This window comes from Novosphingobium pokkalii, from assembly GCF_014652855.1.
Classification (GTDB): Bacteria; Pseudomonadota; Alphaproteobacteria; order Sphingomonadales; family Sphingomonadaceae; genus Novosphingobium; species Novosphingobium pokkalii.
Genome location: NZ_BMZP01000006.1, coordinates 168,628 through 225,153, shown reverse-complemented (window position 1 = coordinate 225,153; position 56,526 = coordinate 168,628). Strand labels below are relative to the sequence as shown.

At 65.4% G+C, this 56,526-nt stretch carries 53 protein-coding genes and 1 tRNA gene (1 of these 54 only partly in view); 23 read left to right on the top strand and 31 right to left on the bottom strand.

Annotated features, from left to right (window positions below; translation table 11 throughout):
* The 4 genes in view from IE191_RS08755 to IE191_RS08740 are tightly spaced (at most 2 nt apart) and all read right to left on the bottom strand, a layout consistent with a single transcriptional unit that may run on beyond the window.
* Nucleotides 1–261 carry the 5' end (the start) of a M24 family metallopeptidase gene (locus IE191_RS08755; protein ID WP_229815201.1) on the bottom strand. It extends 396 nt beyond the left edge of the window, so 261 of the gene's 657 nt are visible here — the first part of the coding sequence; its start codon is at nt 259–261; its stop codon lies beyond the left edge, outside the window.
* Nucleotides 258–950 (bottom strand): uracil-DNA glycosylase, encoded by a 693-nt coding sequence (ung, locus tag IE191_RS08750; protein ID WP_191323977.1) that lies wholly within the window; start codon nt 948–950, stop codon nt 258–260. Before ung ends, IE191_RS08755 begins: the two co-directional genes overlap by 4 nt.
* Nucleotides 951–952: 2 nt before the next feature.
* Nucleotides 953–1,759: a class I mannose-6-phosphate isomerase gene (locus tag IE191_RS08745; RefSeq protein ID WP_191323976.1), complete on the bottom strand. Its 807-nt coding sequence runs from the start codon at nt 1,757–1,759 to the stop codon at nt 953–955.
* A complete protein-coding gene (locus IE191_RS08740; RefSeq protein ID WP_191323975.1) occupies nt 1,756–2,790 on the bottom strand; it encodes a mannose-1-phosphate guanylyltransferase in 1,035 nt (344 codons plus the stop codon). Before IE191_RS08740 ends, IE191_RS08745 begins: the two co-directional genes overlap by 4 nt.
* Before the next feature lie 314 nt (nt 2,791–3,104).
* Here IE191_RS08740 and IE191_RS08735 point away from each other — a divergent pair, with 314 nt between their 5' ends.
* The 7 genes from IE191_RS08735 (at nt 3,105) to IE191_RS08705 (ending at nt 10,868) form a co-directional block, all read left to right on the top strand.
* A complete protein-coding gene (locus IE191_RS08735) occupies nt 3,105–3,725 on the top strand; it encodes a ribonuclease D (protein WP_191323974.1) in 621 nt (206 codons plus the stop codon).
* Between the two features lie 27 nt (nt 3,726–3,752).
* Complete coding sequence (gene lptC / locus IE191_RS08730; RefSeq protein ID WP_191323973.1) at nt 3,753–4,406, top strand: LPS export ABC transporter periplasmic protein LptC; 654 nt, start codon at nt 3,753–3,755, stop codon at nt 4,404–4,406.
* Between the two features lie 26 nt (nt 4,407–4,432).
* Nucleotides 4,433–5,035, top strand: a complete 603-nt coding sequence (locus IE191_RS08725) for an LptA/OstA family protein (protein ID WP_191323972.1) — start codon at nt 4,433–4,435, stop codon at nt 5,033–5,035.
* A gap of 255 nt (nt 5,036–5,290) precedes the next feature.
* Nucleotides 5,291–6,313 (top strand): NAD-dependent epimerase, encoded by a 1,023-nt coding sequence (locus tag IE191_RS08720; protein ID WP_308432894.1) that lies wholly within the window; start codon nt 5,291–5,293, stop codon nt 6,311–6,313.
* Nucleotides 6,314–6,717: 404 nt separating this feature from the next.
* Complete coding sequence (locus IE191_RS08715; protein WP_229815200.1) at nt 6,718–7,416, top strand: polysaccharide biosynthesis/export family protein; 699 nt, start codon at nt 6,718–6,720, stop codon at nt 7,414–7,416.
* Between the two features lie 25 nt (nt 7,417–7,441).
* Nucleotides 7,442–9,661, top strand: coding sequence for a GumC family protein (locus tag IE191_RS08710; RefSeq protein WP_229815199.1), 2,220 nt, complete (start codon nt 7,442–7,444; stop codon nt 9,659–9,661).
* Nucleotides 9,654–10,868 (top strand): hypothetical protein, encoded by a 1,215-nt coding sequence (locus IE191_RS08705; RefSeq protein ID WP_191323970.1) that lies wholly within the window; start codon nt 9,654–9,656, stop codon nt 10,866–10,868. The genes IE191_RS08710 and IE191_RS08705 overlap by 8 nt, the downstream gene beginning before the upstream one ends.
* A gap of 91 nt (nt 10,869–10,959) precedes the next feature.
* Here the strand turns inward: IE191_RS08705 and IE191_RS08700 are convergent, their stop codons facing one another.
* Together IE191_RS08700 and IE191_RS08695 are read right to left on the bottom strand one after the other, a co-directional pair.
* Nucleotides 10,960–11,901 (bottom strand): glycosyltransferase family 2 protein, encoded by a 942-nt coding sequence (locus IE191_RS08700; RefSeq protein ID WP_191323969.1) that lies wholly within the window; start codon nt 11,899–11,901, stop codon nt 10,960–10,962.
* Nucleotides 11,898–12,341, bottom strand: coding sequence for a hypothetical protein (locus IE191_RS08695; RefSeq protein WP_191323968.1), 444 nt, complete (start codon nt 12,339–12,341; stop codon nt 11,898–11,900). Before IE191_RS08695 ends, IE191_RS08700 begins: the two co-directional genes overlap by 4 nt.
* A gap of 138 nt (nt 12,342–12,479) precedes the next feature.
* Here IE191_RS08695 and IE191_RS08690 point away from each other — a divergent pair, with 138 nt between their 5' ends.
* Together IE191_RS08690 and IE191_RS08685 are read left to right on the top strand one after the other, a co-directional pair.
* Nucleotides 12,480–13,895 (top strand): oligosaccharide flippase family protein, encoded by a 1,416-nt coding sequence (locus IE191_RS08690; protein ID WP_191323967.1) that lies wholly within the window; start codon nt 12,480–12,482, stop codon nt 13,893–13,895.
* Between the two features lie 13 nt (nt 13,896–13,908).
* Entirely contained in the window at nt 13,909–15,093 is a 1,185-nt protein-coding gene (locus IE191_RS08685; RefSeq protein ID WP_191323966.1) for a polysaccharide pyruvyl transferase family protein, read from the top strand.
* Between the two features lie 225 nt (nt 15,094–15,318).
* Here IE191_RS08685 and IE191_RS08680 read toward each other — a convergent pair whose 3' ends face one another.
* From IE191_RS08680 to IE191_RS08670, 3 genes are all read right to left on the bottom strand, one after another.
* Nucleotides 15,319–16,365: a glycosyltransferase gene (locus IE191_RS08680; RefSeq protein ID WP_191323965.1), complete on the bottom strand. Its 1,047-nt coding sequence runs from the start codon at nt 16,363–16,365 to the stop codon at nt 15,319–15,321.
* A 73-nt stretch (nt 16,366–16,438) separates the two neighbouring features.
* Nucleotides 16,439–17,455, bottom strand: coding sequence for an acyltransferase family protein (locus IE191_RS08675; protein ID WP_191323964.1), 1,017 nt, complete (start codon nt 17,453–17,455; stop codon nt 16,439–16,441).
* Nucleotides 17,452–18,750: a hypothetical protein gene (locus IE191_RS08670; protein WP_191323963.1), complete on the bottom strand. Its 1,299-nt coding sequence runs from the start codon at nt 18,748–18,750 to the stop codon at nt 17,452–17,454. Before IE191_RS08670 ends, IE191_RS08675 begins: the two co-directional genes overlap by 4 nt.
* Before the next feature lie 26 nt (nt 18,751–18,776).
* Between IE191_RS08670 and IE191_RS08665 the strand changes: the two genes are divergently transcribed.
* Nucleotides 18,777–20,135, top strand: coding sequence for a hypothetical protein (locus IE191_RS08665; protein WP_191323962.1), 1,359 nt, complete (start codon nt 18,777–18,779; stop codon nt 20,133–20,135).
* Nucleotides 20,136–20,166: 31 nt separating this feature from the next.
* On the opposite strand, the gene IE191_RS08660 is transcribed toward IE191_RS08665, so the two are convergent.
* Entirely contained in the window at nt 20,167–21,360 is a 1,194-nt protein-coding gene (locus tag IE191_RS08660; RefSeq protein WP_191323961.1) for an acyltransferase family protein, read from the bottom strand.
* 158 nt (nt 21,361–21,518) lie between these two features.
* On the opposite strand from IE191_RS08660, the gene IE191_RS08655 reads away from it, so the two are divergent.
* The 4 genes from IE191_RS08655 (at nt 21,519) to IE191_RS08640 (ending at nt 26,383) form a co-directional block, all read left to right on the top strand.
* Nucleotides 21,519–22,577 (top strand): glycosyltransferase, encoded by a 1,059-nt coding sequence (locus IE191_RS08655; protein ID WP_191323960.1) that lies wholly within the window; start codon nt 21,519–21,521, stop codon nt 22,575–22,577.
* A gap of 209 nt (nt 22,578–22,786) precedes the next feature.
* The gene (locus IE191_RS08650; protein WP_191323959.1) at nt 22,787–24,307 is read left to right on the top strand and encodes a phosphomannomutase; all 1,521 of its coding nucleotides are present in this window, start codon (nt 22,787–22,789) and stop codon (nt 24,305–24,307) included.
* 82 nt (nt 24,308–24,389) lie between these two features.
* Complete coding sequence (locus IE191_RS08645) at nt 24,390–25,556, top strand: nucleotide sugar dehydrogenase (RefSeq protein ID WP_191323958.1); 1,167 nt, start codon at nt 24,390–24,392, stop codon at nt 25,554–25,556.
* Between the two features lie 35 nt (nt 25,557–25,591).
* Nucleotides 25,592–26,383, top strand: a complete 792-nt coding sequence (locus IE191_RS08640; RefSeq protein ID WP_191323957.1) for a WecB/TagA/CpsF family glycosyltransferase — start codon at nt 25,592–25,594, stop codon at nt 26,381–26,383.
* 21 nt (nt 26,384–26,404) lie between these two features.
* Here IE191_RS08640 and IE191_RS08635 read toward each other — a convergent pair whose 3' ends face one another.
* From IE191_RS08635 to IE191_RS08595, 9 genes are all read right to left on the bottom strand, one after another.
* Nucleotides 26,405–27,925, bottom strand: coding sequence for an O-antigen ligase family protein (locus IE191_RS08635; RefSeq protein ID WP_191323956.1), 1,521 nt, complete (start codon nt 27,923–27,925; stop codon nt 26,405–26,407).
* Nucleotides 27,926–28,268: 343 nt separating this feature from the next.
* A complete protein-coding gene (locus IE191_RS08630; RefSeq protein ID WP_191323955.1) occupies nt 28,269–28,517 on the bottom strand; it encodes a hypothetical protein in 249 nt (82 codons plus the stop codon).
* Nucleotides 28,518–28,801: 284 nt separating this feature from the next.
* Nucleotides 28,802–29,836, bottom strand: coding sequence for a glycoside hydrolase family 5 protein (locus tag IE191_RS08625; RefSeq protein ID WP_229815198.1), 1,035 nt, complete (start codon nt 29,834–29,836; stop codon nt 28,802–28,804).
* A 111-nt stretch (nt 29,837–29,947) separates the two neighbouring features.
* On the bottom strand, nt 29,948–31,369 hold the full coding sequence (locus IE191_RS08620; RefSeq protein ID WP_229815197.1) for an exopolysaccharide biosynthesis polyprenyl glycosylphosphotransferase: 1,422 nt from the start codon (nt 31,367–31,369) through the stop codon (nt 29,948–29,950).
* A gap of 224 nt (nt 31,370–31,593) precedes the next feature.
* The gene (gene holA / locus IE191_RS08615; RefSeq protein ID WP_191323953.1) at nt 31,594–32,616 is read right to left on the bottom strand and encodes a DNA polymerase III subunit delta; all 1,023 of its coding nucleotides are present in this window, start codon (nt 32,614–32,616) and stop codon (nt 31,594–31,596) included.
* 10 nt (nt 32,617–32,626) lie between these two features.
* Nucleotides 32,627–33,127 carry an LPS assembly lipoprotein LptE gene (lptE, locus tag IE191_RS08610; protein ID WP_191324015.1) on the bottom strand — a complete coding sequence of 167 codons (501 nt, stop codon included), beginning with the start codon at nt 33,125–33,127 and terminating at the stop codon, nt 32,627–32,629.
* A 64-nt stretch (nt 33,128–33,191) separates the two neighbouring features.
* Entirely contained in the window at nt 33,192–35,732 is a 2,541-nt protein-coding gene (leuS, locus tag IE191_RS08605; protein WP_191323952.1) for a leucine--tRNA ligase, read from the bottom strand.
* A 340-nt stretch (nt 35,733–36,072) separates the two neighbouring features.
* Nucleotides 36,073–36,495 (bottom strand): DUF3576 domain-containing protein, encoded by a 423-nt coding sequence (locus IE191_RS08600; RefSeq protein WP_373299273.1) that lies wholly within the window; start codon nt 36,493–36,495, stop codon nt 36,073–36,075.
* A gap of 227 nt (nt 36,496–36,722) precedes the next feature.
* On the bottom strand, nt 36,723–37,049 hold the full coding sequence (locus IE191_RS08595; RefSeq protein ID WP_191323951.1) for a hypothetical protein: 327 nt from the start codon (nt 37,047–37,049) through the stop codon (nt 36,723–36,725).
* 94 nt (nt 37,050–37,143) lie between these two features.
* Here IE191_RS08595 and IE191_RS08590 point away from each other — a divergent pair, with 94 nt between their 5' ends.
* The 3 genes from IE191_RS08590 (at nt 37,144) to IE191_RS08580 (ending at nt 39,516) form a co-directional block, all read left to right on the top strand.
* On the top strand, nt 37,144–37,977 hold the full coding sequence (locus IE191_RS08590; RefSeq protein ID WP_229815196.1) for a hypothetical protein: 834 nt from the start codon (nt 37,144–37,146) through the stop codon (nt 37,975–37,977).
* 278 nt (nt 37,978–38,255) lie between these two features.
* On the top strand, nt 38,256–38,978 hold the full coding sequence (phbB, locus tag IE191_RS08585; protein ID WP_191323950.1) for an acetoacetyl-CoA reductase: 723 nt from the start codon (nt 38,256–38,258) through the stop codon (nt 38,976–38,978).
* Nucleotides 38,979–39,270: 292 nt separating this feature from the next.
* A complete protein-coding gene (locus IE191_RS08580; RefSeq protein ID WP_191323949.1) occupies nt 39,271–39,516 on the top strand; it encodes a ribbon-helix-helix domain-containing protein in 246 nt (81 codons plus the stop codon).
* A gap of 114 nt (nt 39,517–39,630) precedes the next feature.
* On the opposite strand, the gene galE is transcribed toward IE191_RS08580, so the two are convergent.
* The 3 genes from galE to IE191_RS08565 form a co-directional block, all read right to left on the bottom strand.
* A complete protein-coding gene (gene galE / locus IE191_RS08575) occupies nt 39,631–40,644 on the bottom strand; it encodes a UDP-glucose 4-epimerase GalE (protein WP_191323948.1) in 1,014 nt (337 codons plus the stop codon).
* Nucleotides 40,645–40,723: 79 nt separating this feature from the next.
* The gene (locus tag IE191_RS08570) at nt 40,724–41,956 is read right to left on the bottom strand and encodes a dihydroorotase (protein ID WP_191323947.1); all 1,233 of its coding nucleotides are present in this window, start codon (nt 41,954–41,956) and stop codon (nt 40,724–40,726) included.
* Nucleotides 41,953–42,996 (bottom strand): aspartate carbamoyltransferase catalytic subunit, encoded by a 1,044-nt coding sequence (locus IE191_RS08565; protein WP_191323946.1) that lies wholly within the window; start codon nt 42,994–42,996, stop codon nt 41,953–41,955. Before IE191_RS08565 ends, IE191_RS08570 begins: the two co-directional genes overlap by 4 nt.
* An 84-nt stretch (nt 42,997–43,080) precedes the next feature.
* Here IE191_RS08565 and sppA point away from each other — a divergent pair, with 84 nt between their 5' ends.
* On the top strand, nt 43,081–44,979 hold the full coding sequence (sppA, locus tag IE191_RS08560; RefSeq protein ID WP_191323945.1) for a signal peptide peptidase SppA: 1,899 nt from the start codon (nt 43,081–43,083) through the stop codon (nt 44,977–44,979).
* Between the two features lie 225 nt (nt 44,980–45,204).
* Here sppA and IE191_RS08555 read toward each other — a convergent pair whose 3' ends face one another.
* Complete coding sequence (locus IE191_RS08555; protein WP_191323944.1) at nt 45,205–45,372, bottom strand: hypothetical protein; 168 nt, start codon at nt 45,370–45,372, stop codon at nt 45,205–45,207.
* A 146-nt stretch (nt 45,373–45,518) separates the two neighbouring features.
* On the opposite strand from IE191_RS08555, the gene IE191_RS08550 reads away from it, so the two are divergent.
* The 5 genes from IE191_RS08550 (at nt 45,519) to clpX (ending at nt 50,487) form a co-directional block, all read left to right on the top strand.
* Nucleotides 45,519–45,603, top strand: a tRNA-Leu gene (locus tag IE191_RS08550).
* A 76-nt stretch (nt 45,604–45,679) separates the two neighbouring features.
* On the top strand, nt 45,680–47,248 hold the full coding sequence (gene tig / locus IE191_RS08545) for a trigger factor (protein WP_191323943.1): 1,569 nt from the start codon (nt 45,680–45,682) through the stop codon (nt 47,246–47,248).
* Nucleotides 47,249–47,411: 163 nt separating this feature from the next.
* A complete protein-coding gene (locus IE191_RS08540; RefSeq protein WP_191323942.1) occupies nt 47,412–48,260 on the top strand; it encodes a hypothetical protein in 849 nt (282 codons plus the stop codon).
* Nucleotides 48,261–48,386: 126 nt separating this feature from the next.
* A complete protein-coding gene (gene clpP / locus IE191_RS08535; RefSeq protein WP_191324012.1) occupies nt 48,387–49,082 on the top strand; it encodes an ATP-dependent Clp endopeptidase proteolytic subunit ClpP in 696 nt (231 codons plus the stop codon).
* A 148-nt stretch (nt 49,083–49,230) separates the two neighbouring features.
* Complete coding sequence (gene clpX, locus IE191_RS08530) at nt 49,231–50,487, top strand: ATP-dependent Clp protease ATP-binding subunit ClpX (RefSeq protein WP_191323941.1); 1,257 nt, start codon at nt 49,231–49,233, stop codon at nt 50,485–50,487.
* 170 nt (nt 50,488–50,657) lie between these two features.
* Here the strand turns inward: clpX and IE191_RS08525 are convergent, their stop codons facing one another.
* The 8 genes from IE191_RS08525 to IE191_RS08490 form a co-directional block, all read right to left on the bottom strand.
* A complete protein-coding gene (locus IE191_RS08525) occupies nt 50,658–51,329 on the bottom strand; it encodes a glutathione S-transferase family protein (protein WP_191324011.1) in 672 nt (223 codons plus the stop codon).
* An 88-nt stretch (nt 51,330–51,417) separates the two neighbouring features.
* A complete protein-coding gene (locus tag IE191_RS21030; protein WP_229815195.1) occupies nt 51,418–51,852 on the bottom strand; it encodes a hypothetical protein in 435 nt (144 codons plus the stop codon).
* A gap of 40 nt (nt 51,853–51,892) precedes the next feature.
* Entirely contained in the window at nt 51,893–52,336 is a 444-nt protein-coding gene (locus IE191_RS08515) for a chemotaxis protein CheW (protein ID WP_054132887.1), read from the bottom strand.
* Between the two features lie 31 nt (nt 52,337–52,367).
* Nucleotides 52,368–52,739, bottom strand: coding sequence for a response regulator (locus IE191_RS08510; protein WP_022677527.1), 372 nt, complete (start codon nt 52,737–52,739; stop codon nt 52,368–52,370).
* Nucleotides 52,740–52,759: 20 nt separating this feature from the next.
* Nucleotides 52,760–53,314: a chemotaxis protein CheD gene (locus tag IE191_RS08505; RefSeq protein ID WP_191323940.1), complete on the bottom strand. Its 555-nt coding sequence runs from the start codon at nt 53,312–53,314 to the stop codon at nt 52,760–52,762.
* A 3-nt stretch (nt 53,315–53,317) separates the two neighbouring features.
* On the bottom strand, nt 53,318–54,358 hold the full coding sequence (locus IE191_RS08500) for a protein-glutamate methylesterase/protein-glutamine glutaminase (RefSeq protein ID WP_191323939.1): 1,041 nt from the start codon (nt 54,356–54,358) through the stop codon (nt 53,318–53,320).
* Nucleotides 54,355–55,224 (bottom strand): CheR family methyltransferase, encoded by an 870-nt coding sequence (locus IE191_RS08495; protein WP_191323938.1) that lies wholly within the window; start codon nt 55,222–55,224, stop codon nt 54,355–54,357. Before IE191_RS08495 ends, IE191_RS08500 begins: the two co-directional genes overlap by 4 nt.
* The coding region (locus IE191_RS08490; protein ID WP_191323937.1) for a chemotaxis protein CheA at nt 55,221–56,526 on the bottom strand (1,306 nt) is incomplete at its 5' end. The genes IE191_RS08490 and IE191_RS08495, both read right to left, overlap by 4 nt.

Genomic DNA, 56,526 nt, shown 5'->3' with positions numbered 1-56,526 from the left:
GGCGAGGGTCAGGTCTTCACCGCCCCGGTCGCTGAACACGCGCAGGGTATTGGCGCCGAAGCGCACCACCATGGGGTGCCAGGCCTGGCCCATGCCGAGATCGGCCATGATCGCTTCGCCAACTGCCTTGGCTTCGCTTTCACGCAGGCCGGGATGGATCGCGGCGGCGAGGCGCTCGATGGCGGTCCAGGCCTGGGCCTGCGCCGCGCGCATGGCGGGGAGCGACCAGGCTGGGCCGACGGAATCGACCGCCGGGTTCACGCCGGGTCCACCCGCCAGTCGATCGGGCTTTGCCCATGGCTTTCGAGGAAAGCATTGGTCTTGCTGAAATGGCGGCAGCCGAAGAAGCCGGCGTGGGCCGACAAGGGGCTCGGATGCGGCGCCTTGAGCACGAGATGGGGGCCGGAGGCGAGGCCGGGGACGCGGGCGGCCTTTTTCTGGGCATGGCTGCCCCAGAGCAGGAAGACGATGGGATCGGGCCGGGCGGCGACGGCGGCCACGGCCGCGTCGGTGAATTCCTCCCAGCCCTTGCCCTGGTGCGAGCCAGCCTGGCCGGCTTCCACGGTCAGCGCGTTGTTGAGCAAGAGCACGCCTTGCTCGGCCCAATGCGTGAGATTGCCGTGGGTGGGGCGGGGCAGGCCGAGGTCGCTTTCCAGTTCCTTGTAGATATTGACCAGGCTGGGCGGCACTTTCACGCCGCGCTGCACCGAAAAGGCCAGACCATGCGCCTGGCCAGGGCCATGATAGGGGTCTTGCCCCAGGATCACGACTTTCACCGCCGGCAGCGGGGTCAATTCCAGCGCGGCGAGGCGTTGTCCGCGCGGCGGGTAGATCGTCTTGCCGGCGGCTTCCTCGGCCTTGAGAAAGCCGCCCAGGGCGCGCAGCGGCGGGGTGGCGAGCACCGGGTCGAGCGCCGGCGCCCAGCTTTCCGGGACCGAGGAGGCGCCCAAGATCAGGCCGCCGGGCGGACGATGATCGCCTGGCCTTGCGCGTCGAACGTCAGGGCATCGATCCCCGGCGCCCAGGCGCAATCGCCAGGCTTGAGCGCTTCATCGCCCAGCGTAACCGTGCCGCTGCGCGGGATCACCAGCATGGGGCCGGCGTAATCGGCCGCCAGCGCAGCGTCGGGCAGCCCGTCCACGCGGTGCGCGGTGAAATAGGCGCCGCTGGCCAGTTCCACCGTGCCCGTGTCGGGAATGTGCTTGTGCAGCTTGGGATCGAGCGGCTCGCCCTTGGATACGGCAATCCCGGCATCGAGGTGCAACTCGCGCGGGCGGCCATAGTCATAGAGGCGATAGGTGATGTCGCTGTTCTGCTGAATTTCGATCAGGCTGACACCCGCGCCGATGGCGTGGACGGTGTTGGCCGGAATATAGAAGAAATCGCCCGGCTTGACCGGATGCCACACCAGCATGTCCTCGATGCTGCCGTCGAGCGCGGCGGCGCGCATCGTGTCGTGGTCGATATGCTGGTGGAAGCCCACGCCAAGCGTGGCGCCGGGCTCGGCATCGATCACCAGCCAGCATTCCTCCTTGCCGCGGTCCTTTTCCCCGGCGGCAGCGGCCTGCGCGTCGCTGGGGTGGACCTGCACCGACAGCGCCTCGCTGGTGAAGATGTACTTCACCAGCAGGCTGGGCACTTCGGGCGGCGGCACGAACCAGATTTCGCCGATGCGCTGGCCTTCGGGTGCGTGGAACGGAGCAGGCAGCACGTCCTTGCCCCAGGGCTTTTCGACCGAGCGGATCGGCAGCTTGCTCATTGGTTCACGGCTCCTTCCAGCTTGCCCACCAGTTGCGCGCCTTCGGGCGTGCAGACCAGGATCTCGTCGCCATCGACCACCACGATGAGGTTGCTGGCGCCGACCACCGAAACGCGCGGGCCGTCGCTATGGACCAGCACGTTGCTGCAATTCTTCAGCTCGACCCGGCCCTTGACGGCATTGCCGGTCTCGTCCTTGTCCAGCGCCTCGTGCAGGGCCTGCCAGTTGCCGATGTCGGACCAGGCCATCGTCGCGGGCACCATGGCGGCGCGATCAGTCTTTTCCATCACCGCATAGTCCACCGATTCGCCGGCGATCTTGGCAAATTCCGCCGGATCGGGATGGAAGGCGTTGCCTTGCGCATGGCCCTTGTCGACCGATGCGCGCACGGCGTCGACGATATCGGGCCGGTGCCGTTCCAGCTCGGCCAGGAAATGCCCGGCGCGGAAGGCAAAGATGCCGCCGTTCCAGGCATAGCCGCCATCGGCAAGGAACGCCTTGGCACGGTCCAGATCGGGCTTTTCGACAAACCGCTCGACGCGGCGCCCGTCGCTGTCTTCGATCGGCTCGCCCTGCTTGAGATAGCCGAAGCCGGTTTCCGGTGCAGTGGCGGCGATGCCGAACGACACCAGCCAGTCATCGGCGGCAAGGGCGGCGGCGGCGCGGGCGGCGTTCTGGAACGCCTCGCAATCGCCGATGTGGTGATCGCTGGGGCAAACCAGCATGATGGCGTCCTCGGGCAGGCGCAGCGCGGCCAGCGCGATCGCGGCGGCGGTGTTCTTGCCTTCGGGTTCCACGATGATCTGGCTGGCGGCCGGATCGGGCAACTGGTCGACCACGTGATCGAGGTGGTGGGCGCCGGTCACCACGATCGGCGCCGAGAAGCCGGCGTCCGTGCTGCACCGCAATACGGTGGCTTCGAAAAGGGTGGTGTCGCCCACCAGCGGCAGGAACGGCTTGGGCTTAACTTTGCGCGAACGCGGCCACAGACGGGTGCCGCTTCCGCCGCACAGAATAACCGGTGTGATCATGGTCTTGACGTTCCTGATTTCATGGTCCCGGATGCCATTTCATGGCCTTTTGCAGAGCCTTGCCTCATCCTGCCGAAGGCTTTCCGCGGATTGTCATCCGCATGGGCCGGCAAGGGGGACACGGACGCAGCAGCCTATTCCTAGTGCACGGTGGCAAGGGCGGCAACCGCCAATTCGCTGCACCACGGCATGGCCATTGTGCGTTGCGCAGGGCAGCATGTCCCTGTGGTTGCACTGCACCAGGCCGGTGTCGTCCGTTTGCTGTCCCGGCCTTGGGCTTGCCGCATGGGCCGAACCGGCCTAAGCACGCGGCCATGGCCGTTTACCTGCATGAAGAAGACCTGCCTTCCGCCGATCTGCTGGCGCCGGGCATCGTTGCCGTCGATACCGAGACGATGGGGCTGATCACGCCGCGCGACCGCCTGTGCGTGGTGCAGATTTCCGACGGGCAGGGCGACGAGCATCTCGTGCGGTTCAAGGTCGGCAGCGATTATGCCGCCCCCAACCTGCGCGCCGTGCTGGCCGATCCTTCGCGGCTCAAGCTCTATCATTTCGCGCGGTTCGATCTGGCCGCGATCCATCACTATCTTGGCGTCATGGCAACGCCGGTGTTCTGCACCAAGATCGCCTCCAAGCTGGTGCGCACCTATACCGATCGGCATGGCCTGAAGGATCTGGTGCGCGAACTGCTGGGCAAGGATATTTCCAAGCAGCAGCAATCGAGCGACTGGGGTGGCGCGGTGCTGAGCGATGCGCAACTCGAATATGCGGCATCCGACGTGCGCTATCTTCATGGTGCCCATTCCATTCTCGTGGAACGCCTGGCGCGCGAAAAGCGTTCCGAGATGGCCCAGGCGTGTTTCGACTTCCTGCCGACGCGCGCCTTGCTCGACATTGCCGGGTGGGCCGAACGCGATATCTTCAGCCACGAGTAACCCTGCATCCGCCATGACGTTTCAGCCATGACCATCCAGGCCGACAGCATCCGCAGACGCCGCCAGCACAAGGCCGCCCCCGGTGGGCGGCATGATCGCATGGTGCGCACGCTGGCCGTCGTGCTGCCCGGCCTGATCGGGGCGCTGCTGGCGGTCATGGTGCTCAGCCCGCTGGCGCCGCGTGGGGAAATCAGCTTCCTGCTCGATCGCACCAAAGTGGCCGTGGTGCAGGACCGTCTCAAGGTGGTCAGCGCGATGTATCGCGGGGCGGACAACAAGGGGCGCACGTTTTCGGTGACGGCTGGCAATGCCGTGCAGCATTCGGCGGCGCAAGATGTGGTCCAGCTCAAGGACGTGACCGCCCGGGTCATGCTCAAGGACGGACCGGCCATCCTGACCACCCAGCAGGGCGCCTATGACTATGGGCGGCAGTTCATCACCGTGCCGGGCGCGGTCAATTTCGAAAGCTCCGACGGGTATCGCATGATCACCGAGGGCGCCTCGATCGATCTGACTCACCGGCGCCTGGTCAGCGATGGCCATGTCGATGGCCGCCTGCCCACCGGCACCTTTTCGGCCGATCGCATCGTGGCGGACCTTGACGATCGCGTCGTGACGCTGGAAGGGCATGCCCGTATGCGGATGGATCAGGGCAAGCTTCCCCTGCCGGCCAAGCCGTGATGCGCGATTCGTTGAGGACACCGCCGATGACCGACCCGCTTCCTGCTGCGCCGCGCGTTGACCGCCGCCTGACCACGCGCGCGCTCGCGCTGCGTTCGCTGGCCGGGGGCTTTGCCCTCTCGGCCACGGTCCTGGCCGGTGCCGTCCACCTTGGGGCACAGACGATTGCCAAGCACAATTCCAATGCGCCGGTGGATTTCAGCGCCGATCGCATGGAATTGCAGGACAAGCAGAAGCGGGTGGTGCTGACCGGCAATGTCGATATCACCCAGGAAGACTTGCGTCTCCAGGCCGCGCGTACCACGCTGGCCTATACCGACGCGCAGACCGTTCAGGTGCAGCGCATTGATGCTGCCGGCGGCGTGGTGGTGACGCGGGGCGACCAGCGGGCCAGCGGCAACAGCGCGGTCTACGATATTCCGCGCCGGATCATCACCATGGTCGGCAATGTGGCGCTGCGCCGCGGCAAGGACACGCTCAATGGCGGCCGGCTGGTGATCGATCTCAACACCGGCCTGTCCAGCGTCGATGGCCACAGTGGCGGCGCGCCGAGCGGCACGGGCGGCACCACCACGACGCCGAGCGGGCGCGTTACCGGCACGTTCAACGTGGCCAAGAAAGCCAACTGAGATTCGGTTTGGAAATCCGGCGCGGCGCATTTTCAGTGCGGCACTGGCCCTCTCCCCCACCCGGCCTCCCAACGATGGTACCTTGTGGGAGGCCGGGTGGGGGAGAGGGCCGGTGCCGCAAATCCGGCGCAGCCGGGTTTCCGAACAGACGCCCGGCGCCCGCGCCAAGCATACGAAAGCGTTACCCTTTGTTCGCTTCTGCCAGCTATGGCAGAGCGACGACGGGCGGCTTTCGCCTGCATGTGGAGGCGCACTTTGGCTACCCTGGTTACCGGCAACGCGGGCTTCATCGGTTTTCACACCGCCAAGGCGCTGCTGGAAAGAGGCGATGCGGTGGTGGGCATCGATGTGGTCAACGATTACTATGATCCGGCCATCAAAGAGGCACGGCTGAAGATCCTGGAAGAGACGGCGGCCCGGACGGGTTCGCCGTATCGCTTCTTCCGCGCCAACCTGGCGGATCGCGGCGCGGTGGAGCAGGCCTTTGCCGAGGGCGGCGTGCGGCGGGCGATCAATCTCGCGGCACAGGCGGGCGTGCGCTATTCGATCGAGAATCCCCACGCTTACGTCGAGAGCAACATCGTCGGGTTCACCAATGTTCTCGAAGCCTGCCGCCACGGCGGGATCGAGCATCTGGTCTACGCCTCGACCAGTTCGGTCTATGGCGCCAACACCGCCATGCCGTTCAGCGAGCATGTCGGCGTCGATCATCCGCTGCAATTCTATGCCGCCACCAAGAAGGCCAACGAGTTGATGGCGCACAGCTACAGCCATCTCTATCGCCTGCCCACTACCGGCCTGCGCTTCTTCACGGTCTATGGCCCGTGGGGGCGACCGGACATGGCATTGTTCCTGTTTGCCCGCGCGATTCTGGAAGGCAAGCCGATCAATGTGTTCAATCACGGGAATCACACCCGTGACTTCACCTATGTGGATGATATCGTGGCCGGCGTGATCCGCGCGCTCGATCGTCCGGCCCAGCCCGATCCGGCGTGGGATGCGGCCCGCCCCGATCCTGCCACGTCCAACGCGCCCTATCGCATCTACAACATCGGCAACAACGCACCGGTCAAGCTGACCGCCTATATCGAAGCACTGGAAGCGGCGCTTGGGCGCAAGGCAGAACGCAATCTCCTGCCGTTGCAGCCGGGCGACGTGCCCGACACCTTTGCCGACGTATCGGACCTCGAGCGCGATCTGGGGTACAAGCCGGCGACCAGCGTGCAGGATGGCGTTTCCCGCTTTGTCGCATGGTTTCGCCAGCATTACGCCGTGTGACCAGGGCGCCGCGGCTGTCGATCGCGCTCACGGCAGGCTTGCAGTCGCCCTTGTTTGCAATGCAGCGCAGGCCTTGCTGCACAAAAAGCCCATGCATGCCGCAGGAACTGGTGCGACGAAACGGCCGATTAGAGCGACAGGGCGGGCTGCGCCTTTTTCGATTGGCGTCGTAATGGATTGGGCATTTGCCGCAATGTGCTAGGAGAAGAGCGCAGTCGCGCACATGCGGGAGGGATATCCGGGCTGCCGTGGGTCAGGCAGAATACTATTGTGCAGAGCAGCATTTGCTGGCATCGCCATGTCAGGGAAATGGGGACGGAGACGCGCGAGGCTCATCGCGTGCTGCGGACCGGCTAAGTTCGGAAATGGCGAGCGCCAGATTTTTTGCAGGAGCTGTGGAACTCGTGAAGTTTCCTACCATCATTGCGGCCACGTTTGCGTCCGCCGCGCTGTCCGCATGCGCGACCACGCCGGTCGGTCCAGAGGTTGCGACCGGTGCCGATGCCTATAAGGTGGCGCCATCCATTTCCGATGCAAAGACGCCGGAGAGTTCGCCAATCGGGGTTGGTGACGAGCTTTCGCTGTCGGTGATGGGCGAGCCGGACCTAAGCTTTGCCAAATTGGTGGTTGATGACGCCGGCCGCATCCAGATGCCTCTGGCCGGATCGGTGAAGGTCAGCGGTCTCTCCCCGGCCGAAGCGTCGCGGTTGATCGAGACCAAGCTGGGCGAGCGTTATCTCAAGTATCCGCAAGTCACGATCAACGTGAACACGGCGGCCGAAAAGTTCGTCTCGGTTGAAGGCCAGGTCAACCACGCCGGTGCCTATCCGGTGAACGCCAGCACCACGCTGCTGGGCGCGGTGTCGATGGCCCAGAGCCCGACGCGCATCGCCAAGCTGAGCGAGACCATGGTGTTCCGCACGGTCAACGGCAAGCGCATGGTCGCCCGATTCGATCTCAACCGGATCCGCAAGGGGGTCGATCCCGATCCGCAGATCCTGGGCGGCGACGTGGTCGTGGTCGGTTTCTCCCAGTTGAAGTCCGGCTATCGGGACGTGCTCCAGATGGCGCCGATCTTCAACATCTTCCTTTTGCGCTTCTAACATCGGCGGTATCGTGTCCACAGCTATGAACAATGCTTCGGCAGATCACTATGCGCCGCGCTCCACGATGGATGTCGACGGCGGTCCTGAGGATATCTACGAGGACGCGCCGTCGTTCGATTTGCGCAAGTTGTTGATGATCGTCAGGGCCAATCTGCTGATCATCGGCCTGATCGTGGCGATTTGCGTGGTGCTGGCTTTCGTCATCACCTTGCTGATGACTCCTCGCTATACGGCGCAAGCCACGGTGCAGATCAACAACCAGTCTGCCCAGGTGCTGAGCGACGAGCAGGACCCTTCGCAGTCCGAAGCCGCCTCGCCGCAGGACACCGATCGCTTTCTCAAGACGCAGATCGCGATCCTCAACAGCCGCGCCATTGCCGAGCGCGTTGCGCAGCGGCTCCGCCTGATTGGCAATCCCAGCTTCTATAATGCGATGGGCGCGCCGGCGCCCAAGCCCGGCGCTTCGAACGAGGCGATGCGCGACTACACGCTGTCGCTGCTGGTCAAGGCCGAACTGGCCGACATGGTGCCCTCCTCGCGCCTGGCCACGATCAGCTTTACCAGCACCGATCCGCAGCTTTCGGCCAAGATCGCCAATGCCTGGGCCAACGAGTTCATCCAGGCCAACCTTCAGCGCCGTTATGACAGCTCGGCCTATGCCCGCGAATTCATTTCGGGGCAGTTGGCCGAAGCCAAGGCCAAGCTCGAACAGTCCGAGCGCGATCTCAACGCCTATGCTCGCGAGGCCGGGCTGATCCATCTGCGCGATGCCAATGCGCCGACCACGCCCGATGCCGGTGGCGGCGATGCTTCGGGCGGCAGCTCGGTCACGATGTCGAGCCTGCTCCAGATCAACACCGCGCTGAACCAGGCGCAGGTCAACCGCATGGCGGCCGAGCAGCGCTGGAAGGCGATTTCCGGCCCGAACCTGATGTCGGCGCCCGAAGTCCTGGCCAATTCCACGATTGCCGGCCTGCTGACCAATCGCGCGACGGCCCAGGCCGAGCTGGAACGCGAACGCGCCCGCCATCTCGAAGACTATCCCTCGGTGCAGCAGGCGCGCGCGCAGGTTGCCGCGATCAACCAGCAGCTCAACGCCGTGGCCCAGACCATCCGGTCCTCGGTCAAGCAGCAATACGATGCCGCGGTGAACGCGGAAAACCAGTTGCAGAGCGATCTGGCGAAGCTCAAGGGTTCGACCCTGGCCGAGCAGGATCTCTCGGTGCGCTACAACCTGCTGGCCCGCGAAGCCGATACCAACCGCTCGCTCTATGACGGCCTGCTGCAACGCTTCAAGGAACTGAACGCCGCCGCGGGCATCAGTGCCAGCAACATCGCCATCATCGATGCCGCCGAAGTGCCGAACATTCCCAGTTCGCCGGTGCTGATCAACAACCTGTTGATCGCGCTGCTGGCCGGCATGGTGCTGTCGGGCCTGATCGTCCTGATCCGCTACCAGCTCGACGATGCGGTGCGGGTGCCCGAGGACGTCGAGGACAAGCTGGGGATCTCGCTGCTCGGCGTCATCCCCACGGCAGAGGATACCACTCCCAGCGCGGCGCTCGCCGATCCCAAGTCGGCGATCAGCGAAAGCTACAACTCGCTGCGCGGTGCGATGCTCTATTCCACGCCGAACGGCCTGCCGCGCACGATCCTGGTGACCAGCTCGCAGCCGTCGGAAGGCAAGTCCACCACCAGCCTGGCCATGGCCGAAGGGTTGGCGCGGCTGGGCCACCGCGTGGCCCTGCTCGATGTCGACATGCGCCGCCCGGCGCTGCACGCGGTGATCGGCATTGCCAACGATGCCGGCATGTCCAGCCTGTTGACCGCGCAGCACAGCGTCGATGACGTGCTGCGCCCGACGGCGCACGAAAACCTGTTCGTGATCACCTCGGGGCCGATCCCGCCCAGCCCGACCGAACTGATCAGCTCGGGTCGCCTCAATGCCGTGCTTCAGGAACTGAGCGCGCGATTTGACGTGGTCATTCTCGACAGTCCGCCGGTCCTGGGCCTGGCCGATGCGCCGCTGATGTCGGCGGTGGTCGAAGGCGTGGTGCTGGTCGTCCAGTCCAACCGCAGCCGCCGTGGCTCGCTCAAGGCGTCGTTGCGCCGCCTGCGTTCGATGCATCCCAACGTGCTGGGCGCGGTGCTGACTATGTTCGACGCGTCGAAGATGGGCAACCGCTACTCCGAATACTATGGTTACAGCTATTACCGCTACTCGCCGGAAGCCAATGGCTGACCTTGCCATGGCGCAGCCGCGCGTGCCCGGATGGCTGTCCATCGCAGGCGCGGTTGCCTTGGCATGCTATGGCACCGTTGCCGCGATCAGCGGTGCCGACCGGCTTTCCACCACGCCCGACAGCACCACGCGCGGGCTGGTGGGATGGCCTTACGACACGATGTCGGCGCGCATGCGGGCCATGGACGCGCTCGACATGAACCAGCCGGCCGAAGCCGAGCGGCTCGCGGCCAGGGCGGTGGCGTCCGATCCGATGGACCCGGTGGCAATCGGTGTTCTGGGCCGGGCACGGCAGGCGCAGGGCCGGAGCCAGGCTGCGGAGGCGGCGTTCCGCGTTTCCGGCAACATGGGCTGGCGCGATGTCGCCACGCAACTCTACTGGATCGATCGCGGGCTGGATCTGGGCGACGCCAACGTCGCGGCGCAGCGGCTCGACGCCATCATGCGGCAGTTTCCCGACAACACCAGCCGTGATGCGCTGATCAACGATGTGACAGCCAGTGTCGAAGGCCGTACCGCGCTTGCAGCGCGCTTTGCGCAAGGCGCGCCGTGGCAGGCCGCGTTCCTTCTGACGCCGGATGACACGCCGCCAGAGGTCTTGCTGCAACGAGCCGATGTCATTCGCCGCGCCCCGCGGCACACCTTCGCCTGCGATCGCATGGCCTGGCTGACGGCGGCACTGGCCAAGGCAAACCTGATGGACGAGGCGCAAGAAGTATGGCTGCGCTCGTGCGATGCCGGCACGTCGCTTGTCCATGATGGCGATTTTGCCAATCTCAATCTCGACAACCAGTCGCGCGCCTCCTTGTTCGATTGGCGCGTACCGGCGGTGGGCGATATCGAGATGCTCGTGAACGAACCGACGCCGACCACCGGTGGGCTGCGCCAGGTCGATGTCCGCGTCAACGGCGCCTCGACCCAGCCGGTGTTGCAACAGATGCTGGTGCTGCCGGCCGGGCGTTATCGCATTTCGTGGACCATGCCCGAAGCCGACGGTCTCGCGCTGCGCTCGCTGCGGGTCGGCATGGGCTGCACGTTCGATCAAGGCCTGGCGCAGACCCCAACGCGCTTGCCGGATGGCAAGGATCGGGTCGGGACGGAAATCCTGCTCGATTCCACCTGTCGCCTGCGCCCCCTGGCGTTCTGGCTCGCCCCGAGCGTGGATGTGCACATTGCCGATGTGAAGCTGGAGCGGGTTGGCAACTGATACTCGCTGCCTGGCTGCCGCCGACTGCCAGATACGAAAAGGGCCGGCACCCACTGGGTGCCGGCCCTTTCGTTTTTTACATCGGGCTGGTTCAGGCTTGCTCTGCCACCGGGGGCAGGACATAGGCCGGCGCCTTGATATGGTTGCGTGGCAGCAGGCGGGCATTGCGGCGCGGCAGGAACGGGCCGGCCATCAGGCACAGCACGCGCACGAACGCGGCCTTGGCGCGCGGCTTGTTGCCGGTAAGCAGCGATACCACCACGCGCGCCGATGCCCGGAAGATCGCGCGCACGTAGACATAGCGATAGCCATGCTGGAGCAGGGCAGAGCCGTTGCCCAGCGAATAGAAGAAATAGCGCTCGATGTTCACGTCGACATTGCTGTCGAGCGGTGGGTGATCGATGAACAGCGTGGCCACGCGCTGTCCCTTGTATCCCGCCTTGAGCAGGCGATAGCCAAAGTCCATGCCTTCGCTCGATCCATGGATGCAGCCGATGCCGAGCGTGGGGTCAAAGCGCGTGGCGGCAAAGGCCTCGCGCTTCACCATCAGCCCCGGTTCCCACAGGTTGTTGAGCATGTTGTTGAAATCATAGATCACGTCTTGCGTGATCGGTGCGGCCGACTGCACATCGCCTTCGGAGCGGATGTTGCTGGCGATGAAATCGAGCCCGCGTTCCTGCATCATCCGTGCGGTGCGCCAGAGCTGGTCGGGCTCGATCGGATAGACATCGTCGTCATAGAACGCGATCAGGCCGTGGCGCGTGTGGTCGGCGCCGATGTTGCGGGAGTCGGCCGAGCTGCAAAGGTCGGTGATTACCGTGGTCACGCCATCAAAGCGCGGGAACAGCGCCGGATCGAAGCCCTGCCAGACCAGCACGATTTCGAGATCGACTTTCTCCTGGGCCTGCAACTTGCGGATGACTTCGGCAAGGCGCTCCTCGCGGCCAGAGCGTTCGATGGTGCAGATCACGATCGAGATCGCGACCCTGTCGCCGGTTGTTGCCTGCACAGGCGCAAGAATTTCAGTGGTCATGCCAATCCCCGTCTGACAGAATCAATCTCTATTCGCGATGTCCGATCACGCGGCTCGCGGCAATAGCCATCCAACACTTTCCAGCCTCTTCGGCAAGAATTTTGCTGCGATAGCGAAATAAATCCGCGTGCCGTCGCTTCGGCTGCCGGCACGCGTCCGGCAGGATCGCCGCCAAAGTTGCTCAGAAATACGAATGCGCCAATCGGTTGGTAAATGCTGCATTTGCCATGCTGCGCTCTGCCACCGAAGACAAGGTGCAGCATGACCCGCAGGTTTGCCGGGGCAATGGCCTTGTGCATGCGGGATTTTCCGCGTGATGCAGGCAGCATCGGCAGGGTGAAGGCCTTGTCCTTTGCTGGGGTGGTGCGGCCAGGCAGGGCGGCGGCGATCGGCCGGGTTGAAAACAGGTGGTGCGGGACACTTCCCGCCGATGGACGCAAACTCTTGCTGCATCGCAAAATAGGCTGTAACCCGAGACAGGGTCACGTTCGCGCGGGGGCAGTAACGATGCAGTGCGATTACGGTCCGGCAAGGCTTTGGACGGTTCTGATCACGCTATGAGTTATTCGAAACTTGCCATGAAGGGCGCGATCTGGTCGTTGCTCCAGGTCTTGGCTGAGCGGTTCACGCAGACCGTCGTGATGCTGACGGCGGCCTTGTTCCTTGGCCCGCACGAATTCGGCGTGGCGGCGATGGCCACTGCGCCGGCGATCGTCACGGCCGCGACGCTGCAATCGGGCAACCAACTGGTGATCCAGCGCGACGAGGCCACCCCGGCTTTTCTCGATACCGCGTTCAGCCTGTTCCTGTGGCTGGGCGTGCTGGCAGCGGTCGCCATTGCGGCCTTGGCGTTCGTCTTCCGCATGATGCCCGGCTATGATGCGGTGTACCTGATGATCCTGCCCACCGCGCTGGCGCCGCTCGCGGCCGGGGTGGGCGTGGTGGCCGAGGGGTTGCTGGAGCGCTCGTTCAACTATCGCGTGCTTGCCGTGCGCAAGACAGTGGGTCAGGCGATTGCCGGCGTGGCCTGCTGCACCCTGGCCGTGCTCGGCTTTGGCGCGTGGAGCATCGTGGTGCAGGTGACGGTGGCGCCGGTCATTTCCACCGCGATCAGCATTGCCGCCTCGGGCTGGCGGCCCCAGCGGCTGGCCGGCTTCGACGCGATGAAGGAACTGACGCGGTTTTCCGGCGCGCTGCTGGGCTTTTCGGCGATGAACCAGATCAACATCCGCTCGGTGGACGTGATCGTCGGCTTCATCGCCGGCCCCACCGCCACGGGCGTGTTCCGCCTGGCGCGCACCGTGCTGGATCTGGCGGTCAGCCTTTTCCTCAACCCGATCAACAACACGCTGCTGCCGATCTTCTCGCGCATGGTGGAAGACCGGCAGCGCACGGTCGAGGCCATGTGGCGCGCCTGCGGCATCACCAGCCTGGTCGCCTCGGTGCCGTTCGTCGCCTCCGCCTTTGCCGGGCCTTACGTGGCCGAGCTGGTGTTCAAGGACAAATGGCCACACCTGGCGCAGATGATCACCATCCTGTTGATCTCGCTGCCGCTGATCGCCGTTGTCGTGCCGATGCAGACCTACCTGGTGGCGATCGGCCGGCCGAAGCTGGCGTTCTTCAACAATGTCATCCAGACGACGATGAACATCGCCTTCATCTGGGTGGGGGCCTATTTCGGAGTGCTGGCGGCGGGCACGGCCTTCGTCATCCGCTGCTTCCTGGGCGGCGGCATTCTCATCTACGTGATCACGCGCCTGGTGCCCGAAATCCGCGTGGCGCGCGACGTGGTCATGTCTCTGCCCACGGTGCTGGGCCTGGCGGTGGTGGCGGTGGTGAGCAGCCTGGTCTGGGCTGCCAACCTCGATCTCAACCACCTCGGGCCGGCGCTTTCCGCCACGATGCTGGCGCTGCTGCTGTATGGCGGCATGGCGCTGGCATTTTTCCGCGATCGCCTGATTACCGTTTTCGCCGCGATCAAATCCAAACGCTGAAGGAGGACTGTCCATGGCGCGCATTGCCGTCATCTGCGCCTTTCTGCCCAATCGCAACACGGGCATGTACACGGTGGACCTGTCCGCCTACGCCTATTTCCAGAACGCCTATCCCAACGACGAGATCGCCTATTACGCGCTCGGCCCGTTGGAGAAGCTGGGCTATACCCCGGCCGAGACGCACCAGCAGTATCTGCCGCTGCAAGACCACGTCGATGCCGTGCGCGAAGCCGATCTCATCGTGTTCTGGGGCGATTTCCTCCATTCCAAGCCCTATTGGGAAGTGGACCTGTCGAAGTGGCTGGTGCGCGACGGGATCTGCGCCGATCACACCGCCGCGATCGAGCTGATCTATCGCGCGTTCATGCTGGAAGATGCCAGCGATGCGGTGCTGGGCAAAGTCGTGGTCTACGGGGGCACGATCATCACCATCGGCGCGGGCGACCTGCGCGATGCGCGCTACAACGCGGCGCTGCGGCGGCTGATTACGCGCGCGGGCGGCATTCACTTCCGCGATGCGCTGTCGCAGATGAAGTCCTCCCCCTTGCGCGGCAACCGCAGCGTGCTGGGCAGCGATTGCGCGCTGCAACTCTCGCGCGATGATTTCACCCGCTATGGCGTGGTCGATGCCTTTCCCGAGCAGCCCGGCGAAAAGATGGGCGTGTTCTTTGGCCGGGCCAAGTGGATTGCCCAGCCGCTGGCCCTCTCGCGCGCCCTGGCGGCGCAGACAGGGCGCAAGGCGCAATGGATTCCCTGGGTCGATTCGGCGCCGCGCCAGTTGCCGCTGGCGCGCCTGTTCGGCTACCCGGCCCGGCGCCTGCCGCCGCTGCCGCGCGAATTGCTGGCCAGCCTGCTGGAATGCCGCTTTGTGCTGACCGATACCTATCACTTGTGCGTCAATGCCTGGAACCTGGGCATTCCGGCGGTGTGCCTGGGCTATGGCAGCCAGCATGTGGCCCACACCCTGGGCGACAAGAAGAAGGAAATCCTCTTCGCCCAATATGGCGCCAGCCCTTACTACCTCTATCGCGAGCACATCGCCAATCCGGTCTCCATTCCCGCCACGGCCAAGCACATTGCCCGCCTGGTGGAGCAGGACGACATGGCCCGCATCGTGACCGCGACGATTCACGAGCAGGCCGCCGCCGCGCGCGCGCGCCTGGCGGAATCGTGCGACAGCGTGCTCGGCCGCACCTGAACGCCGCTGGCTTGAATACAAAAAAGGGGAGGGCGCCGCGCGCTTTCCCCTTTTTTGTGCCCGGAGCTATCAGAGACTGTTTGGAAATCCGGCTTTGCCGGATTTGCGGCACCGGCCCTCTCCCCCACCCGACCTCCCACAGGGTACTATCGTTGGGAGGTCGGGTGGGGGAGAGGGCCGGTGCCGCAACGAAAATGCGCCTTGGCGCATTTTCAAAACGGGCTATCAGGCCTGGCGCAGGCGTTCTACCAGGGCCTGGGCGATCCCGTCCCAACTGAACCTGTGGCGATAGGCCTGCACCGCTTCGGGCGCGGGGGGAAGCGCGGCGGCTTCTTCCACCACGCGGGCGAGATCGGCCGGGGCGATGGTCAGCGGCACGAACCTGGCCCAGGGCGGCGCGACCTGGCGGTGGATCGCGATATCGCTGCACACCACCGGCAGGCCCAGGCTGCCCGCCTCCACCAGCGGCATGTTGAACCCTTCGGCCAGGGACATCGAAACGAAGCAGGTGGCGGATTGGTAGAGCGCCAGCAGCGCGGCATCGCTGGCATGGCCATGCCATTCCAGCCGCCCGGCGCGCGCGGCCACCTGGCTTTCCCAACTGGCGGCGATATCGCCCCAGCCCTGCCGCCCGACAACGCGAACCGTCCAGGGCGCAGCATGCGTGGCCAGGCTGTCGGCCAGGGCCAGCACCGCGTCATAGTTCTTGCGCGGCTCCACCGTGCCCACCGCGATCACGCCGGGCTCCGTGCGCGCGGGTTCCGGGGCGAGCGCCAGGTCGATCCCCGGCGCATTGCCGATCACGCCCACCGGGCGGCGCAGGATCGTGGCCAGGCTATCGGCCATCAGCGCGGTGGGGGCGAGCACCTGGGCATAATGCGGCGCCATTGCTGCCTCGGCATGGCGGAACAGCGCGCGGCCGCGCAGGTTCATCGCCTCTCCGCGCGTCCACGGGAAATCATCGTGGATGATCCGGACGACCGGCTTGCGCGTGGCCAGCAGCAGCGGGCTGGGCGGAAAGGCGGGGCATACCACCGACTTGACCCGCGCCTCGCGCCAGGCGCGGCTGAGCGGCAGGGTAAGCCAGCCGCGAAAGCCCCCCGGCACCCGCACCACGCCCGGCCCGGTGGGCACGGCGGCACGGGAATCGACAAAGGCAATCGCCTCGGGCGCGATGCGGCGCAGCGCTTCGAACAGGTTGATGGCATAGCGCTCGATGCCGGTGGAGGCATTGGGCCGCGTGGCCAGGACAAGATCAACAGCGATGGTCACGGCGTTTGCCCCCGGTATTGCGTAGGCCGCTAGCTGTGCAAATTCGGGTGCTGCAATGCAATATAAATCGGCGTCAGCTCTGGATTGCCAAGGTCTCGGTCTGGGCATGCGAGGCTTTCCGCCGTTTGCCGAGGCCGAACAGCCACAAGAGATTGGCACGTGCCAGAACGGCATGGCCGGCAATGGGAAGAAGAATGCCAGCGAGAGTCCCGGCAACAAGATAGATTTCACCATAAGGCGGCAGGCCTGCCTTGCGCAGCGCGATGCGCATCCCGGAGGCGGCCATGATGTGCATCACGTAGATGCTCATGGAATATTGGCCAAGCTTGCCCAGGGTTGGGCCGATCGCCTTTGGCGCGGCGGTGACGGCCGACGAAGCGACCAGCAGGCACCCGGCCAGCGCCAGTGGCAAGACCGCTATGTTGAGATAGTACAGCGTGGTGAAGTGGTAAGCGATGGCCAGCAGCGCAAACGCTGCGGCGGCGATCCAGACAGATACCCGTGTCGGGATCACGAGAAGCTGATCGGAAAGTGCCGCACCCGCCGCAAAAAACAGGGCGAAGTGGCCGATATTGAACAGGGTGGTATCGTATTTGAACAGGAACTGCGTGGCGACGAAGCAGACGATCGAGAGGGCCAGCAGAACGCGCGGTTTGAAAACGGCGATCGCGACCTGGAAAACGAAAAGGGTGTAGAGGAACCAGAACTGCGCCATGGGGCGATAGGGGATAGCCAGCAGATCGCTCAGGCTCACTTTGCCATTGGTGATCCGGGCCAGCGCGACCATGATCAAGCCCTGGATCAGCGACCACAAAAAGTAGGGATAGGCGACGGTCACCACCTTGCTGCGCAGAAAACCAGGCGCGCCCTTTCGCAAGGAATGGGGAGTGGTGAGACCGGCGAGAAGGAAGAAGGCCGGCATGTGGAAAGCGTAGATCGTGAAGTCTGCCGTTGCATAAGCAGCATTCCAATCCAGCATCCCCGCATCATGGAGACCGCGCCAGACATGGGCCAGCACCACCAATAGAATCGCGATGCCCTTGGCGCCGTCGATCCACAGGATACGCTGGGACGAGACCTTTTCGTTCATCGTGCGGCCCTGCGCTTTGCCGGCTTGGGCAAGGCTTTTGGCAGAGCGAGCGGGCGAACACCCGCGTAGCCGATGACCATGCCCAGAAGCCCTGCAGTCTTGATCGAGAAGATGGCGCCGCCGAACAGCGCGCCGACCATCATGTAACCGGCGGCGGCGATGTTGATGAACGCCGGTGCCTTTTTGCCGCGCGAGAACATGCCGGCAAAAGTGCAAAGGGCGAGGGGAAGCCCAAGCAGGCCAACACACCGGATAAGGTAGAGGAACCCGCTATCGCCGAACGCCGCGTCCGAAACGCCGCCGATCAGCAGAGTCGAAACCAGCGCCTGCTTGAGCACGTCAAACGTGATTGACAGGCGCTCACCCATGTCACTGTAAAGCCCCGAACCGCCCGATATGTACATGCCCAAAGCCAACAGGAAAATCAGCAACGGCACGACCCAGATCAGCTTTGGGGAAAAGCGGCGAAACGTGAAGCTGGCGGCGGTGGAGCCGATGATCAACATCGTCGGAATGCGTGAGTCCGCAGCAAGCGACAGGAACAGGCAGAGTCCCACCATGATCGCTCGCTTGATCTTATCGAACTTGTAGATTTCGTTGTAAGCGATCGAGGCAATCAGCGCGAAATAGCCCAGTGAAATAGGTTCGAGAAAGACGCTGCCTACACGGTGGTCGGTCAGCGCGAACTTGGAACCGCCCGCGCGCATGGCGCCTTGATACAACCCAAGATCGTTGCCTGCGCTGCCAGAAACTGAATCCGCCACCCACGAGCGGGTGTTCATGAGGAAGTTCAGCGGATTGGCGATGGCGGTGTAGAGCGTTGGCTTGAGGATTTCGATCAGCGCCACGATCAAAACAATGAATGTCAACCGATTCAGCATCTTGACCGGGAATTGCTCCAGCGTGGCCCCGGCCGCGATGAAGATCGGGATGATCAGCATGTCATAGAAGCATTTGGCGTTGAAGCCCTGCGTGGCGCTGGTGATCACCAGCGAGAGCAAGATCAACACCAGCGCCCACGTAAATTCGGGCTTCATCTTCGTTGGCCGAAGATAGAACAGCCCGGCCGCTGCCGCCGTGACGGCCGTCTGGATGACGGTGACCTTGGCGTTGTTCATGCCAAGGCCATGGGCGTTGAGAATCGCAAGGGCGAAGTTCATGAGCGTTGCCGCAGCCAGAACAATGCCACCGAGCATATCCTGCGTGCTCTGGACCGGCTTTTTCAACCAGCGTGTCTTCTGGCGGCGGACCGGACGTCGGGAAATGCCCATGCGGGGATGTGCAGCATATGCCATGCCTTCGCACTAGCATAAGAGGGAACATGAAAGCGATCACTAAAGGCATTCTCGCCGTCGCTTGTGCGGCGTCTTTCGTCCCTGCTGCGCTTGCGTTGCCACCTGCGGGTGGGGCAGCTCCCGTGCCGGCCCAGCCCATGCCGCAACCGCGAATGCACGGCCCTTGGTCGCCGGCTGCGGCGGGGCTGGAAAGCCGCCATCTGCTGGGCCTGATTTCCAATAGCAACGGGCGTGGCAAGACCAGCCTGCCTCCAGCCAGTGGCTGCAACGATGGTGATTACTGGATGGTGTTCCTGGTCGGCGGCGGGCAGATGTCGCTGCCGATTGGCACGGTCTATCCTGGCGATGCCGTGGTGTGCCGCGCAAGCCAGTGGGCCATTCAGCCTGGCCCCGCTTCCGGCCTGCCGGTCGGCACGGTGCAGCCCGGTGATACCTGGCAGGTGGCTGCCGGCGGCGTGTTCGATGGGCTAACGTACAAGGCGGGCGAGCAGGCGGTGCATTATGGCGGCGCCTATTACCATTTCTTCTTGCCGAGCGACTACCGACCCAGTTTGCCGGCGATTGGCCCAGGCGTGTATTGGATCGGGGACAGCATGTCTGCCTACGCACGGTCTGCCGCGAAAGCGGCCATGCCCGGCGTGGTAGTGGATGCCCTGAATTCGGCAGGGTCGGCCGAAATTGCCAGCGTGTTCGCGTACCGGACACTGACGGGCGCGGTCACGCAACGCAACGTGGTCGTGTGGGCGGGGCAGAATACCGAAGACAAATGGTGGGAAACAAGTGCGGCCCTGGATCGCATTCGCACGATCACGCAGTCGCGGGGCCAGCGCCTGATCGTCGTCATCCCGGTTGGCCGGCGCGAGTTCACGTTCAATGGCCAGCGCCTGGTGGGCAAGTGGCAAGAGGCATTGCAGAGCGGCACCGACCTGCGCAACGGGCTGGTGGAAACGCAGGCGCTGATCCGCAAGGACTTTCCCGTGGCCAATGTGGACGCACGTGCAGCCGTACTCGCCGCCGTTGAAGCGCATGCTGCGGCTTTTTCCAATCCCGACCCACAGTTTCCAGGTATGACGGAATTGCAGACGGCCAAGCGATTCGGCCTGGTTCCCCTGTCGGTCTATCAGGATCTGGCCCAGAAAGGGTTTCCCGCGAATGCTGCGTTCGCCGGCTATTGGAGCGACCCCAACCTGCCCGCGCAGATTGCGCCCGGCCAGTATTATATTCGTTCGGCTGGCAAGAACATTGGTGACCTGATTGCCAACATCAATGGCCAGACAACGGAACTGGGCATCGCCGGCCGCAATTCCATTGTGCATTTTGCCGGCCCCAATGCCGACATTGCCAATGCGGCGGTGGTCGCTGCGGTCAGGCGGTTGACGGGCTGAACGCGCAGCCCATTCGTGCCGCCTGCTTGGCTCAAGAGGCCGAGGCAGGCGGCAGGCCTTGGCGCTTTTCCGCAAGCCAGACAGACTGCCGGTTGAACCACAGCATGGCAGGCGTTTCGATCCACCGATTGGCAAAGTGTGCGGTGGTGATCACGATGGCCAGATAGGCGATCGTGATCCCATCCATGACATAGGCGTTGCCGACCAGTGCCAGTTGCGTTCCCGGCAGCACGGAAGGCACGTGTGCGATCTTGCCGCCCACGCGGATCACGTTGTTCAGCGCGAAGGCAAAGAAGAAATGGATGATGTAGATCGCGTAGGACAAATGCCCCAGTTTCTGGATCGGGCGCGATTCCAGCAGGCGTGAGACGAGCCCTGCCTGCCGCGCGAAGAGATAGACGAAAATCGCGAAGAACAGCGGGATCGGCATTTGCCATGGGCCGACTTGCGCATAAGAGATGAACGTGACCGCGCTGATCACCAGCGCGATCTCGATCAGACTGTCCAGCACGGGGCGGGGTGTGCTGCCCTTGCGGGCCTGCACCGCGCGCCACACAAAATAGCCAATGAAGAAGCCATAGCCGCAGCGGAACAGGGCGTAGGCGCCATCGGTGTCGAGATAGGTGGGGCAGAACAGGATCAGGATGATTGCGCTTCCAGCAGCGAGCATCGCCATGGCCAGTGCCATGTGACGTCGCCCGGCGGTGATCGCGCAGAGTCCGAACAGGACGTTGATCCACAGCTCGGCGCTGACGGACCAACTCGGGCCGTTCCAGGTGGAGTGCTCATAGATGCCCGTGCCATTGAGCAGCAACAGGTTGGCCGGGATTGCCGCCAAAGTGCGGTCAGCGGAAAAGGGCGGCCGGGGCAGGGCGCCGCCGATATGCGACTGGGCGATGAATATGGCGGTTTCCGCCACGATGAACGCTGCCAGGACGACCATGTGCATCGGCCAGATTCGACCAAAGCGCCGGATCACGAACGTGACGAACTCGCCTTTGTCGTGCAGTCGGTTGCAATAGGCATGGGCGATGACAAAGCCGGAAAGGACGAAAAAGAAATCGACGAGCAGGTAGGCCTGCCGAGTGAACGGCGCGAAATAGAGGTGGCTCGCCACCTGGAAGTGGAAAATGGCAACAAAAAGCGCGGCAATGCCACGCCAGCCGTCCAGTGCCGAATAACGGCCGCCGCTTTTCGCGACTTTCCCGGTAGATATGTCCTGCATCCGAAACCGTCCTTCCCGCCTTGCCAATGTTGCATTGCAGCGTCGCCTGGGTCAAGCGTTTAGCCAGACGCCGCTGTCTGCAAAATGTTGCCATGCGGCATGGCTGCCCCTATACGTTCGATAGGCTGCGGCAAAGCGATGGATGATCAGTGAGTCAGATGGAACGCCTAGACGATGCCGTGGATATTCTGGTGTTCCAGAACTATTTCTCGCCCAGTCGGCATGCGATTTTCGAAGAGCTGGGCAAGACCAAGAAGCTGCTGGTGATCTATATGCAGTCGGCCAGCGACGAAGGTCGGCGGTGGGCTGAGGAACAGCCGGTGCATTATTCCGCGCGGCGCGTGCCTACGCGGCAATATGCCAAGATGGTATTTCCGGCAGGCAAGCTCGATCTTCCGGCGCGGGCCGAGGTGGCGGTGCTGGTGGACAACAACCCCACCAATATCGCGATGCTGCTTTTCGCACCTGCGGTAAGGCGGATCGCGCAGCGCACCTACCTGTGGGTGGAGCACATTCCCGATCCGTCCAAGGGGCGGGGCAAGCTGCTCTATCAAACGCTCACTTCGCGCGCCTTGCTGCGCCTGGCCGGGGCGGCGGCAAGCTGGTCGGCCATGTCTGACCGCTATCTGCGCGGGCTGGGCTTTGCCGGCCCGATCCGCCGCATTCCCCAGGTCGTGCCCCCACCACCTGCTGACGCCCCCACGCTGCGCCCGGTCACCACGCTGACGCGGTTCGGCTATCTGGGCAGCAGCGTGCCGCGCAAGAACGTGGCGGCCCTGCGCACGGCGATGAACGCGGTGGTCGCGGCCGATCCGGCGCGGGGCGGCCAGTTGCATCTGGCAGGCTATGACGTGCCCGATCTGGCCGCGCACGAACAGGCCCATGGTTATGTCTCGGGCGTCGGGCTCGAAGCGTTCTTCGATGCGATCGACGTGCTGGTGCTGCCTTCGGTGATCGATCCGTGGGGGCTGGTGGTCAACGAAGCGCTGGTGCGTGGGCGCCTGGCCATCGTCTCGAAATTCTGCGGCAGCGCGGAAATCGTCGAGCAGATCGATCCGGCGCTGGTCTGCGGGCTTTCGCCCGAAGAGATCGGCGCAGCGCTGACCCATGCCCTGTCGCTTTCGCTCGAGCAGGTGGCGATGCGGCTGGCAAAGGCCCGCGCCCTGATGACCGGCTTTACCGTGGAGCGTGCGGCGGCTGCCTTTGCGCAGCTTTGACCGGGCCTGCACGAAACGCTTTTTGCGCCACGCGGCATTTGCAGCGTGGCTGTGCCAAGAGAATGCCGTAGCTGGCAAAACGGAAGGAACGAGTGGATCATGGCCGGATTGAAAGGCCATCCATTCCGATGTCCGGGAAGCCGACATGGCGTCTCGAACCCCACCTGCCGCGCAGCCATGATCGCGGCCGCGACCAAGACCGAGGACCTATGACGCAGACCCTTTCCGTTTCCGATCTGATGGCCAGTTCCGGTGTCGCCTTCGGGACCAGCGGCGCGCGGGGGCTGGTGACAGCCATGACTGATCGCGTGTGCTACACCTATGCCCGCGCCTTCTTGCAGCACATGGCGAGCGAGGGGCAGTTCGGCCCCGGCACCGCCGTGGCCCTGGCGGGGGACTTGCGCCCCTCCACCCCGCGCATCATGGCGGCCTGCGCGGCGGCGGTCAGCGATGCCGGCGGCGTGGTGGTCGATTGCGGCTTCGTGCCGTCGCCGGCGGTGGCGGCCCATGGCTTTGCCCTGGGCGTGCCCTCGCTGATGGTCACGGGCAGCCACATTCCCGACGATCGCAACGGCATCAAGTTCAACCGCGCCGATGGCGAAGTGCTCAAGCCCGACGAAACCGCGATCAAGGCGCAGGACGTGGCGGTGGACGAAAGCCTGTTCGATGCCGATGGCCAGTTGCTGGCGCCCCCGGTGCTCGATGCCCCGGTCGACGTGGGCACGGCCTATGTCGCGCGCTATGCCGGGTTCTTTGGGAGCGAGGCGCTCAAGGGCCTCAAGCTGGGGGTCTACCAGCATTCGGCCGTGGGGCGCGACATCGTGGTGGACGTGGTCCGCGCGCTGGGCGCCGAGGTGGTGGCGCTGGGCCGGTCGGAGCGGTTCATTCCGGTCGATACCGAAGCGGTGCGCCCCGAAGATGTCGTGCTGGCGCGCGAATGGTCGGCACAGTATGGGCTGGACGCGATCCTGTCGACCGATGGCGATTCCGATCGCCCGCTGCTGGCCGATGAAACCGGAACCTGGCTGCGCGGCGATGTGCTGGGCGTGCTCTGCGCCCGCGCCCTGGGCCTGGCGGCGGTGGCCACGCCGGTCAGCTCCAATTCCGCGCTGGAACTGTCGGGCTGGTTTGCCGATGTGCGCCGCACCCGGATCGGCTCGCCCTTCGTGATCGAGGCGATGAACGCGCTGCTGGCCAAGGGCGAGAGTGCCTGCGGCTATGAAGCCAATGGCGGCTTCATCCTGGGTAGCGCGGTGACGCGCGATGGCCGCACGCTGGGCGCGCTGCCCACGCGCGATGCGGTGCTGCCGATGGTCGCCGTGCTCGCCGATGCCCGCGCCAAGGGCCTCAGCCTTGCGGCGCTCCAGGCGCAACTGCCGCCGCGCTTTACCAACAGCGAGCGCTTGCAGAACTATCCCACCAGCCAGAGCCAGGCGCTGCTCGCCGCGCTTCAACAAGGGGCCGAGGCGGACGTGCTGGCGCGGCTCACCCGGCTGTTTGGCGATATCGCCGGTGGCGAGGCGCAGCGGTTCGACGCCACCGATGGCCTGCGCACCACGTTTGCCAGCGGCGACATCATCCACTTGCGCCCGAGCGGCAATGCGCCGGAACTGCGCGTCTATACCGAAAGCGCCACGGCCGAGCGGGCCGCCAGCCTGAACCAGCAGGCGCTGGACCGCGTGCGCGATCTCGATATGTCGGCCGGCCTGCCGGAATGCCTGGCGGAATGACCGCAGGGCCATTGACTGGCCTGGCAACGCGGCGGAAAAGCGCCGCGTTGCCGGCTGGTGCCGGTGCTATGAGTATGACCGAATGAAGATTGCCGTTTTCGGGCTGGGCTATGTCGGCCTGTCCAACGCCGTGCTGCTGGCGCAGAATCACACCGTGGTGGCGGTGGACGTTTCGCCGCAGCGCGTGGACCAGCTCAACGCCCGCCAATCGCCGATCGTGGATGCAGAGCTGCAAGCGTTCCTGCGCGAACGGTCGCTCGATCTGGTGGCAACGCTCGATGCCGATGCGGCGCTCGCCGGCGCCGATTTCGTGATCGTGGCCACGCCCACCGATTATGATGTGGAAACCAACAAGTTCGATACCTCGTCGGTCGAATCGGTGATCACCCGCGCCGTCGCCGTCAATCCCCAGGCGACCATCGTGATCAAGTCGACCATCCCGGTCGGCTTTGTCGACAGCATGCGGGCGCGGCTGGGCAGCGACCAAATCGTGTTCAGCCCGGAATTCCTGCGCGAGGGCAAGGCGCTGCACGACAACCTGCACCCGTCGCGGATCATCGTGGGCGAACGATCGGAGCGGGCGCGGGTCTTTGCCGAACTGCTGCGCGAAGGGGCGGTGCGCAAGGACGCGCCGATCCTCTATACCGACGCGCGCGAGGCCGAGGCGATCAAGCTGTTTGCCAACACCTATCTCGCCATGCGCGTGGCCTTCTTCAACGAGCTGGACAGCTATGCCCTGGCGCGCGGGATGGACACGCGCCAGATCATCGAGGGTGTCGGGTACGATCCGCGCATCGGCATGCACTACAACAACCCCAGCTTCGGCTATGGCGGCTATTGCCTGCCCAAGGACACCAAGCAGTTGCTGGCCAACTATTCCAACGTGCCGCAAAGCCTGATCCGCGCGATTGTTGACGCCAACAGCACGCGCAAGGATTTCCTGGCCGACCAGATCATTGCCCGCCACCCGCGCAAGGTGGGGGTGTTCCGCCTGGTGATGAAGGCCGGCTCCGACAATTTCCGCCAGTCCTCGATCCAGGGCATCATGAAGCGGATCAAGGCCAAGGGCATCGAAGTGATCATCTACGAACCGGTGATGACGCAGGATCGCTTCTTTGGTTCGCGGGTGGAGCGCGATCTGGCCGTGTTCAAGGCGGAATGCGACGTGATCATCGCCAATCGCCGGACCGAGCAACTGGCCGACGTGGAAGACAAGGTCTTCACGCGCGACTTGTTCGGATGGGATTGACGGCGGGCCAGGGTGCAGCAAAACGGGGGCATGCGATGAGTGACAATGGTGCGACAGGCGTGACGGGGGCCTTGCTCTATCGGCGCTATGGCCTGGCCTTTTCGCAGCGGCCGCTGGGCGAACTGGTCGACCTGGCGCTGCGCCCGGTTGCCGCGCCCCAGCTTTATTGCACATGCAACGTCAACCACTTGCGCATGCTGCAAGGCAATGCCGCGTTCCGCGATGCCTATGCCCGTGCCGCGCTGGTAACGGTGGATGGGCGCCCGATCCGCATGCTGGCCCGCTGGCAGACCGGCACGGATCTGCCGGTGGTGACGGGGGCAGACCTGTTCCCCGCCTTGCTGGAAAAGCTGCGTCCGGGGATCGATCGGCCCTATTTCGTGGCCAGCTCGCTCGATGCGGCACAGGCGCTGCGCGACCAGTTGGTGGCCCGTGGCTTTGATCCGGCCGCGATCGGGACGGAAAGCCCGCCGTTCGGGTTCGAGCGGGACGAGGCCTTTGGCACGGCCATGGCGGCGCGCATCCGCGAGTTGGGCACCACGCATCTTTTCATGGGCGTGGGCGCGCCCAAGTCGGAAATCTGGGTGGCGCGCCACTTTGCCCTGATGCCGGCGGCGCACATCTTCTGCGTCGGCGCGGCGCTCGATTTCTCGTCCCAGAAGAAGGAGCGCGCGCCCGAGTGGATGCGCAAGCTCAGCCTGGAATGGGCGCACCGCATGATGAGCGAACCGCGCCGCCTTTTGCCGCGCTATGCCGGCGACGCCTGGCTGCTGGCCACGATCATCGCCGGCCGCAAGCTTGAACCGGTGTTCCCGCCGCGAGCCTGACCGGGCGGGAATAGCGGCGGCTCAGGCCTGCGCCAATTCGGGCGCTGGCTCCAACACCGGCGCTTCGTCTTCGGTTGAGTCGGACGATTCGGGCTCGGGCTGCACCTCTGCCTCTGCGCCGGGGCCGCGCGGCTTGAACAGCATGGCGGCGGCCATGGCCAGCAGGCCAGCGAGCGACATTTCGCGAACCGGGAAATCGTCGAGCGCGTGCACGCCCAGTTGCACCAGGATACCGACGGCCATCACCGCCTGGGCCCGCGAATGCAGCGTGCCCTTGTTGCGCAGTTCGAAGCCGAGCCGGCGCCAGACCATCGCGCCGACGATGATCAGGACAGCCAGCAGCACGATCCAGCCCGGCAAGCCAGCTTCCAGCGTCCATTCCATCCAATCGTTGTGGGCGCGGCCGGCAACGGTGTTGCGCACCACTTCCAGCCGTTCCACCGCGTTGAAGATCGGGGGGAAGCTGCCCACGCCGCTGCCGAGCGGCCAGACCCCGTGGATTGCCTGGATGGTGTCGAGCCAGATGTCGTGGCGCGAGTCCTTGAGATCGGCAAAGCGGCTGAGAATGCGGTCGATCGAGAGCAGGCCGATGGTGAGAATGACGCCGACCGCTGCCGCGCCGCCACCCAGGGCCAGCAACAGGCCGCGGCGCGAGAAGTCGGCCCGGCTCAGCGGCCAGAGGATGAACAGGAACGTCGCCAGGGCGATCGTCGAGAGCGCGATGCCCGTGCGCGAGCCGGTCAGCACGATCAGCACGACCATGACTGCACCGGTGAACGACACGCCGGACCAGAACAGCGTGCGGTTGCGCACTCGCCCGGCCAGGGCGGTAGCGATCACGCCGCAGGCCATCAGGGCAATAGCCAGCAGGTCTGCCTCGGCATTGTGGTTGGCCTGGAAGCCGACGATCACGCCGAAGTGGGAATAGCTGTACAAGGTCCAGTTGTGGCCGGCAAAATGGGTAAGCTGGAACGCACCGAGCATCACCGAGACCGCTGCCACGGCAACGATCGCGGCGCAGAGCCAGACACGCCCCACGAGATCGGTCCGCGCCACGCCGAGCAGGATGAGAACCGGCACGACCATCGCCAACAGCGAGATGAACGTGCGCGCGGGCGCCATCGACCAGGGCATCCAGCTATCCGCCCGGCCGATCAGGCCCAGCGAGGCGATTTCCATCTCGCGGCCGGGCAGGGCGTGCCACAGCGAAGGCGGCAGCGGAATGAGCTGCACGAACGGCACCACCAGCACGAGAGCGCTGATCACCCATGCGGTGCGCGGCACCTGGGCCAGGCCTTCGTTGAGGCGAGGCACCACGAGTGGCAATAGCGCCAGGAACGCGATGAGCGGTTGCAACACCATTTCGGTTCCCGGGTTGCTGGTGCCACCGCCGCCCAACACCATCGCCGCTATGATCATAGCGATGATCACGATAACGCCTGGCTGCGGCACGCCCAGCGGCAGCACACTGCCCCGCTTGGCCGATCCCCGTCCGCGTTTTCCGCGTGAGCGGCGGCGGGCGCCGTCGCTGCTGCTGCTCACGCGGACGGCGGAATCGGCAGGTCGAAGCGAAGCGGTCTGGCTTCTGGAGCGGCGTCGACGATGGCGATGCTGCGGTTGCGAAGCTGGGCTGTCTTCCACGGGGATGGCGCTCGATCAAATAGGGAAGGGCAAGGGGCTGTCGGCTGCCGCAGGGCTGCCGTTTGGCGCGAATTCTGCGCGCCGCCCGGTTGTATCCGTGGACGCGCAACTAGGCAATCGCGGCGCAACGGCCGGTATGCGGCAAGTGCACGGGCTGGGCGCCCCGTCGACGCCGCGCGCAAAAGAAAAAGCCCGCACGCAACGCGCACGGGCCTTTTCCCTGAAAACGAAAGCGAACGTCAGCTTAGCTGCCGGTCGAGTCGCTCTTGGTCACTTCGTACACGCCAACGCCGATGGCGCCGACGGCAGCGAGGCCGAGCACCACGCCTTCAGCCGACTTCGACTGACGCGCAACCGGAGCGGACGAGCGCACCAGCTTCTTTGCGGTAACCGAGGCAACGGGCACGGCAGCTTGCGTACCGGCTGCTTCGGCAGTCCCTGCCACCAGCAGGGAAGCGACGACGCCGATGGCGCCGATCTTCATGATGTTCATGGTCACAACTCCAGAATCGGCTTACAGGAAATTACCTATATGACTTGACCCAGGCATTCAACAATAATTTTGCGGTGCAAAATGAGCCACGCCATCTGAATCCCTCGGTGTGGCTTTTCGGTTGTCTTGGATCACATGCCACCGCAGGAGTTGGCCCGCTGTTATCGGAACCGTCGTTCGTGTTGCAACTGCGAACGGACTGGCGCTGCGCAGATCCGGGCAAACGCTGCTTTTCATCACCGCAAATGCGCGCCCTGCGCGGGCCTCTGCCCGTGCAGGGGGCGTCAATACTTTAGATAGCGCTGCAACAGCAGGGTCTGCGGCTTGTCCACGCCGCCCACGGGATCGGCGGAGCCCATGTTGTTGCCCCAGGTGCCCCCGCCGGCGAAATAGGTGGCGCCGATGAAGACATCCTTGTTGCTGACCATGAAGTGCAGCAGATCGTTGAGTTCCGAAAGCGAGGGGGGTGTTGGCCCGGATGCAAACTCGCCGATGAATACCTGCCGGCGGTTGGCCCGGCCCCAGTCGGTGATGGCTTGCAGGATATGCGCGCCCACGCCCGGGATGGCATTGAGCGTGCCGCCGCCATAGCCGCGATCGAGGTATTGGTGGGCATCGAACGCGAAATTGTCGAGCGGATCGACCATCTGCAAGGTGGCCGTGGCATTGGCCGTGGTCATCCACGAATGCGCCCCGGTCCAGGCCGTGCCCGAAAACAGCACCTTGGACCGTGCGCCCGCCGCGCGGATCGCGGCGCAGGCGGCGTTCTGCGCCGCGATATTGGCCTGCGCGCTCTGGTCGTGCGGCTCGTTCATCAGGTTGTACCAGACGAGTGGATTGGCTCTGTAGCGCGCGGCCATGCGGCCCCAGAAATCGGCGAACATTGCGGCGGTGACCGGGGAGTCGGTGTCGGCGATGATCTGCTTGTCGCGGCGGCCGTAATCGTGCGCATCGAGCAGCACCACCGCCCCTGCCGCCGTGGCGGTGGCCACGATCTGGTCGAGGCCAGCCAGAGCCGTGGCATCCAGTGGTGCCATGATCTGGGTCTGAAGGCGGTTCCACTTGAACGGCACGCGAAAGACATTGAAGCCTTTGGCCAGGTAATAGTTCAGGTTATCGAGCGAGGGCCAGTTCCAGCGGCCGCCGATCATCGCAAATTCGGCCCCGGCCAGATTGACGCCCAGGCGAAAGCCCTTGGGCTTGACGACCGCCGCCAAGGCGGACGCCGCAGGTGTGGCAAGAGCGAGCGAGAGGGCGCTGCCCTGGATGAACGTGCGACGCGAGTGCTGAGCCATGGCGGCATGATTGCGACGCGCCATGCCGCAACGCAACATCGCATTTTGCTGCGGTAGTTCGGGCTGGCGCAGCTACGCCTCGCCTTGTCGCGACGGCGCATGCCGTTTCAGCTTGTTTCCAATGGTGTCGGAAAGTCAAAATGCCCGGTCGTGCACCAGCACGGTGAACGTGGCGAACATGATCTGCACGTCGCGCCAGATCGTCCAGCCATCAAGGTATTCGAGATCGGCCTGAAGGCGGCCGGACAGGTCCGCCTCGGTATCGGTAGCCCCACGGAAGCCGCGCACCTGGGCCAGGCCGGTCAGGCCAGGCTTGAGCGAGTGGCGCTGGTTGTAGCGCGGATCGACTTCCCAGAAGCGCTTGGTACCGGCGAGCGAACCGAGCGCGTGGGGGCGCGGCCCGACGATGCTCATGTCCCCGCGCAGCACGTTGAGCAATTGCGGCAGTTCATCGATGCTGGTGCGGCGGATGAAGCGGCCGATGCGGGTGATGCGATCGTCGTCCTTGCTGGCCGAGCGGGCGCCGGCCGAGTCAAGCTGTGCCACGCGCATCGAGCGGAACTTGTAGATCCAGAACAGGCGGTTGTTGCGGCCCTGGCGCTGCTGCTTGAAGAACACCGGGCCACGGTCTTCGAGATAGACCAGCAGCGCGACCGACAGCAGCAGCGGAGCCAGGAACAGCACGGCCGAACCGGCGATCGCCAGGTCCATCGCGCGCTTGGCAGCGCGGCCACGAATGCCCAGCGGACCGGCCGAGACCACCAGCGAACCGGTGTCGTTGACCCGGCGGGCACCGAGCACGCCCATGGCAACCACGCTCTGGTCGATCAGCTCGCCGGTGATGTTGGCGCCCTTGAGCACCATGGCCCATTCCATGTGGCGTTCGGGCGGGCAGCTCACCAGCACGCGGTCCATGTTGGTCATGAACATCGCCAGGCGATCGAGCATGTGCGGATCGTTGCGGTTGGGCACCAGGCGGTGCTGGCGGGTATCGATGTGCCAGGCATGCGGAATGCGCACGGGCAGGCCGCCATCATCCAGGATCAGCACGTTCTGCGCAGTGGGTCCGCACAGCTTGCGGATCAGCGGCTGGATCCAGGTGCGCGCCAGCATCAGCACCACCGCGCAACCCACGAAGCTGGCGCCGGTAGAGGCACGCGAAATCTGGTCGGAAATCTTGGCGAAGAAGGCCACGAAGATCAGCATGCCAAACGCGGTCAGCAGCGAGACCAGCGCACGGTTGCGGCTGAACCGGGCAGAGGTGAGGGCGCTGATCGAATAGGCGTTGAAGGCAAGCGCGGCGATCACGTAGAACGGCAGCAGCAACCCGAGTTGCCGCAGCACCGAGGGCGGCACCGCGCCATATTGCGCTTGGGCAACGCCGATCATCGACGCACCGATCATCAGCGTGTCGACCAGCATGAGCATCATGTAGCACTGCAAGCGGCGATGCTCGAGCGAGGCGGCCAGGGGCAGCTTGAGCCGGGTTCCGGCGGAGGGGCGCTGCTCACCCTGCTTGGCTTGGGCCGTCTGGGCCGGGAGATCTAGCGTGGTCATTGCCGCTCTCACTGTCCTTCGATGCCGTCGCCGCGAAAACAGCGGCCATCTTTGCAGGGCGCGGGCAGGGCGAATCGCCACCCGTGCGATCGACCAATGGTCGCTTCACGCGCCCGAACAGGTCTTTGTTGCGCTGCAATATCTACATGCTTGGTCCGTAATGGCAAGTATCTATACGTAGCACACTAACGGATAGGTATCCACGGACGCCGATCGCGCGGAAATCAGCGGGCGGCGGCACGCGCAATTTCGGCCAGCGCATGCCACAGCGCCAGATCGGCATTGCGGCTATCGGCCAAGAGACTGCGATGCAAGGAAATCAGGCGCTCCAGCAGGCGTTCGAGTCGCCGCCCGCGCCAACGCTTGAGCTGATTTGCCAAATCGGGCTTGTCCCGAAAAAAGACACGCCGGGCGGCCATTTCCTGCTCCAGGAAGCCATTGATATCGCTTCTGTTTCCTAAACGCCCGGCGAGTTGTGCCAATTGTGCGCCGCGCCGTTCGAACGCGAGCAGCAAACCGACCGGGTTAATCCCCATTTCGCGGGCACGCGCCAGCTCGCCGCCGACTCGGCGGGCGTCGCCGGATAGGACCGCGTTGACCACCGGCATCATGCCATCGTCTTCGGTGGCGGCACCGATGGCATCCAGCGCGGCGGCATCGGCCGTGCGTGGCGATTGCGGGCTGGCGTCGAGATAGAGTGCCAGCTTTTCCACCTCGCTGCGGGCCATGCGCGTGTCGAGCGCGGTGGCACGGGCAATGCGTTCGGCCAGGTCGCCGGTGATGCGCAGGCCCGCCGCGCCGGCCATGTCGCGCACGGCATCGACCACGGCGCGCAAGTCCGGTGGGTGGAACATGCCGACCAGGGCATCGCCACGGTCGCCGAGCAGCTTGGCGACGCGGGACTTGTCGGTGGCCGATGTGGCGACGATCAGTACCGGCCACCCGTCCACCGGGCTCGCCAGCAGCGTTTCCACCGCATCGAACACTTCATCCCCGGCGGTGCGGACGTGGATTTGCCGCCGATCGCCGAACAGCGAAACCGAGCGGGCCTCGTCGGCCAGGCGAACGGGGTCGCGGCGCAAGTCTGCGCCGCCGAGCTCGATGCGTTCTGCCTCGCCCAGCAGCGCGGCAATCCGCGCCGCCGCATCGGCTGCGCCGGCCTCGTCAGGGCCGCAGAAATAGAAGATCCGGCACTCCTGCGCGGCCCTTGCAGCCATGCCGGCAAAGGTTTTCTGGGTGGCCTTCACGCGCGATGGCCTATTGGCCGGTGGCGGGGGTGGTTGTCGAAGCGGCGGGGGCCGGCGCGGCCGGCACCGCCACGGGTGCGGTGCCAAGCGTCTTGTCGCGCAAGCGGGTTGCGACACGGGTGATGATTTGGTCGGCAATCTCGCGCGAGAGGTTTTCCTGCGCGGTCTGTTCGGCCGCGATCACCGCATATTCGCTGGACACCACATCCAGCCCGGCATCGGCCGAGGCCGTGGCATCGAGCACCACCGCGCCATTGCCGAGATCGACCAACTGATAGCGGGCGCGCATCGTGCGCCGCTCGCGCGTGATCGTGTCATCCGAAAGCTGGCCCAGGCCCTGGAGCTTTTCATCCAGGCGGACATCGAGGCGATAGCGTGGCTGGCTGCCGCCGTTGCCCAGCCGGTCGCTCAGCGCGTGGCGCACCAGCCAACCGGACTTGCCGGCAATCGGCGCCACCTCCACGCTGGCGACCGAGCGCGCCACCGCGCCCGAACTGCCGCCGGCATACATCGGTTGCAGGCCGCAGCCTGCCAATAGCAGGATCGGCGCGGCAAGGCCCAGGGTGCAGCGGAACTTAGACAACAAGATTCACCAGTCGATCGGGCACCACGATCACCTTCTTCACAGCCGCCCCGTCGAGGGCACGCTGCACTTTGTCGGAAGCCAGCGCAAGGGCTTCGAGGTCTTTGCGCGCGGTGCCCTTGGCCACGGTCAGGGTGTCGCGCAGCTTGCCCTTGACCTGCACCGCCACGGTCACTTCGTCGTCCACCAACAGCGCCGGATCGACCGCGGGCCAGGCGGCATCGGCCACCAGGCCTGCGCCGTGGACGGCATAGGCTTCCTCGGCCAGGTGCGGCATCATCGGCGCGACGAGCAGCAGCAGCGTACGGATCGCGGCACTGCGGCTGGCCGAAGGCGCGGCCTTTTCGGTGGCGCCGGTCAGTTCGTAGATCCGCGCCACGGCCTTGTTGAAGCCCAGCGCCTCGATATCCTGCGCCACGGCATGCACGGTCTGGTGCACCTTGCGGTCCAATGCCTTGTCTTCGCCGGTGGCGGCCGCGTCATGCTGCGCGAAAAGACGCCACAGCCGCTGCACGAAGCGCGCGCAGCCCTCGATCCCGGCTTCCGACCAGGGCAGGTCGCGCTCGGGCGGGCTGTCAGACAGCATGAACCAGCGGATCGCGTCGGCACCATAGCGCGCGACGATGTCGTCCGGGTCCACCACGTTCTTCTTGGACTTGGACATCTTGATGACGCGGCCGATTTCCACCGGCTGGCCATCGGCCTTGAGCGTGGCGCCATCGCCGCTGCGCTCCACTTCGCCCGGCGCGTACCAGATCGGCTGGCCATTGGCCGGATCGAGGCGCGAATAGGTCTCGTGCGTCACCATGCCCTGGGTGAACAGGCTGCCGAACGGCTCCTGCACATCGATCTTGCCGATGCGGGCGAGGGCACGGGTCCAGAACCGGGCATAGAGCAAGTGCAGAATCGCATGCTCGATCCCGCCGATATACTGTTCCACCGGCAGCCACTGCTTGATCACTTCCGGATCGAACGGGCGATCGGCGGGCTGGCTGGCAAAGCGCAGGAAATACCACGAACTGTCGACGAAGGTGTCGAGCGTGTCGGTCTCGCGCCGCGCGGCGTGGCCGCACTGCGGGCAATCGACGTGCTTCCAGGTGGGATGGCGATCGAGCGGATTGCCCGGCACCGAGAAATCGACGTCGTCGGGCAGCGTGACGGGCAGGTGCTTCTTGGGCACGGGCACCACGCCGCAGACTTCGCAATGCACGAAGGGGATCGGCGTGCCCCAGTAGCGCTGGCGGCTGACGCCCCAGTCGCGCAGGCGCCACACCGTCTGCCCCTGGCCCCAGCCTTCGGCCTGGGCGCGATCGATCACCGCGCGCTTGGCATCGGCCACGCTCATGCCGTCGAGGAACTGCGAGTTCACCAGAATGCCGTCACCCGCTTCCGCCTCGGCGCCGAAGGGCTTGCCCGCATCTGCCGCATCGGCCGCGACCACGCGCAGGATCGGCAGGCCATACTTGGTGGCAAAGTCGAAGTCGCGCTGGTCGTGCCCGGGCACGGCCATGATCGCGCCGGTGCCATAGTCCATCAGCACGAAATTGGCGATGTAGACCGGCAGGGCCGTCCCGGTGAACGGATGGCGCGCGGTGAGGCCGGTGTCGAAGCCCAGCTTCTCGGCGGTTTCCAGTTCGGCCGCCGTGGTGCCGCCCTGCTTGCACAGCGCGATGAAATCCTGCGCGGCCGGATTGCCCGCAGCCACGCCCTGCGCGATGGGATGATCGGCAGCGACAGCCACGAAGCTGGCGCCAAAGATCGTGTCGGGGCGGGTGGTGTAGACTTCGAGGCTTTCCCCGTTCGAGATGTCGAAGGCGAATTGCAGGCCCTGGCTCTTGCCGATCCAGTTTTCCTGCATCAGCCGCACTTTTTCCGGCCACTTGTCGAGGCTGTCCAGCCCTTCGAGCAGTTCGTCGGCAAAGTCGGTGATCTTGAGGAACCACTGGTTGAGCTTGCGCTTCTCCACCAGGGCGCCGGAACGCCAGCCGCGTCCGTCGATCACCTGCTCGTTGGCCAGCACGGTGTGGTCGATCGGATCCCAGTTGACCGCCGATTCCTTGCGATAGACCAGGCCGGCTGCATAGAGATCAAGGAACAGGGCCTGTTCGTGGCCATAGTATTCGGGTTCGCAGGTGGCGATCTCGCGGCTCCAGTCGAGCGCGAAGCCCAGGCGCTTGAGCTGCGCCTTCATGTTGGCGATGTTCTCGCGCGTCCAGCCGCCGGGGTGCACGCCCTTTTCCATGGCGGCGTTTTCCGCCGGCATGCCGAAAGCGTCCCAGCCCATGGGGTGCAGCACTTCGTGCCCGATCATGCGCTTGTAGCGCGCCAGCACGTCACCCATCGTGTAGTTGCGCACGTGGCCGATGTGGATGCGCCCAGAAGGATAGGGGAACATCTCGAGCACGTAGCTGCGCGGCTTGGTGCTCGTGTCGTCGGCGCGGAACGATTGCGCCGCATCCCAGGCCTGCTGCCAGCGCAGATCGGCGGTTGCGGGGTCGAAGCGGGTGGGTTCGGAAGACGGGGCAGAAGTCATGGGCGCGCTTTAGGCGGCGTGGACAGATTCCGCAACGCCACGGTTGCCCTGTAAAAGGCCCTGGTGAGGCGTGAGGACGCAGGAGGAGTGGACCTCCTTCAAGGACGAGCAACGCTGCCAGGGCCTTTTACAGGGCAACCCCTGCGGGGCTGGAGGCAAAAACCGCCATTTCCGCGTCGGCTCGTCGCGCAATATTCCCGATATTACGCTTCCTCGCCTCCTTGAACTGGCGGTTTTTGCCTCCAGCCGTGGCGCTGCGGAATCTGTCCACGCCGCCTAGGGGGCGGCACGCCTTATCGCAAGCGCGTGCCGCTGCCTGGCGTGCCGCAAGGTGGGGGGATCAGTTGATGGCCGAGGGCAGGGCCTGGCGACGCAGGTCACGCGCCTTGGTCAGGATCACGTCTTCCAGCTTCTGCACGGTGGCCGCCTGGACCGGGGCATCGACCCAGTTGCCGTTCTGCTGAACCTGGCGGCTGGCGGCAACGCGCAGCGCGTCGGCGCGCAGATCCTGATCGAGAATCGACACGGTCACTTTCATGCGCTCGCCGGGATTGCGCGGATTGGAGTACCAGTCGGTCACGATCACGCCGCCGTTGCTGTCGGTCTGGAGCAGCGGCATGAACGACAGCGATTCGAGGCTGGCGCGCCACAGATAGGCGTTGACGCCGATCGTCGTCACTTTGCTCGAAGCCAGGTCGGGGCGCAGGCGGGCCTGCTTGGCCAGTCGCTTGTTGCCGTGGCTGGCGCACCCGGCGATCGCCAGGGCCAGGATGCCCACGGCCAGCGTGCGGCCGATCAAGCGGCCGGCTCCACGGCGTTGGGCAGTGGCAGGGGTCACGCTGGTGTTGTGGCGGGCGATGGCGCTGATCGTCACGTCAATCCTGTCCTGTCTGGCGCCCCGGCAATGATCCCGTGGCGTTTGAAAAATCCGTGCAAGCGCACGGGAGGGTATATTCCATGCCGCAGCATGGCGGGTTGGCCACGCCTCTATCACCCCGGCATGGCGCCCGGCAAGCCGCGTTGCCAGGGCCGAACGGTTTGTTGTGGCAAGAGCGACAGACACCCGCGGAACGGCGTTGCGGGACAGTCGTTCGCGCCGAGGCCGGTGAAGCCTTTCCAGCGGTGAACGATGGATGAACGGGGCGCGCTTGCAAACCCTTCGCCACCGCCGATAATTGCCGATGTTTCGGGCGTTTGGGCGAGTCTTCCGGGCATTTGTGTCACCACTTGGCCACAGCCTTGGAAATCCTTTGCGGTTCCGGCGTTTCCAAGCTGGAAATCGCATGGGCGAGAGAGTAGATCATAGGTCGGTGTCATGCCTCTGTCATGTTTGTGTCGCTTTGCCAGACAAACGGATCGCATGACGGATAATGTGATTCGCAACGAACAAAGACAGGAAGCAGGCAGGACCATGAGCGGCAGGGGCAGCAACAAGGCGAACGCGCAGGGCATGCGCCGTTCCGTGCTGCCGCGCGCGCTGCGGGCGCCGCTGATGGCCGCCACGTGCGTTGCCGCCGGTCTGGTCATCGCCCCCACCGTGAGCAGCGCCGTGACCGGCTCTTTCAAGCCGTTGGCTCAGGTCAGCCTGGCGGCGCGCGGTGGCATCGGTTCGTTCACGCCGGCTTCGGGCGACCCCAAGCTTGCCGCTGCCATCACTGTGCGCGGACTCACCAACAGCCACTTGTTCCGCTTCACTCCGGCTGGCGCGGATTCGCGCGCCGATCGTGCCATCACCGTGGCCGTGCGGGTAAACCCTGATGTCGCGCGCGCCATTTCGGTGCGCGGCGTGCTGGGCAACATCAACGGTGCGGCCGGCAACGGCACCCCGCTGCGGATCGTGCCCAATGCCTTCAACCTGGGCATGGCGCGCGGCTATCAGAGCTTTGCCGTCACCAGCGGTCTGGGCAACAGCAACGGTTTCGATCGCGACGTGCAGCGGATCGACATGCCCGATCTCAGCCACTTCGCGGCCGCTTCGCCGTCGGCCAGCGCCACGTCGGGTTCAACCAGCCGTCTCGCCCCGCGCATCGCGCTGGACGAGAAGGAGCGCACCGGCCGTGCTCCGCGTACGCTCGAAACGCAGGGCGATTACCAGGTCGATTTCGGCGGCAGCTATCGCCTGACGCGCAATCTCGATGTCACGGCGGGCATCCGCTACACCTCGGATCGCGATCGTCTGCGTCCGCTTACCGATGGGCGGCAAGACAGCCAGGCGGTTTATCTGGGTACCCAGTTCCGCTTCTGAATTCCGCTCCATATCGGTGGAACAACAGGCTCGCTTCGGCGGGCCTTTTTGTTGCATCTTGTGTTCCGCACCACTGCGCAAAAGCGAGGGCCGCCGGCGCTGTTTTGCGCGGCGATGTCCCCTGCGTGCCATCTGGTATCTGTTGGCCAGTATCTGTTGCGTTGCTTATCAATACTGGTTCAAGAAATTTATCGGTTTTGATGCAAGTCACTTGTCGCGCGTCTGTCATCACCCTAGCCTAGCCGCTCTCCAAGCTGGTGAAGTACGGGAGTACAGGAATGACGCGAGTGGCCATCGTAACGGGCGGAACCCGGGGTATCGGCGAAGCGATCTGCCTTGCCTTGCAGGAACAGGGACGGACCGTCGTTGCGAACTATGCGGGCAACGAGGAAAAGGCCAAGGCCTTCACCGAAAGGACCGGGATCAAGGCCTACCGTTGGGACGTGGGCGATTTCGAAGCCACCCAGGAAGGGTGCGCCCGCGTGGCGGCGGAAGTCGGCGCGGTCGACATCGTCGTCAACAATGCCGGCATCACCCGTGACGGCGTGCTGCACAAGATGAGCTTTGACGACTGGAACGAAGTCATGCGCATCAACCTGGGCGGTTGCTTCAACATGGCCAAGGCCACGTTCCCCGGCATGCGCGAGCGGGGCTGGGGCCGCATCGTCAACATCGGCTCGATCAACGGCCAGGCCGGGCAATATGGCCAGGTCAACTATGCCGCCGCCAAATCGGGCATCCACGGCTTCACCAAGGCGCTGGCGCAAGAAGGCGCGAAGTATGGCGTGACGGTCAATGCCATCGCGCCGGGCTATATCGACACCGACATGGTGGCTGCCGTGCCGCCGGCCGTGCTGGAAAAGATCGTGGCGCGCATTCCCACCGGCCGCCTGGGCCAGGCCAGTGAAATCGCGCGCGGCGTGGCTTTCCTGACGTCGGAAGACGGCGGCTTTGTCACCGGTTCGACCATGTCGATCAACGGCGGTCAGCACATGTATTGATGGCAGAAGGGCGACATCCTGGATCATGCCGCGCGATGTGGGTATCGCGCAGCATGATCCAGGTTTTCGTTGTCGCATCGTTTTTCGCGAAAAACCGGTTCCCACTTTTTCGCACGATGCTCTAGGGCCTGTGGAGATTTAGGTCAGGGCGGAGCGAGAATGGCTGATTTTCGGGACCCGGAGCGCAGCGTACTTTCAGTACGTGAGCACCGGAAGCGCGAAAAGCGGCCGTTCGCAGCCCGCCATGGGCTAAATCCCCACAGGCCCTAGCGTGCCGCCCGCTGTCCCTGTCATGCCCGATCTCTATCATCCCCCGGTCAAGCGCTCGGTCGAGATTGCCGGGCACAAGACCTCGATCAGCCTGGAACCCCTGTTCTGGGACTGGTTGCGTCGCGTGGCCGAAGCCGAAGGCCTGCCGCTCAATGCGCTGGTGGCGCGGATCGATGCCGAACGCATCGCCAGCCCCACGCCGCCGGGGCTGGCGGGCGCGATCCGCCTGTGGCTCGCCGCCTGCGCCCTAGAGCGCGATCGACTTTGACTGCGTCAAAGCCGGCGCTCTACCATACCGATTTGTCGCATTTCCCGAGTCGGCAGGTGTTCCCACCTGCCTTGAAAATGCTCGCGCCTGACCCGGCCTCCGCTGCGCCGACTCTCAGGCGGGCGAGCCGTCCCCCCGGATATCCGTCAGCTTGCGTTCCCACGCGATGGCATGGCGGATGATCGTATCGAGATCGGCATGGCGCGGCACCCAGGGCAGCGTGGCCTTGATCCGGCTGTTGTCGGAAATCAGCGCGTCGGGATCGCCGGCGCGGCGGTCCTGAAGCACGCGCTTGATCTTGAGATTGGTGACCCGGTCCACCGCGTCGAGCACGTCGAGCACCGAAAAGCCGCGGCCATAGCCGCAGTTCATGGTCAGCGAGCGCTCCGGCTCCGCGATCAGCGCACCCAGCGCCAGGACATGGGCATCGGCGAGGTCCGACACATGGATATAGTCGCGCACGCCGGTGCCGTCGGGCGTGGCGAAATCGGTGCCGAACACGCCCACGCTCTCGCGCTTGCCCAGCGCCGCTTCGACCGCCACCTTGATCAGATGCGTGGCCCCGGCCGTCGATTGGCCGGTGCGCGCCTGGGCATCGGCACCCGCGACGTTGAAATAGCGCAGCACGCAGTAATTGAGCGGGTGGGCCTTGGCAGTGTCGGCCAGCATGATCTCGCTCATCAGCTTGGACATGCCATAGGGGTTGATCGGCTGCTTCACGCTGTCCTCGGTCACCGGCGAGACTTCCGGGATGCCATAGGTGGCGGCCGTGGACGAGAAGATGAAGTGCTTTACCCCGCCGTTCACTGCCGATTCGATCAGGCTGCGGGTCTTGGCGGTGTTGTTGTGGTAATACTTGAGCGGATCGCTTACCGATTCCGGCACGATGATCGATCCGGCGAAATGCATGATCGCGCCGATGCCCTGTTCCGCGATGATCCGCGCCAGCAGGTCCGCATCGGCAATGTCGCCCTGGTAGAACGGCACGTCGTCGGGCACGGCGAAGCGAAAGCCCGTCGTCAGATTGTCGATCACCGCCACCGGCCATCCGGCATCCTTCAAGGCAAGCACGGCATGACTGCCGATATAGCCAGCGCCGCCGGTGACGAGGACGGGAACTTTGGTCATGCTGCCTTACCTTTTCTGGTTTGAAACGCCGGGCCGGGGCTGGGGACCGGGGCTGGGGACCGGGGCCGGAACGGAGTGCTCAGTCGATCCGGGCGCCACCCTTCCACAGCGCCAGCACGCGGCCTTCGACCGGGCGGCGGTCGAACGGGGTATTGCCGGCGCTGGCGGCCATCTTGTCGGAATTGACGATCCACGGCCGGGTGGGATGGATCACGGCAATGTCCGCTTCCGCCCCCAACGCCAGGCGCCCGGCATTGACGCCCAGCAGCGCGGCCGGATTGCCCGCAAGCAGGGCAAAAGCGCGCGCCATGTCGATCACCCCGTCGCGCACCAGCGTGAGCGTGAGCGGCAGCAACGTCTCGGCTCCGGCCATGCCCGGTTCGGCATCGGCAAAAGGCAGGCGCTTGTCTTCAGGGCCGCGCGGATCGTGGCCCGAAGCGATCACGTCGATCGTGCCATCGGCAATCGCGGCAATCACCGCCTTGCGATCGGCATCGGCGCGCAGGGGCGGCGAGAAGCGGCAGAACGTGCGGAAATCGACCAGTTCGAGGTCCGACAGCATGAAGTGCGCCGGCGTCACGCCTGCCGTCACCTGCACCCCGCGCAGCTTCGCCGCGCGGACCAGGTCGAGGGCCTTGGCGGTGGTGATCTGGCGGATGTGCAGCCGCGCGCCGGTCATCTCGGCAAGCGCGATATCGCGGGCCACAGCCAGGCTTTCGGCTTCGGCCGGGGCGGATGGCAGGCCCAGGCGCGTGGCCACTTCGCCCGCCGTGGCCACCGCCTGCCCGGTGATGCCGGCGTCTTCGGCATGGCTGACGACCACCAGATCGAGCATCGCGCAATAGGACAGCAGGCGCAGCATCACGCCCGAATCGGCAATCCAGCGGCGCCCGGTGCTGACCGCACGCGCCCCGGCCTCGCGCATCAGCGCCAGCTCGGCCAGTTCCGTCCCTTCCAGCCCGCGCGTGGCGGCGGCCAGGGGGTGAACCCAGAAGTCGGGCTTGCCCGATTGTGCGGCAAAGCGCACGCGGGCGGGATGATCGAGCGGCGGGGCCTGATCGGGCATCAGCGCGGCGCGGGTGATGCCGCCAAAATGAAATGCCGGCTTGTCGATGGCGAAAACGCCCAGATCGACCAGCCCAGGCGCCACCAGCGCGCCACCGGCATCGAACACGGCGTCACCGTCCTGCGGCGCGGCTTCGGCGCCCAGGGCGACGATGCGGCCATTCTGGCAGCGCAGGTCGGCCTTCGCGGGCTCGCCCGACGGCAGGACCAGGCGCCCGTTGGTGATGACAAGGGATTGCGGCGTCATGCGTTTTCTCCGCCCAGCGGTTCCCAGCCGGGCAATTGCCGGGCGCGCCGGGTCAGCACTTCCAGGCAGGCCATGCGAATGGCGACGCCGCGTTCCACCTGGCGGGTGATCAGGCTGCGCTCGACATGATCGGCCACCTGGCTGTCGATTTCGATGCCCCGGTTCATCGGGCCGGGATGCATGACCAGAGCGCCGGCCTCGGCCTTGGCCAGGCGTTCGAGCGACAGGCCATAGAGGTGGCGGTATTCGCGCGGCGAGGGGATGAACTGGCCCTGCATCCGCTCCATCTGCAAGCGCAGCATCATGACCACTTGCGCACCTTTGAGCGCGGCGTCGAAATCATGGAAGACCTTGACGCCCATGACCTCGATTTCCGCCGGCATCAGCGCAGGCGGCGCGCAGACGCTGACTTCGCAGCCCAGCGCGGTGAGCGAGAGGATGTTGGAGCGCGCGACGCGGCTGTGCAGGATATCGCCGCAGATCGTCACGCGCAGGCCATTGAGATCGCTGCCTTTGGGCAGGCCCAGCGCATGGCGGATGGTCAGCGCGTCAAGCAGCGCCTGGGTCGGGTGTTCGTGCTGCCCGTCCCCTGCGTTGAGCACCGGGCAATCGACCTTTTCGGCGATCAGCCGCACCGCGCCCGAGCTGGCATGGCGGATGACGATGGCATCGGCCCGCATGGCGTTGAGCGTCATCGCCGTGTCGATCAGCGTTTCGCCTTTCTTCACGCTGGACGTGGCCGCATGCATGTTGACCACGTCGGCGCCCAGCCGCTTGCCGGCAATCTCGAACGAGAGCAGCGTGCGCGTGCTGTTCTCGAAAAAGGCGTTGATGATGGTCAGGCCCGAGAGCAGGTCGGCCCGCTTTTGCGACTGGCGGTTGAGTTCCACCCACTGCTCGGCCTCGTCGAGCAGATAGAGGATCTCGTGCCGGGCCAACTGGCCGATTCCGGTCAGGTCGCGGTGAGGAAAGGCAAGGCCGCCCGCAGGATAGCTGCGCGCCGGGCTGTCTGGCGAAAGGGAGGGGCTCGATGGCTGCATCGAAGACCATGCCCTAGACATGGCTGGGCCAAGGGGCAAGTCTTTCGGCTGGCGCCGGGCCGGGCAGGTGGCTAGATATCCTCCATGAAATTTGCCCGCTCGGTCTGGAAAGTCCTCGTCGCGATCAAGGATGGCCTTGCCCTCCTGTTCCTCCTGCTGTTTTTCTGGGTGCTCTATGCCGCGCTCACGCTGCGGCCGACGCCCGGCCAGGTGCATGAAGGGGCGCTGACCATCACGCTCGACGGCAGCGTGGTGGAAGAGCGCAGCGCGCTGCAACCGACGCAACTGCTGCTCTCGGGCGAAGCGCCGGACAAGGAATTCCAGGCCCGCGACGTGGCCCGCGCGATCGAGGCGGCGGCGGATGACACGCGGATCAAGGCGGTCGTGCTCGATCTCGAACAGTTCACCGGCGGGCGCCAGGTGCACCTGAGCCGGATCGGCGCGGCGATGGACAAGGTCCGCGCCGCGCACAAGCCGGTGCTGGTTCGCGCGCTGCTCTATACCGACGATGCGGTGCAGCTTGCCGCTCATGCCAGCGAAGCCTGGATCGATCCGATCGGCGGCGCGGTGGTGACCGGGCCGGGCGGATCGCAGCTTTATTACAAGGCGCTGCTCGACCGGTTCAAGGTCAAGGCGCACATCTTCAAGGTCGGCACCTACAAGTCGGCAGTGGAGCCCTATGCCCGCAGCGACGCCTCGCCCGAAGCCAAGGAAAATCTCGCCGCGATCTATGGCGCGCTGTGGTCGGCGTGGAAGGCGGAAGTGACCAAGGCGCGGCCCAAGGCCCAGATCGACCTGGTGACGCGCGATCCGGCGCAATGGCTGGCGCAGAGCGGTGGCGACATGGCCCAGGCGGCGGTCAAGGCCGGGCTCGTCGACAAGGTGGGCGACAAGGTGGCCTTCGGCAAGCGCGTGGGCGATCTGGTCGGCCATGATCCGGCCGCCGGGGAAGGGGGCTACAAGGGCACTTCGCTGGCGCAATACTTGGCCGACAAGCCCGAGTCGACCGCCGGCAAGGCGGTGGCGGTGGTCACGATCGCCGGCACGATCGTGGATGGCGAGGCCGGCCCTGGCACCGCCGGCGGCACACGGATTGCCAACCTGATCGACCAGGCCGTGGCCAGCGGTAACTATGCCGCGCTGGTGGTCCGGGTGGATTCGCCCGGTGGCTCGGTCACGGCGGCCGAACGCATTCGCGCCGCGATTGCCCGCGCCCGCGCCAAGGGGCTGCCGGTGGCCGTGTCGATGGCCAATCTGGCGGCGAGCGGCGGCTATTGGGTGACGACCCCGGCGCAGCGTATCTTTGCCGAGCCGGCGACGATCACCGGCTCGATCGGGGTCTTCGCGGTGATCCCGAGCTTTGAAGACACGCTCGCCAGCTATGGTGTGACGGCCGATGGCGTGCGCACCACGCCACTTTCGGGCCAGCCCGACGTGATGGGTGGGCTCAGCCCGCAGTTCGAGGCGCTGTCGCAGGCGTCGGTCGAAAGCTACTATGCGCGCTTCCTGCGCCTGGTGGCCGATGCGCGGCACAAGAGCCCGCAGGACATCGACAAGATCGCCCAGGGCCGGGTTTGGGATGGCGGCACGGCCCGCCAGATCGGCCTGGTCGATCAGTTCGGTGAGCTGGAAGACGCCGAGGCCTGGGCGGCCAAGGCGGCCAAGCTGGAAAGCTGGCATGCCGAATTCCTCGGCGCCAATCCCGGCGGCTGGCAGGGCTTTCTCGCCAGCCTGATGAGCGATGACAGCAGCAGCGAATCGCGCGTGGCCAGCGATGTCACGGGCCTTCTGGCGCAGCGCCAGCAGGCGCTGGGCTGGCGCGTGATGGCCGATCTCGGGCGGCTGAACAGCGCAGCGGGCGCCCAGGTCTATTGCCTGGAATGCGGCGGGGTGGCGCCTGTGGCGCCGCGCCCCGCCGGTGCCGTGCCGCAAGGCTTGGTCGCCCGCGCATCGTGGCTGGCCCTGCTCGGCAAGGCATTCTGAGAGCCTGTTTGGAAATCCGGCTTTGCCGGATTTGCGGCACCGGCCCACGCCCCCACCCGACCTCCCAACGATAGTACCCTATGGGAGGTCGGCCCCCTCAGCGAAAACGTCCCCCGGACGTTTTCGATGCCTTCGGGACGGGCGTGGGCCGGTGCCGCAACGAAAATGCGCCTTGGCGCATTTTCAAAACGGGCTCTGACACTTCGCGGCGCGGGCTGATCCCCGTCAGTCGGGCGGCGGAACCTCGGCGGGGCTGATCGGGTCGATCCTGTCCGGCGTGACCGGCGGCGTTTCGGCCGGTTCTTCCTGCGGGGTCTCGGGCGGCGAGATGGCCGGGGGCACATCGGGCGGCGATTGCGGCTCGATGCGGTCGGGCGGGGGCGTGCTGGCCATGGCGCATTGCTCCTTGGGTCTCGGCCCGGGGCGGGCCGGTATCATCCCTCAACCGTCCCGCGCGGGTGCTTGTTCCCCGTGACCGCGCGGCGGGCTTGTGCTTTTCGGCGGGCTGCGATAGGGGCACCGCTCGCTTTTTGCCGGATGCGGGCGTGGCGGAACTGGTAGACGCGCTGGATTTAGGTTCCAGTATCGCAAGATGTGGGGGTTCGAGTCCCTTCGCCCGCACCAGGGATCATCCCCCCACCGGCTATGCACGGATTTTGAGGCGCCTTGTCGCGGCGTCATTCGAGAAAGTTGGATCAGGATGCAGATCGTCGAAACCAGCAACGAGGGCCTGAAGCGCGCCTATGCCGTGACCATCCCGGCAGCGGACATTGCCGCGCGCGTGGAAGGTGAAATCAAGAAGATCGCCCCGCAGGTGCGCATGCCGGGCTTCCGTCCGGGCAAGGTTCCCGCCAACCTCGTCAAGAAGATGCACGGCCCGGCCCTGCACCAGGAAGCGCTGCAAACGACGATTCGCGAAGCGATGGACAAGCTCGTGGCCGACCACCAGCTTCGCCCCGCGATGCAGCCGGCCGTGTCGCTCGGCGAAGGCTATGAAGAAGGCAAGGACGCCGAGCTGACCGTCAGCCTCGAAGTGCTGCCCAAGGTCGAAGCCCCCGCGCTCGATGGCCTCAAGCTCGACAAGCTGGTGGTGCCGGTGACCGAAGAGCAGGTGGACGAAGCGGTGAACCGCATCGCCGCCGGCCAGAAGAAGTTCACCGACGCCCCCGAAGGCGCGGAAGCCAAGGATGGCGACCAGCTCATCATCGACTTCCTCGGCAAGCTTGACGGCGAACCCTTCGAAGGCGGCGCGGCCGAAGACCAGCCGCTGGAAATCGGCGCCGGTCGCTTCATCCCCGGTTTCGAGGAACAGCTCGTCGGCGCCAAGGCTGGCGACGAGAAGGTCATCGCCGTGACCTTCCCCGAAGACTATCCCGCCGCCAATCTGGCCGGCAAGGAAACCACCTTCGACATCACCGTCAAGGCGGTGAAGAACCCCGGCGAATTCGTGGCGGACGATGAGTTTGCCAAGGCGCTCGGCCTGGAAAGCCTGGAACAGCTTCGTGGCCTGCTCAAGGGCCAGCTCGAACAGGAAACCGCCGGCCTCACCCGCACCCAGATGAAGCGCGCGCTGCTCGATCAGCTTGCCGCCGGCCACGATTTCGACGTGCCGCCCTCGATGGTGGAAGCCGAGTTCGAGCAGATCTGGCAGCAGCTCACCGAAGAAGCCAAGGGTGAAGAAAACCCCGAAGACGCGCTCAAGGAAATCGAAGCCGAAAAGGACGATTACCGCAAGATCGCCGAACGCCGCGTGCGCCTTGGCCTGCTCCTGTCGGAAATCGGCCAGGCCAACGGCGTGGTCGTGACCGCCCAGGAAATGGAAATGCTGATCCGCCAGGCGGCCCAGCAGTACCGTGAGCAGGACCGCCAGCGCTTCGTCGACTACGTCCGCTCCGAGCCGCTCGCTGCTGCCCAGCTTCGCGCGCCGCTCTATGAAGACAAGGTCGTCGACTTCCTGTTCGACAAGGCCGAAGTCACCGAGCGCGAAGTGACCCGCGAGGAACTCCAGGCTGCGATCGAAGCCGAGGAAGGCGCCGCTGCCGCCCCTGCCGAAGCCAAGCCGGCCAAGAAGAAGGCCGCCAAGAAGGCTGACGCTGAAGGCGAAGCCGCTGGCGAAGCGGAAGAAGCCAAGCCCGCCAAGAAGGCCCCGGCCAAGAAGAAGGTCGCTGCCGAAGGCGATGCCGAAGCGCCCGCCGCCGAAGGCGAAGCCAAGCCCGCCGCCAAGAAGAAGGCTGCCAAGAAGGCGCCGGCTGAAGGCGAAGAGGCCTGATCGTCCAGGCCTGATGGCCGGTTGAGATAGGGAAGGGGCGCTGCCGGCAACGGCGGCGCCCTTTTTCGTATGCGTAAGTTCCCTAAGGCATCATGCGGATTGGCGCGTTGATTCTCGGCATGAGAGAATCGGCAAGGATCGGAAACCCAGGGGGGATCAGCCGATGCATACCGTGCGCAATCGCAAGGGCACCCGCTCGCCAATGAACCCGTCGCAGCCTCAATTCGGCAAGCCCCAATCAGGCAAGACGGGGACAGGAAAGGCGACCGCCGACAAGGCTCAAGGCAAGTCGCCAGCAACCAGGCCGCCAGCCACCAAGCCGCAGCAGCCTGCGCCATTCCTGCTCGCCAGTGCGGGCGCGCCGGCTTTTCCCGCAGACCTGATCCTGCCACCCCATCGCGGTGCGATCATCACCACGGCCGCCTGGCCGGCCGGCATGATCCCCGCGCCCCTGCCGGCCGTGCCGCCGTTTCGCTCGCCGCTGATCGCGCCGCGCGTTCCCGCCGGCAATCCGCAGGGGCAGCCCGATCGCGAGGCGCCGTCGCGCAATCCCGCGCGCCAGGCGCCCCCGCGCAAGACCCCGCACCGCGACCTGCCGCCGCGCCCCGGCACCCGCACTGCGCGCAAGGCCGAGCGCCGCGCCAGGATCGAGGCGGAACTGGCCCGTCGTGCGGCGACCGCGCCCACCACGGCGGGCGCCATGGCCCAAGCTTCGGCCAAGCCCGAGGCGCCCGCGTGTCGGGCCGCCACGCCGCCCAGCGTGAAGTGGGTCGCGCCCGATGACCGCACCCCGCTGCCGCGCCACCGTGCGCCGGCCGTGCCGCGCCAGGGCCTGTTGGATGTGGTTGCCGCCACGCTGGGCGATGCCGGGCGCATGCTCGCGCGCCTGCTGCCGGGCGGCAAGCGCAACCGCGAGTTGCGCGAGCGGGTGGCGCGCGCCGAAGCACGGCTGCGCGCCATGGAAGCGCAACTGGCCGCGCTCGAAGCGCTGCGCGAGCGGGTGAAGACCTGAAACCGGCGGCGCAGCGGGCCGGAATCTGCTCCAATATCCACGCATTCCCGCGCATTCGCGGTTAATGCCCTTGAACATCCTTTGCTGGCACGCGACATAGGCCATCGCAACCAGATGAGGATTCCCATGCTCGACGTGTTCGGCAGCCGCTCTGCCCAAGGAAAGTTCAATGTCGATCCCGTGACCGGCGCGCTCGTCCCGGTGGTCGTCGAGCAGACCAGCCGTGGCGAACGCAGCTTCGACATCTTCAGCCGCCTGCTGCGCGAACGCATCGTGTTCGTGACTGGCCAGGTGGAAGATCACATGGCGTCGCTGATCGTCGCCCAGCTCCTGTTCCTCGAGTCGGAAAACCCCTCGAAGGACATCTCGATGTACATCAACTCGCCCGGCGGCGTGGTGACGGCCGGCATGGCCATTCACGATACCATGCAGTACATCCGCCCGCGCGTGTCGACCGTGTGCATCGGCCAGGCCTGCTCGATGGGCAGCTTCCTGCTCGCCGCCGGCGAACCCGGCATGCGCATCGCGCTGCCCCATGCGCGGATCATGATCCACCAGCCTTCGGGCGGGGCGCAGGGCATGGCCTCGGACATCGAGATCCAGGCCCGCGAAATCCTGCGCATCAAGAAGCGCATGAACGACCTTTATGTGAAGTATACCGGCAAGAGCCTGGAAGAGGTCGAGAAGGCGATGGACCGCGATACCTTCCTTGAAGCGGACGAGGCGCAGGCCTTTGGTCTGGTCGACAAGGTGTTCGAATCGCGTCCCCAATCTGAACAGGTTGGCGTCGAAGACGGTAGCGGTGGTGCGCCTTCGGCCTGATTTTGCCTTCTGCCCCGGCTCCTTAAGCGTTGCGAAAGGAGCCGCGTGGCAGATAAAACCACCTTGTTTCGTGTCCGGTTGATTAATACCCTTGGGGTAGTAGGATAGCCGGGCCCGCCCCTCGTGGAGGGGCGCCTGGGATTGAAGAATGACAAAGCTTTCCGGATCGGACTCTAAAAGCACGCTCTACTGCAGCTTCTGCGGCAAATCGCAGCATGAGGTGCGCAAGCTCATCGCGGGCCCGACGGTCTTCATCTGTGATGAGTGTGTCGAGCTGTGCAACGACATCATCCGGGAAGAGACCAAGCAGGGCATCGCCGGCAAGAAGGACGGTGGCGTTCCGACGCCGCGCGACATCTTCGAGACGCTCAACGATTATGTGATCGGCCAGGACCGCGCCAAGCGCGTGCTTTCGGTGGCGGTGCACAATCACTACAAGCGCTTGAAGCACAGCGGCAAGGGCGGCGACATCGAACTGTCGAAGTCCAACATCCTGCTCGTCGGCCCGACCGGCTCGGGCAAGACTCTGCTCGCGCAGACGCTGGCCAAGACGTTCGACGTGCCGTTCACCATGGCCGACGCCACCACGCTGACCGAAGCCGGTTACGTGGGCGAGGACGTGGAAAACATCATCCTCAAGCTGCTCCAGGCCAGCGACTACAACGTCGAGAAGGCGCAGCACGGCATCGTCTACATCGACGAGATCGACAAGATCAGCCGCAAAGCAGAAAACCCCTCGATCACCCGCGACGTGTCGGGCGAAGGCGTGCAGCAGGCGCTGCTCAAGCTGATGGAAGGCACCACGGCTTCGGTGCCGCCGCAGGGCGGACGCAAGCATCCGCAGCAGGAATTCCTGCAAGTGGACACGACCAACATCCTGTTCATCTGCGGTGGCGCCTTCGCCGGCCTGGAAAAGATCATCGCCGACCGCTTGCAGAAGCGCTCGATCGGTTTCGGTGCGCATGTCGCCGATCCCGACAAGCGCCGCGTGGGTGAACTGCTGCAAAAGGCAGAGCCGGAAGACCTCCAGAAGTTCGGCCTGATTCCCGAGTTCATCGGCCGTCTGCCGGTGATCGCCACGCTCAACGATCTCGATGTGGCGGCCCTGGTACAGATCCTGCGCGAACCCAAGAACGCGCTGGTCAAGCAGTATGCCAAGCTGTTCGAGCTGGAAGACGTGACGCTGACCTTCACCGACGATGCGCTCGAAGCCATCGCCAAGAAGGCGATCGACCGCAAGACCGGCGCGCGCGGGCTCCGCTCGATCGTCGAAGGTCTGCTCCTCGACACCATGTTCGACCTGCCCACGCTCGACGGCGTGACCGAAGTGGTCGTCGACAAGGACGTGGTTGATGGCCGCAAGGAACCGGTCCAGGTCCTGAAGGGCAAGGAACAGGCTGCCTGAGGCTTCCGGCCCGGTGACACGAAAAACCCCCGCTGGCGACAGCGGGGGTTTTTGTTTGCGGGTCGGGTTGGAGCGCGATCGACTTTGCCTGCGTCACAGCCGGCGCTCTGCCGTATCGACTTGCCGCATTTCCCGAGTCGGCAGATGCTTCGCCCTGCCTTGAAAATGCCCTAGGCGTTCACATCCGCATAGTGCGCGGGGGGCTGGATCACGTCCATCCGCTCGGACAGCAGCGGCCGAAAGCTGGGCCGGCTCTTGAACACGGCATACCAGTCGCGCGCCTGTTCGTGGCCGTTCCAGTCGATCCCACCCAGGTAATCGGCCACTGAAAGCTGCGCTGCGGCGGTCAGGTCGGCCAGGCTCATGGTCGAGCCGGCCAGCCAAGGCCGATTGTCGATCAGGTGATCGATGTAATAGAGGTGATCGTGCGCCAGGCGCAGCGCCTCGCGCAGGGCGCGCGAATCCGGCGACTGGCGATAGACCAGCCGCTTCTTCATGCGCTCTTCGAGCAGGGGATGCGTCACGTCGGCAAAGAAGTTCTCGTCGAACAGGGCCACCAGCCGGCGGATCTCGGCCCGGTTGGTCGCCGTGCCGTTGATCATCGGATTCTTGTCGTTGGTCTCTTCCAGGTATTCGCAGATCGCCCGGCTATCGACGAGCGTGATGCCGCGCCCTTCGTCGCGCAGCACCGGAGTGCGCACGGCGGGGTTCAGTTTCTGGAATTCCTCGCGATAGTCCCAGGGATTTTCGCGGACCAATTCGTAGGGGATGCCCTTTTCCGCCATGAGCAGCCGGATCTTGCGGCTGAACGGGCAAAGGGGAAACTGGTAAAGCTGCCACATGCCATCTCCATGGACGACGGCCATGGCCCAAGTCCAGCACCCTGGCGCACCGGCAGCGTTTTTTTCGCCGGCGGTGCGCCCAGGTCTCTCAATGGAACATGCGCAGGCGGTCGCGCAGCACGTCCAGCCCGATCTGTTCGATGGCCTGGATCGGGCAGTCGGCTTCCAGCAGGCGGGCCAGCGAGCGCTGCTTCTGGGCGATAAGGTCGATGGCCTGGAGCACATCCATGTGCCGCGCGGCGATCTCCATGTCGGTGCACAGGCGCCCGCCCAGGTCTTCCACTTCCAGGGCGAGTTCTTCCAGCACCACGGCAATCTGCTGGTGCGTGGCGTCGCGCATGTCTGCCAGGCGTTGCTCGGTTTCGGCCTGGGTCAAAGCGGGCGGGGGAACGGCATCGAACGGCAGGAAGCCTTCATCATCGGCCGTTTCTACGGATGCTGCGGATGGGCCGCGGGTTGCGGTTTCGCCCGGCTGCCGCCCCGGCTCGGGCTCGGGCCAAAGGTCGATGGATTCGATGGGCATCGCAAAGGCTCTCCGCAGCGTCGCGTCAGGTGGTGTCGGATCAGGCCGCTTCGGCCATCGAGTCGCTGTCGGCCAGCGCCGCGAGGTTGAGCACCATGACCATCTTGTCTTCGATCGCGGCCAGGCCATCGAGGAACGGTACCACCGTGTCGCTGCCCGAGGCGGGCGGCGGCGGCTGCATCGCTTCATCGGGCACGGTGACGATGTCGCTGACCGAATCGACGATCCAGCCGCCGATCTGGCTGCCGAGCTGGGTAACGATGATCGCGTGGCGCGGCGTCGGTTCGGTGGCGCGCCAGCCCAGCCGCGCGGCCAGGTCCACCACCGGCAGCACGGTACCGCGCAAGTTGACCACGCCGGCCACGTAATGCGGCACGCGCGGCAGCCGCGTGGTGGGCGTCCAGGCGCGGATTTCGCGGATGGCCATGATATCCAGGCCGAAGACCTGGCCTTCCACTTCGAAGGTGATCAGCTCGCGGATCATAGGGTGTCTCCCACAAGAGGTACGGTAACGATCAGTGCGACACGCGGCGTACGGCCGCGACCAGCTTGGCCGGGTCGAACGGCTTGACGATCCAGCCGGTGGCGCCGGCCGCGCGGGCGCGGGCCTTCTTTTCCTCGGAGCTTTCGGTGGTCAGCACCAGGATCGGGCGATCGCGATGGCGGCTGCCCTCGCGCAGGCGCTCGATCAGGCCAAAGCCGTCAAGCCGGGGCATGTTGATGTCGGTGATCACCACGTCGACTTCGTTCAGGGCCAACCAGTCGAGCGCGGCAATGCCGTCTTCGGCCTGGGACACATCGAAGCCTTGCGAGGTGAGCGCGTGGTTGAGCAGGGCCCGCATCGACGGGCTGTCGTCTACGGTCAGGATCCGGGTGGTAGTGGTCATGCCTGGACTCGCTTTTCCATTCAGAACAGTTCGACGTCGCCGAACGATACGGCGGGACGCGCGGTGGGTTGGACAGGGGGCGCAAGCCGGTCTTCCACCGTGCGGAGGCGGACCTGGCCCGATGCCGGGCGGAAATCGACACGACGCGCCTGGGTGCCGCCAAGGTCTTCGCGCATCAGCGCAATCCCTTCGTTGGCCAGAAACTTGCGCGCGAAATCGGCATTGACCGAGCCGATCTTCATCATGTTGCGGTTGACGTTGGCGCCGCCGTAGAGATGCGCCTTGAGCTTGGACTTGCGCGCGCCCTTGGCCAGCATCTCGTTGACCAGCAGTTCCATCAGGAACAGGCCGTAGTGTTCATCCACCGCCGTGTCATAGCCGGGCGGTGGCTCGGCCAGCAGGAAGTGGTTCATGCCGCCGACGCGGGCGTCGGGATCGAACAGGCAGGTGGCCACGCAACTGCCCAGCACCGTGGAAAACTCCACGCTCTTGTCGGCACTGGCCAGCGCCTGGCCCTGCATGACGGTGACCCGTTCAAGGCCGCTGGGGTTGGGCAGGATCGGTTTGTGAAACATGGCTCAGGCCGCCTTGCTGAATGCGTGGCGCGCGATGTGGCTGATCGGCGCCACGACTTTGGCCGCGCCCAGCGAGATCGCCGCGCGGGGCATGCCGAAGACGGTGCAGGTCGCCTCGTCCTGGGCAATGGTGCGCGCGCCCTTCTGGGCCATGGCGAGCAGGCCCTTGGCCCCGTCGGAGCCCATGCCCGTCAGCAGGATGCCCACCGCCTGGGCGCCGACGACTTCGGCCACCGAGGAAAACAGCACGTCCACCGATGGCAGGTGCCCCGACACCGGCTCGCCACGCCGCAGCTTGGCATGCAGGTTGGTCGTGCCGCCGATGCCGAGATGGCGATCATCGCCGGGCGCGAGATAGACATGGCCTTCGCGCAGCGGCATGTCCGGCTCGGCAAGCTGGATGCGCGGGGGGCAATTCTGGTCGAGCGTGCGCGCCACGGCCGGGGCAAAGCGTTCGTTGATATGCTGCACGATCAGCGTGGGCGGGCAATCCACCGGAAAATCCGACAGCAGGATCTGCAAGGCTTCCACCCCGCCGGTGGACGAGCCGATCGCAATCAGGCGCGGCCGATCGGCGATCGACAGGCGCGCCTGCGTAGCGATGCGGCTGGCCGGCACGGCCGGCGCCGGGGCGCCGCGCGGGGCAAAGCGCACTTTGGAGGCGCTGCGGATCATGTTGGCCAGGCGTCCGCTGTCTTCCAGCGTCATGCCGCTGCCCATCTCGCTCTTGGCATAGCAATCGACCGCGCCAAGCGCGAGCGCGCGGGCCGTGGTCTCGTTGCCCTGCTGCGTCGCGCCGGACACGATGATCACCGGGGTCGGGCGGAGCTGCATGATCTTTTCGAGGAAATCCAGGCCGTTCATGCCCGGCATTTCCACGTCGAGCGTGACCACGTCGGGGTCCAGCTCGCGGATCATCTGGCGCCCTTCAGCGGCGTTGGCGGCTGCGGCCACCACTTCGATATCCGGCTCTTTCGACAGCCGGTTCATCAGGATGGCCCGCATCGTGGGCGAATCCTCGACAATCACCACGCGGATCGTCATGCCGCCCTCCTCGAATAGATCGTTGGTCCCATGTTCGCCAGTTCTTCCAGAGCCGGGCCGGTGACCCGCTCGCTGTGGCCGATGTAAAGGTGGCCGCCGCGCACGAGCTTTTCGGCAAAGCGCGCCACGAGCCGTTCCTTGGTTGGATTGTCGAAATAGATCATGACGTTGCGGCAAAAGATCACGTCAAAGGCGCCGGCCATCGGCCAATCGCCCAAGAGATTGAGGTGGCGGAAGCGCAGCAGGGCCTGCGCTTCCGGGGCGATGGTCGCGTCCTGGCCGTCGGGCACGGTCCAGGCCCGGCGCAGCGGTTCGGGCACGGGCTTGAGGTCTTCCTGGCGATAGCGCGCGGCCTGGGCCTTGGTGATCGCGTGGGTGGCGATGTCGCTGGCCAGGACGCGGATGTCGCGCCGCGCCAGCTTGAGCCCTTCGCTGCGATCGGCCCCGAGCAGCGTCATCACCAGCGACCAGACTTCCTCGCCGCTGGAGCAGCCCGCCGACCAGATCCGCACTTTGCCGCCGCGATCGAGCTTCTCAATCAGATGGGGCCGCACTTCCTGCGCGAAATGCTCGAAATGGTGCGCCTCGCGATAGAAGAACGTGTGGTTGGTGGTGAGCGCGCAGATCGCCTTGGTGCGTTCCGCGGCATCCTCGCGAATGCGCAGGACATAGGCGCCAAAAGTCTGGCAGCCGGAGTCACGCACCAGCGGGGCGAGCCGCGAATAGACCAGCATGGCCTTGCCCGGAGGGAGCACGATACCCGCCTCGCGATGGGCGATCTCGCTTACCGCCTGGAAATCGGCGGCGTCGTAGACCCCCGGGCTGACCCCGGGCAGGCTCATGTCGAAGGCGGAGTGGACGCTCATGCGGCTTCTGCCAACCCATGCGGGTGCGACAGATCGAGCTGGCCGTGTTCGGCAAGGCTGCGCGCGACCAGGCCGTCGACATCGACGATCAGCGCCACGCGGCCATCGCCCAGGATCGTGGCCCCGGCGACACCTTCCACCGAGCGATAGTGGGTGTCGAGGCTCTTGATCACGACCTGGCGCTGATCGACGATCGAGTCGACCAGCAGGGCCGCGCGGCCCGCGCCTTCGGTTTCGACCACGATCAGCACGCCATCCTGCGGCACTTCCACCGCGCCGTTGGCGCCCACCGCCAGATGCAGCGGAACGACCGGGATGAAGCGACCGCGCACGTTCATCATCGCGCGGTTGGCGCCCAGGCCCTTCACGTCTTCCACCGCAGGGCGCAGCGATTCGACGACGTTGGCCAGCGGCACGACCAGCGTCTGGTCGCCCACGTTGACCACCATCCCGTCGGAAATCGCCAGGGTCAGCGGCAGGGTGAGCGTGAAGGTGGTGCCCACGCCCTGTTCGGATTCGATGGTGATGCGCCCGCCCAAGTCCTTCACGTTCTGGCGCACGACGTCCATGCCCACGCCGCGCCCGGAAATGTTGGACACGGTCTGGGCGGTGGAGAAGCCCGGCGCGAAGATCAGCAGGTCGATCTCTTCCTTGGAAAGCTGGGCATCGGGGGCGACCAGGCCCTTTTCGATGGCCTTGGCCAGCACCCGCTCGCGGTTGATGCCGCGTCCGTCGTCGCCGATGCGGATCAGGATGCGGCCCGAACGATGCTCGGCCGAAAGGGTCAGCGTGCCTTCGGCGCTCTTGCCGGCGGCCAGGCGCTCCTCGGGCTTTTCGATGCCATGGTCCACCGCGTTGCGGATGAGGTGGGTGAGCGGCTCGCCCAGGCGTTCGATCACGGTCTTGTCGAGTTCGGTGCTTTCGCCCGAGACTTCCAGCCGCACGTGCTTGCCGGTGCTGGCGGAAAGCTCGCGCATGATGCGCGGCACGCGGCTGAACACCGAGCCGATCGGCTGGGCGCGAATGGCCATGGCGCTTTCCTGGATATCGCGCGTGAGGCCATCAAGCACCGCGATTTCCTCGCTGGCGGCAAGGCCTTCGTTCGACAGGCGCTGGGCCATCATCGCCTGGGCAATGACCAGCTCGCCCACCGCGTCGATCAGCTTGTCCAGTTTGGACAGCTCGATGCGGATCGACTGGCCGGGGGCAGGCGGGGCGGCCGGGGCCGCGCCGGTGGCGCAGGCGCTGGGCTTTGCCCTGCCGCCCGTCGGAGCCAGCGCGGGCGACGATCGCTGCCGCGCG

Coding starts and splice junctions, on each gene's coding strand:
- IE191_RS08745 (WP_191323976.1), bottom strand. CDS start 1,759: ATGAGCAAGCTGCCGATCCGCTCGGTCGAAAAGCCCTGGGGCAAGGAC.
- IE191_RS08740 (WP_191323975.1), bottom strand. CDS start 2,790: ATGATCACACCGGTTATTCTGTGCGGCGGAAGCGGCACCCGTCTGTGG.
- IE191_RS08735 (WP_191323974.1), top strand. CDS start 3,105: ATGGCCGTTTACCTGCATGAAGAAGACCTGCCTTCCGCCGATCTGCTG.
- lptC (WP_191323973.1), top strand. CDS start 3,753: ATGACCATCCAGGCCGACAGCATCCGCAGACGCCGCCAGCACAAGGCC.
- IE191_RS08725 (WP_191323972.1), top strand. CDS start 4,433: ATGACCGACCCGCTTCCTGCTGCGCCGCGCGTTGACCGCCGCCTGACC.
- IE191_RS08710 (WP_229815199.1), top strand. CDS start 7,442: ATGAACAATGCTTCGGCAGATCACTATGCGCCGCGCTCCACGATGGAT.
- IE191_RS08705 (WP_191323970.1), top strand. CDS start 9,654: ATGGCTGACCTTGCCATGGCGCAGCCGCGCGTGCCCGGATGGCTGTCC.
- IE191_RS08700 (WP_191323969.1), bottom strand. CDS start 11,901: ATGACCACTGAAATTCTTGCGCCTGTGCAGGCAACAACCGGCGACAGG.
- IE191_RS08690 (WP_191323967.1), top strand. CDS start 12,480: ATGAAGGGCGCGATCTGGTCGTTGCTCCAGGTCTTGGCTGAGCGGTTC.
- IE191_RS08685 (WP_191323966.1), top strand. CDS start 13,909: ATGGCGCGCATTGCCGTCATCTGCGCCTTTCTGCCCAATCGCAACACG.
- IE191_RS08675 (WP_191323964.1), bottom strand. CDS start 17,455: ATGAACGAAAAGGTCTCGTCCCAGCGTATCCTGTGGATCGACGGCGCC.
- IE191_RS08670 (WP_191323963.1), bottom strand. CDS start 18,750: ATGGCATATGCTGCACATCCCCGCATGGGCATTTCCCGACGTCCGGTC.
- IE191_RS08665 (WP_191323962.1), top strand. CDS start 18,777: ATGAAAGCGATCACTAAAGGCATTCTCGCCGTCGCTTGTGCGGCGTCT.
- IE191_RS08660 (WP_191323961.1), bottom strand. CDS start 21,360: ATGCAGGACATATCTACCGGGAAAGTCGCGAAAAGCGGCGGCCGTTAT.
- IE191_RS08655 (WP_191323960.1), top strand. CDS start 21,519: ATGGAACGCCTAGACGATGCCGTGGATATTCTGGTGTTCCAGAACTAT.
- IE191_RS08650 (WP_191323959.1), top strand. CDS start 22,787: ATGACGCAGACCCTTTCCGTTTCCGATCTGATGGCCAGTTCCGGTGTC.
- IE191_RS08645 (WP_191323958.1), top strand. CDS start 24,390: ATGAAGATTGCCGTTTTCGGGCTGGGCTATGTCGGCCTGTCCAACGCC.
- IE191_RS08640 (WP_191323957.1), top strand. CDS start 25,592: ATGAGTGACAATGGTGCGACAGGCGTGACGGGGGCCTTGCTCTATCGG.
- IE191_RS08630 (WP_191323955.1), bottom strand. CDS start 28,517: ATGAACATCATGAAGATCGGCGCCATCGGCGTCGTCGCTTCCCTGCTG.
- IE191_RS08625 (WP_229815198.1), bottom strand. CDS start 29,836: ATGGCGCGTCGCAATCATGCCGCCATGGCTCAGCACTCGCGTCGCACG.
- IE191_RS08620 (WP_229815197.1), bottom strand. CDS start 31,369: ATGACCACGCTAGATCTCCCGGCCCAGACGGCCCAAGCCAAGCAGGGT.
- lptE (WP_191324015.1), bottom strand. CDS start 33,127: ATGTATGCCGGCGGCAGTTCGGGCGCGGTGGCGCGCTCGGTCGCCAGC.
- leuS (WP_191323952.1), bottom strand. CDS start 35,732: ATGACTTCTGCCCCGTCTTCCGAACCCACCCGCTTCGACCCCGCAACC.
- IE191_RS08595 (WP_191323951.1), bottom strand. CDS start 37,049: ATGACACCGACCTATGATCTACTCTCTCGCCCATGCGATTTCCAGCTT.
- IE191_RS08590 (WP_229815196.1), top strand. CDS start 37,144: ATGAGCGGCAGGGGCAGCAACAAGGCGAACGCGCAGGGCATGCGCCGT.
- phbB (WP_191323950.1), top strand. CDS start 38,256: ATGACGCGAGTGGCCATCGTAACGGGCGGAACCCGGGGTATCGGCGAA.
- IE191_RS08580 (WP_191323949.1), top strand. CDS start 39,271: ATGCCCGATCTCTATCATCCCCCGGTCAAGCGCTCGGTCGAGATTGCC.
- galE (WP_191323948.1), bottom strand. CDS start 40,644: ATGACCAAAGTTCCCGTCCTCGTCACCGGCGGCGCTGGCTATATCGGC.
- IE191_RS08570 (WP_191323947.1), bottom strand. CDS start 41,956: ATGACGCCGCAATCCCTTGTCATCACCAACGGGCGCCTGGTCCTGCCG.
- IE191_RS08565 (WP_191323946.1), bottom strand. CDS start 42,996: ATGCAGCCATCGAGCCCCTCCCTTTCGCCAGACAGCCCGGCGCGCAGC.
- sppA (WP_191323945.1), top strand. CDS start 43,081: ATGAAATTTGCCCGCTCGGTCTGGAAAGTCCTCGTCGCGATCAAGGAT.
- IE191_RS08555 (WP_191323944.1), bottom strand. CDS start 45,372: ATGGCCAGCACGCCCCCGCCCGACCGCATCGAGCCGCAATCGCCGCCC.
- tig (WP_191323943.1), top strand. CDS start 45,680: ATGCAGATCGTCGAAACCAGCAACGAGGGCCTGAAGCGCGCCTATGCC.
- IE191_RS08540 (WP_191323942.1), top strand. CDS start 47,412: ATGCATACCGTGCGCAATCGCAAGGGCACCCGCTCGCCAATGAACCCG.
- clpP (WP_191324012.1), top strand. CDS start 48,387: ATGCTCGACGTGTTCGGCAGCCGCTCTGCCCAAGGAAAGTTCAATGTC.
- clpX (WP_191323941.1), top strand. CDS start 49,231: ATGACAAAGCTTTCCGGATCGGACTCTAAAAGCACGCTCTACTGCAGC.
- IE191_RS08525 (WP_191324011.1), bottom strand. CDS start 51,329: ATGTGGCAGCTTTACCAGTTTCCCCTTTGCCCGTTCAGCCGCAAGATC.
- IE191_RS21030 (WP_229815195.1), bottom strand. CDS start 51,852: ATGCCCATCGAATCCATCGACCTTTGGCCCGAGCCCGAGCCGGGGCGG.
- IE191_RS08515 (WP_054132887.1), bottom strand. CDS start 52,336: ATGATCCGCGAGCTGATCACCTTCGAAGTGGAAGGCCAGGTCTTCGGC.
- IE191_RS08510 (WP_022677527.1), bottom strand. CDS start 52,739: ATGACCACTACCACCCGGATCCTGACCGTAGACGACAGCCCGTCGATG.
- IE191_RS08505 (WP_191323940.1), bottom strand. CDS start 53,314: ATGTTTCACAAACCGATCCTGCCCAACCCCAGCGGCCTTGAACGGGTC.
- IE191_RS08500 (WP_191323939.1), bottom strand. CDS start 54,358: ATGACGATCCGCGTGGTGATTGTCGAGGATTCGCCCACGATGCGGGCC.
- IE191_RS08495 (WP_191323938.1), bottom strand. CDS start 55,224: ATGAGCGTCCACTCCGCCTTCGACATGAGCCTGCCCGGGGTCAGCCCG.